This is a genomic window from Terribium retamae (assembly GCF_022347545.1).
Taxonomy (GTDB): domain Bacteria; phylum Pseudomonadota; class Alphaproteobacteria; order Rhizobiales; family Rhizobiaceae; genus Mesorhizobium; species Mesorhizobium retamae.
In genome coordinates this window covers 1-42,051 of sequence record NZ_JAKREW010000037.1, presented here as the reverse complement: position 1 = coordinate 42,051, position 42,051 = coordinate 1, and the positions used below count along the sequence as shown (strand labels likewise).

Genomic DNA, 42,051 nt, shown 5'->3' with positions numbered 1-42,051 from the left:
TGCTTCCGCAGCCGCCAGACCTTGCGACAAAGGTCGGCGAATGGAGCGACGCGCAGCTGTTCCAAATCGTCAAGCATGGCGTGCGCTTCACCGGCATGCCGGCCTGGCCGACACAAGCGCGCGACGACGAGGTCTGGGCCATGGTCGCCTTCCTGCGCGAACTGCCGGGATTCGATCGCGACCGCTACCGCGACCTTGCCTACGGCACGCAGGCTCCACCGATCCGGCCCGCCGATTTCGACGAGGCGCTGGCCGAATGCGTGCGCTGCCATGGCAAGGACGGTGCTGGCCGCAGCGAGGCCACACCGGTCATTGCCGGCCAGAAGCAGGCTTATTCGACCGCGCAGCTCGAAGCCTATGCCGATGGCAAACGGCACAGCGGCATCATGGCGCTGCCGGCGCTGGCGGTGGACGACAGCCAGCTGCAAGCGCTTGCACGCCATTTTGCCGGCTTGCCGTGGCCCGAGACCGCCATGTCGCAGCCCGATGCCGCCCTGGTCGCCGAGGGTGAAGAGATCGCGCGGCGCGGCATTCCCGAGCGGGACGTTCCGGCATGCCTGGCCTGCCATGCGGATGGGCGCAGCGAATCCTATCCCAGGATCGCGGCGCAGAAGCCGGCCTATCTGGAAGCGCAACTGCGCCTGTTCCAGTCCGGCCAACGGGGCGGCAGCGACCGCGCCCATCTGATGACCAAGGCTGCGAAGGGGTTGAACGAGCGGAATATCGAAGCGCTGGCGGCATTCTTCTCGAACCCCGCCACATCAAACGCAACCTCGACGACTGAACGGCGTTGATCCTGAACTGGGAGGTCGACTGTGAAAAAACTCCTCATCGCGCTTGCCATCCTCATTATTGCAGTCGTCGCCGGCGGCTTTGCGCTCGTCTATGCGTCGCGGCACGAGGCCACCGTCCCGATCGAACAGACCTACGGGCCCGACCCCACGCTTGCCGAGCCGCGCCCCGAATGGCTGCCGAACGTCAATGTGGCTGAGGCGATGCCGTGGCCCGAAGGCAGCAAACCCACTGCGGCGCAGGGGCTTACCGTGAACGAGTTCGCCGGCGGCCTCGACCATCCACGCCAGCTCCATGTCCTGCCGAATGGCGACGTGCTGGTGGCGGAAAGCAACAAGCCGCCCAAGCCGGATTCCGGTTTCAGCATACGCGGCTTCTTCACGAGCCTGTTCCAGAGCCGGGCCGGCGCGGAAACCAAAAGTGCCAACCGCATCACTTTGCTGCGCGATGCGGATGGCGACGGCGTCGCCGAGGTGAAGACGCCGTTCCTGGAAGGTCTCTTCTCGCCCTTCGGCATGGCCCTGCTGAACGGCAAGCTCTATGTCGCCAATGCCGATGCGGTGGTCGCCTTCCCCTATCAGGAAGGCGCAACCAGGATCGACGCCAAGGGCGAGAAGATCGTCGACCTGCCGGCAGGCCGAAACCACCACTGGACGAAGGACGTGATCGCAAGCCGGGACGGCACCAAGCTCTATGCCACTGTCGGCTCCAACTCCAATGTCGGTGAGAACGGCATGGAGGAAGAAGAGGGCCGCGCCGCAGTGCATGAGATCGACCTCGCCACCGGCAAGATGCGCCTGTTCGCATCCGGATTGCGCAACCCCAATGGCCTGTCGTGGAACCCCGAGAACGGCGCGCTGTGGGTGGCGGTGAACGAACGCGACGAGATCGGCAGCGATCTGGTGCCGGACTACATGACTTCGGTCCAGGACGGCGCCTTCTACGGCTGGCCCTACAGTTATTACGGCCAGCATGTCGACGACCGCATCCAGCCGCAGAAGCCGGACCTCGTCGCGCGCGCCATCAAGCCGGATTATGCGCTGGGGCCCCATACCGCTTCGCTTGGGCTCACCTTCAATCCAGGCGACCGCTTCGGCGCCGAGATGAAGAACGGTGCTTTTGTCGGACAGCATGGTTCCTGGAACCGCGTGCCGCGCAGCGGCTACAAGGTGATCTTCGTGCCGTTCAAGGACGGCAAGCCTTCCGGCCCGCCCAAGGATATCCTCACCGGGTTCCTCGACGAGAACGACACCGCGCGCGGCCGCCCCGTCGGTGTCGCCATGGACAAAAGCGGCGCGCTGCTTGTCGCAGACGATGTCGGCAACCGCATCTGGCGCGTGGTGCCGTCGGCGCAGTGACGTTGTGTCGGCGGCTTTTCGGCAGGCCGCACGACAAAACAAGCGCAGGTCTTGAATAAACCGCATTGGCCCTCCATCTAAGGGCGGTAAGGCGCGTCCCCGTCAGAGGTTGATGCGCTTTCCCTTCACCTTCGTCCGACCACGGATGTACTGGCGAGGTGATTGTGAAGGGACCTCTCGAAAGAGGCAGCAGAGCCGTTGGGTGATATCCCCAGCGGCTTTTTTGTTCCGAACATCAAAGGGTCAGCACGGCTGGCGCCGGTTTAGAGCATTTTTAGCCAAGTGGAATCACTTAGCGTTACAAAAATGCGACGAAAACAAAAACTTAGAGCGTTTCCGCGTTTCCGTGAAGAACGGAAAACGCTCTAGGACCGGCCAGGACCGATCGCTTGCGCCCGGAAACAAAGGTGCGTCATGGAAAAACAGAAATTCGACCCGCCGGTGACGGTTCGTGCCGATCCGGCGACCGCACAGGAGACGATCGGCGACGCGACCGGCGGCCTGGACTTCCTGATCAAGAGATGGCGCGGCAAGCGTGGTGACAAGCACCGCGCCGCCCTTCAGGCCTGCTCGGATGCCGACAGCGGGCGCCGGCCGGCTTCCCATGCGCGCAAGGCGTTCATCGCTGCGGCGCGAGAGGCCGGTATCCTTGTAACGGCCTGATGCGCGTGGCGATCTTTCAAATACGCTCCTTGCGCATTCGATGATCGCACTGCAGTTCCGGCATTCATCGGCGTGTGTCTGCGCCCCTCGGCCCTGGTTGCGACACCGGGGCCATTGAATATCCCGGTTGGCCTACAGCTCCTGTTTGGAATCCCCGTCGCGCTCCTGCGCATCTTCCTGTTCCGTCTGCGCGTCCTTGCCCTTTGCCGCTTTCGCCGCAAGCTTCGCCTCTTTCTTGGCAGCCTTGGCGCGGTCGCGCTGGTTCCGCTCGAATCGATAATTGGGCTTCATCGCCATTCGAATTTCTCCGTTTGGGTCTTCGCGACGGGCCATCGTACGCTTCATGGAGCGAAATGCCACCATCCCGCCACGGCAGGGAGAGCCTTTGCGGCTTGCGGGGCCACGCCCTCGCGGCGAGCGCATAAGTTCCGGAACAATCGCCCCTCTCAGCAATTAGCCCAATAGGGCGCCGACGCCCGCGGCATTGCGAATGCCGATGACAAGCAACCAAGCGTTTGCCGGTTTCCGGCAGTCACAACCCAAGGAGCCAGCGATGGCACGTGGAGACAAGAAATATTTCGGCAAAGGAACGCATGGAAAAGGATCCGGAGCGGGAGCGATGACCGAGCTCGATCCGGGCACTCTCGGAGACAACCAGGTGCTGTCCAACCGGGACAAGAAGCAGCATTCGAAAGAACGTGGCCAGGACGGCAACGCAATCAAGACCGACCAGCGGCAGGACCACGCTGCAAACCGCCATTCCTAGAATCGGGCTGCCGATCAAGGCTGCTCCCTACCAGCGGAGGCATCGATATGCCCAATACCGCGGACATTCTCGTTGAAACGCTCATCGCCTGGGACGTCGACGTCATTTTCGGCCTACCCGGGGACGGCATCAACGGCATCATGGAGGGCCTGCGGACGCGGCAGGACAAGATCCGTTTCATCCAGGTCCGGCACGAGGAATCCGCCGCTTTCATGGCCTGTGCCTACGCCAAATGGACCGGAAAGCTCGGCGTTTGCCTGGCCACATCGGGTCCGGGCGGCACCCATCTGCTGACCGGACTTTATGATGCGAAGCTCGACCAGGCCCCGGTTCTGGCGATCACCGGCATGCAGTTCCACGATCTCATCGAAACCTTCACCCAGCAGGATGTCGACCTCACACGTGCCTTCAACGATGTCGCCGTCTTCAATGTTCAGGTCAGCGATGCCGCCCATATGGAGAGCGTCGCGGGCCTTGCCTGCCGTTCCGCTCTGGCGGCGCGCGGGGTCGCCCACATTTCCGTTGCGAGCGACGTTCAGGAGATGAGCACGGGGGAAGCGGAGCGCTCGCAGCGCAACCGTCCCGGACACAGTCCCAATCAGTGGTTCGAGGGCAGCAAGCGTCCCGACGAGGCCGAGATCGAAAAAGCGGCGGCGATCCTCAACGACGCATCCAAGGTTGCCATCCTTGCCGGGCGCGGCGCGCTGAAGGCACGCGCGGAACTGGAGATGACGGCCGATCTTCTGGCTGCTCCCATTGCGAAAGCCCTGCTCGGCAAGGCAGTCCTACCGGACGATCACAGCCACGCCACCGGGGGCATAGGCATTCTGGGCACCCTGCCGTCCCAGGAGATCATGGAAGAATGCGACGCGCTGCTCATCATCGGGTCGACGTTCCCCTACATCGAATACTATCCGAAGAAAGGCCAGGCACGCTGCGTGCAGATCGACCATGACGCCCAGAGGATCGGTCTGCGCTGTCCCGTCGAGGCCGGGCTGGTCGGCGATGCCGCCGTCACGCTGCAATTGCTCAACCAGAAGCTCCAACGAAAGCAGGATCGGGATTTCCTGCTGAAAGCCCGCCAGAGCATGGAGCGCTGGCGCATGATGATGGCAGAAGCAGAGGCGCGGGACGACATTCCGCTGAAGCCGCAGCGCATCGTCAAGGCCTTCGGAAACCGCATGCCGCAGGATGCGGTTCTCGTGGCCGATTCCGGACAGAACACGGAGCTTGCAGCCCGGCACATCGACATGAAAGCCGGGCAGGCTTTCGCGGTGTCCGGAACGCTGGCTTCCATGGCCTGCGGGCTTCCCTATGCGATCGCCGCCGGCATCGCCTTTCCGGGCCGTCCGATCTTCGCGGTGGTCGGCGACGGCGGACTGGCCATGCAGCTCGGCGAATTCTCGACCGCCGTTCGCTACAAGATCCCGCTCACGCTTCTGGTGATCAAGAACGGAAGGCTGAACCAGATCGCCTGGGAACAGATGATGTTTCTCGGCAACCCGGAATTCGCCTGCGACCTGCAGCCGATCGATTTCGCCATGGCGGCGGAGGCGATGGGCGGCATCGGCTACAGCGTTTCGCGGCCCGAGGAGATCGAAGGCGTGCTGGATGCCGCCCAGAACGCCGAAGGGCCGGTGATCATCGAGGCCGTCGTCGATGCGTATGAACCGATGATGCCGCCACGCATGCCGGGGCTTTATCGCAAGAACATGCGAAACGCCTTGCCCGAGACGAAAGGCAAGCGGGAGATCGAAGCCAATCTCAGCCAGGAGCCGCTCAAGACGATGATGGGCTGACCGACGCTTCCGAAATCCCGCGCCAGGCTTCCCGGCCCAGGCGGCCGTTCGTTCAGCGCGGAACGAACAGGAGAGGTGACAGGAAAGGAGAATGCCATGAGTGCCACCGGTGTCGACGTCTTCGACAGAACCCTGCAAACCACCCACATATGGCTCAACGAGATCGGCGAGCATCCGTCCCTGGCTCCGGACAAGCAGCTCTCCTGGCATGTGCTCGGTGCGGTGTTGCGCACGATCCGCGACAATGTGCCGGTAGAGCTGGCTGCACATTTCGGGGCAGAGCTGCCCCTGCTTGTCCGCGGCGCCTATTACGATCAGTTCCGTCCGGAAGCGCAGCCCAGGCGACTGCGCTCGCGCGAGGCTTTCCTGAAGGCGATCAGCGACGACCTGGCGACAAGCCGGCCGGTGGACCCCGCCGATGCGGCACAGGCCGTGTTCAAGGTGCTGGCGCATTACCTGAACCCAGACCAGATTAGGAAAATACGCATGGCACTGCCCGAGCCTGCGCGTGCGCTGTGGCCCGATCCTGATGTACCGGTTGCCACCAACGGGTGATGCCCCGGCACATCATCGGGGAAATTCGGGCGCCTTCTTCAGCGGCTGGCGGGCCGGGCCATGGATAACGGAGCCGTCCGCCGCGAAGATCGAGCCGTGACAAGGGCAATCCCAGGTCTGCTCGACATTGTTCCAGCTGACCGTGCAACCCTTGTGCGTGCATTGGGCGGACAGTGCCTGCAAGGTACCGTCCTCTAGGTGCCTGACGGCGAATTTCTCCTTGCCGCGGGTGACAATACCGCCGCCGCCCTTCGGAATATCCGAGACGCCGGAAACAGTGGAAGCGGTGTCGCCATTGCGATGAAAATCGTCCGGCAACGAACGCGAAGGATCATAGAGTTCGCGCCAGGGGTTGACGCGGCCGGCAATGCCGTCGGAGATCAACAGGCCGGCGGCCGTGCCGTTGGTGATGCCCCAGGCATTGAAACCAGTGGCAATGTAGAAGCCCGGAGCCTTGACCGGATCGGGTTCGCCCACCAGCGGGATACAATCGGCCGTGTCGTAGTCTTCGTTGCACCAGTACCAGAGGCTGTCGCCGACCGGAAAGTGAGCACGCACCCAGCGTTCCAGCTCGGCAAAACGCGCGGCCACGTCGTTTTCATGGCCGGTATCAAAGTGAGGCCCAAGGGCAAGCAGCACGGAGCCGGAGCCGTCACGGCCGGTGCGGAAGGAGCGTACGGGATCGTCGGCCGCAATGAACATGCCGTCGACCAGAGAGGGATTGTCGAAGCGGAACGCCATGACTGCGTGGCTTCTCGGCTGCGTGCGGTTTGCCATTCCGACAGGCGATTTGATGGTCATGTTGGTGGCCACCACGACGTTTTCCGCCTCTATCGAACCCGCCGATGTTGCCACGCGCCAGCGGTGGCCATCGTCGACGGAAAGCACCCGGCTCTGCTCGAAGATCTTTCCGCCCAGATCGACGAATGCCCGAGCAAGCCCGTCCAGGTAGTGGACCGGATTGAATTGCGCCTGATCGGGGAAGCGCAGTGCTGCGACAGTGTCGAAGGGAAGCGGCAGTTGCTCGACGATTTCGGCATGCAGGCCCAGGCTGTTGGCCGCGATCATCTCCGCTTCGAGATCGGGAAGCCGCACCCGTTCGCAGGTATAGGTATAAGCCGGCTTCTCCTGCAGATCGCAGGAAATGCCGTGGTTGGCGATCCATCTGCGGATCTGCCCGGCGCCGAGGATATTCGCTTCGGCATAGGCAGCCGCGCCTTCGACTCCGACGGAAGCGAGGAGGTGACGGTAGATGAGCCTGTGCTGCGTGGTGATCTTGGCGGACGAGCGCCCCGACACCTGGCGGCCGACGCGCAGCCCTTCCAGTACAATGACCGGGCGCCCTTGTTCGGCGAGACGCAAGGCCGTGGAAAGGCCGACGATGCCCGCGCCTATAATCACGGTCTCGGTGAGATGCGCGCCTTCAAGCGCGGGATGGGTTGTGGCGGCCATGCTGCAGCCTTCCCAGACACAGCCCAGCTGCCCGTTCGGTCCGGGCATCAGGGACACCTGGACGTGCCGGCGACGGCTCCGTATGCAGAGACAACAAGCTCGGCTACCACTGCTTTTTCTGCTGGGGCAGCGTCGAAACTTTTCGAAGCGAGAGATTCCCTCTCCTGCATCAGCTAATCCTTGTTTCCGTTGCGCGCCCTGGCTTCCGCCTCGTCCTTCATGGCGCCGGCGTGGCGCTCCAATGTTTCGCGATCGTTGCCGTAGCGCTTGATGAGATCGAGCACTTCGTCGGTCGAAAGATTGAACTTGCTGGCGAAGTAACTGACCTCATATTCGTCCTGGGCCGAAACACGGTCGCGGTCCCGAGAGTCCTGTTTCGATTTGTCGTCAGGCATGGCCATCGCTCCGTCGAAAACCAACTTCCATCTCAAACGAACCGGCGCTTGCTGGAAAAGTTCCTGAAAACTGCATTCCACCGTCAGTTCGACTGATGAACGCGGATTGCCGCGACCAAAAAATCGGAACCTTTGCAGCAGCGTTTCCTTGTAACTTGAGTGACAATGACAGAACGAGCGAACGCGTGCCGCAAGCTCCCGACAGACCCTCCCCCCTCGAAACGCTTTCCGAAAAGGCGGCTGCGGAATATCTGCGCCGCTCCAGCCTGACGTTCCTGGAATGCGCCATCAACCTCATGGCCACACATATGAGCCTGGAAGAAGTGGCAGCCATCCTTCGCACGGAAGCCGACCAGCTCGACGAGATGCGTTGAACGCGCCAGCAGCCACTTCGCAGCGGATGACAACGGCATGGACACACAGCGACCCGACCTGCAGTCCCTGTTCTTCCGGCCGAATGCACGCATCAACGGCACGATCGGCGACGACACGCTTGCAGCCTTCCTCGACCAGCGCGCGCGGGTTCTCGAGGAAAATCAGGACCTCGTCCTCGAACTCAGTACGTTTGGCGGCGATGCCGACGTGGCACGCCGCATCGCCCTGGAAGTGCGCGCATTCCAAGAGCATGGCGGGCGCAACGTCTGGTGTGTCGGCAAGACGCTGGTCTACTCTGCCGGGATCACTATCCTGGCTGCGTTTCCAAGACAGGCGCGTTTCCTGACCTCGGACACCGTCCTGCTCATCCACGAGCGGCAGATCCAGCGCGACATCGGCCTCGAGGGACCGGCACGGGCAATGATGCAGATCGTGCGCGAATTGCTTGCCGAACTCGAGACTGCCTGCCGCCTGGAGCGTGAGGGGTTCGAGGAGCTTGCAGCGGGTTCGAAGACCACGGCTGACGCGCTGATGCAGCGTGCGAAAGACGATGGTTATCTCACCGCCGCACAGGCCCTTGAGATGGGCCTGATCGAAAAGGTGCTCTGAGCTTCCAGCGACTACCCCGAACTTCCCGGACGCAGACCGCTTCTGCCGATGGCTCAGATCAGGTGATTTCGGTCCATCGTTTCCTTTGCGCGTCGCGCCGCACCCACGGCATCGTTGTCGCGACGGCGCCGTGCCGCCGGCGGTGGAAGGGCCCCTGGCGATGCGACGATCGATGCATTCCCGGCGCTCGCAGGCTTCTCCCAGGGCAAGGCCCATAGGTCACGGCGAAGCCGGAAGAGGGCATTTCTGCTGGCCACGTAGAACGCATGCATCGCTTGCTCCCGTCTTATCGAGGTGCTCGCCGCCCGCCGGAAACGATGCGCTTCCAGGGCCGCGCTGTCCATGTCTAATTTGAATATTTTTTTGCCAGCCTTGTATTTGCCGTAAATTCGTTCTAAGTATTTCAAATCGATCTTGCCTGTTTAGCTTGTTTTCGCGCTTCGGCGCCTAACCGATCTTCCTCTCAATTTCGAAGACTGCGGCGTTTGGCATGATGTCAGACGGCGATTTTCTATGCAATTGAAAGGAAATTCTAGATGACATCGGGAACAGTAAAGTTCTTCAATTCGACAAAGGGCTTCGGATTTATCGAGCCGGATGACGGTTCAAAGGATGTCTTCGTCCATGTTTCGGCAGTAGAGCGCGCCGGTATGCGCGGTCTTGCCGAAGGGCAGAAGGTGAACTTCGAAGTCGTCGCCGATCGGAAAACCGGCAAGAGCTCTGCTGAAAACCTGCAGGCGATCTAAGACAGGGTCGTTTCTGGCCTTTGACCACGGATGTACTGGCATCGGCCATCGAGATGGCTTTTGGAGAAGGTCGGGCTTGCCCGGCCTTTTTTCCTTTCAAGGGAACTGCTCATGAAAACTGTGCCTGATGGAATTTTCAAACCCAAACCCAATTCGTCGGAACTCAAGAGCGACTTGACCACCAGGGTCGCGCGCCAGATCCTCGACGGCGAGAAGGCCGAACGGGAGGCCAAGACCGAGCGCCTGCGCCAGGCCCGACTTGCCCGGGAGACGGCTGCGGCCGCGGCCACGCCGGCAAAACCGAAGGCGGTCCGGGCAAAGCGTCGCGCGGCAGCCGGCTGACCTTTCCGGAGAAGTCCGCCAGGAGCCTACTTCTCCACGACACAGAATGTGTTGCCATCCGGGTCGGCGAGAACGACATAGTCGGCACCCTCCGGATAACGCCAGTCCACGCGCCGCGCGCCGATCGACAGAAGCCGTTCCACCTCGGCCTCCTGATCGGATGCGTAAAGGTCGAGGTGATGGCGCTGATGCGTTGCGGCGTCGGAGGAGACGACCGTGATGGCCATCTGCTGGCCTTGCCCCTCAGCCGGAACGAGGATCGCCCAGTCGGGCGATGGTTCCCGCAACGGCCTGTAGTTCAAGGCCGCGCACCAGAATTCGATGGCGCGCGGCACATCGTTCACACCCCATACGATTGAACCGATCCTGAGCATGGTTTTCCCTTTGCCGGCTTCACCCAGCATCCAAACCAGCCTCGCCAGTCGGCGTTCCCGAAACTCCTGATGGGTGCCAGACAGGCACGGGCACCAGACAAAAAAGAACCCGCCCCGTTCATCGGAATGCCCTTTGCATTCTCCACCGCAGAATTTTGGAACTCAACGACAACTGCAACATTTGTTGGTCCGAGGCGGAACTTGGGGATTCCAAATCGCCTTGATGTTGGAGCATATCGAGGAGGTAAAGCATGGCCGTTAACCATTCTGCCATTGGCGGCATCGCCTATCCGGGCGACATGGCAGCACTCACGCGTATCTACGACGATTTGTGCAATGAGCGGGGCTTTTTCGAGGGCAGCGCAGCGGCCGAGGATCTGGCCAGGGCAACGATGAGCCTGTTTTCCCAAGGCGTCTTCGATGAGCACGAAATCCGGGAAAGCATCGCACTCTACCTTGGCCGCAAATCGCCGGCTGCGAAGATGCTGCGGGGAAATCACTGATGGCTCCGTTCAAACCAGTGACGTTTTGCACCGCGCGGGGCTACGAATTTCATGTCTCGTGCCTGCATCATGTTGCCAAGGCGCTGGAGATGGCATGGCCCGACAAGACCTGCGCGCTCTACCGCCGCGCGGCCTGCCTGACCGAGCGGGCCCGGCAAGGCTGGTGCACCCCAAGGGTGGCCTATGACGCCTTCCTGGCGGCGGCGCGCGCGCAAGGGCGGATCGTTGAGCCGCGAAAGCTGCACGATCGGGTGGCGCAGGAACTTGCTGCCATAGAGCCGGAGAATTTCATTTTCCACCCCTCGGTCCATCCGGGCAGATTGAGAACCAGGCGCGTGCCCGGATCTGTCGCCGGTACGCTCAGGAGATCGCATATCTAAACGACCGCCCCATTTGGACGGTTGCCGCCCGCTCCGATGACCGGGGCGGGCTTTTGCATTTCAGGCATCGGCGCGTATATTTCCCGGGCTGGGAGAAAAACGCCATGCCCATCCGCAAAAAGCTGGAAGATGCTTCCGTGTTTCGGCCCGCAGAAATCGAACTGCTCAGCAGGATTTTTGCCGAAACTGCCATCGAAGGCGAGTCCGCCGAAGAGCGGGAAAGTCGCGCTTCGAGGATCATCGCCAACTACCAGCTCGGCATCAGGGATGAGAAGGAACTGATCGAGCTCTCACGGCGCCCTCTGGGTCGCTAGAGGGACCGCCACCGACCTGCGCGATGCGGAGGACAGGCCGGCGGTTCCCCGGGCGGGACGTTGGCGCTGGCAAGTCTTATCAGTCGTGACTGCAGAGACGGCGGCATGCGCGGCCGCGCTGCGTGATTTCGGTTTCGCCGAGGCGGACCTTTTGCGTTTGGGGCTTCACTGCTTATATTTCTAGTTAGGGAGTGCTTGCCATGCCCATGCGTCAGAAACTGGAAGAAGCCGGAGTGCTCCAGCCCGAGGAAATTGCGCTGCTCACCAGGGTCTATGAGGCTACCTGTCGCAAATTCGAAAACAACAGCGACCGGGAGCAACGCGCTTCGCGGATCATCGCGAACTACCAGCTCGGCATCAGGGACGAGGATGAACTGATCGAGCTGTCGCGACGTCCGTTGGGCCGATAACGATACCCGCGAACCGACCCGATGCGGAGTGTGGGCCACACCGGGCCGGCCGGGATCGCCAATGGGGAGGGATGTCCATCGGCTCCTTTAAAACCGATGGCGCAGACAGGCGTTCCTAAAATCTATTCGGGTCAGGGTCCGAAGGTGGCGCAGCCAAAAAAGCGCCGCCTCAAGCGGCGGCGCAATCAGGTTTGGGGGAGCCTTCAATGAAGACCTATATCAACGGTTTTCGGCGCCGATGGTTCAAACAAACTGCAGCCATCCTCGCCTGCCCGGTACAGCTCAACCCGGATGCCCGCGAAGGCGCGGATGGCTGTGGCTGCGACCGTCGGAATGCCGCGTCTTGTCGTTCACGTCTTCGCGGTCCTCGACGAGACCGTAGGGCTTTTTCGGCTCGTCGCCGCGGTCGCCGGTGTGGATCGGGTCGGGACGCAACGATTTGCCAGGCTTGGGCACACGTGCGCCGGTTTCAAAGTCGTTTTGGCGGGGCATCGGCTCGCTCCATGGTGTTGGGTGCGGCAGCGTCCTTGATGATCGAAACGGCCTCTTCTTTGGTGAGGCCGAAGCGCCGCGCGAAATAGGACGCCTCGATCGCGGTTTCGATGCGCCGCGCCCGGGAGCGCCACAACGTGCCGCGTTTCTTGAGTTTGGTCATTGAAATTCAACAGGCCCCGTTGCCGGGGCCTGTTCTCCTTGCGGGTCAGGCCGCTTTTTGAAGGGCACGTGGATTGGCGTCGCTTTTGGCAAGCTGTGCAAGAGCGGCGTCGGTTTCGCTTTCCTCGTCCAGCGTCGCCTGCAGCAACTTCACGGCTTCCGGCATTTCAAGCTCTTCGGCCCAGGCGCAGAGCGTGCGGTAGCGCGCGATCTCGTAATGCTCCACGGCCTGCGCCGCCGCTACAAGGCCGGCGTCAATGGCAGGCGTTCCCTTGTACTCCTCCATGATCTCCGAACCTTCCTCGATGATGCCGTCGATGGCGGGGCAGGTCTTGCCGCGCGGCGCCTTGTCCAACATCGAGAACACTTCTTCCAGCCGCTCGACCTGACCCTCGGTCTGTTCGCGGTGCTTTTCGAAGGCTTGCGATATCGCCTTGTCGGAGGCGCTTTTGGCCATTTTCGGCAACGCCTTCAGGATTTTCTTTTCTGCGTAGAGAATGTCTTTCAAGCCGTCGAGGAACAGATCCTGCAGGCCTTGAGTGTCGGCTGAACGAGCCATCGCGATTTTCCTCCAGTTGGGACCGAGGGCTTTTGCACCTCGCTCAACGAACTGCCTGCAAAAGGCTTCGTTCCAAAAAACTGGGCCAAAAAACTGGGCTCATCCGAGAAAGCTGGTCACGGCCATGCCGACGACGGCTGCTGCCATGACGATCGTCGCAAGCCAGCCAAGAATCTTCAGGCCGGCGCCGATGACGAACTCCTTCATGATCTTGGGGTCGCTGGCCAAAAGCATGAGGATTGCCATGACGGGGACCGCCACGACGCCGTTGATGACGGCGCTCCAGACCAGCGCCTTGATCGGCTCGATGGGGGTGAAATTGAGCCCGATACCGATCGCGGTTGCGATGGTGACGGTTGCATAGAAGGCCTTCGCTTCGCGCGGCTTGCGCGAAAGACCAACCGGCCATCTGGCAGCCTCTGCGACAGCATAGGCGGCGGAGCCTGCAAGCACCGGCACGGCCAGGATGCCGGTACCGATGATGCCGACGGCGAAGATCAGCGTGGCGGCCGAACCGGCTACCGGCTCCAGCGCCTTGGCTGCATCCACCGAGCTCTCGATATCGGTCGTGCCGGCGACATGCAGCGTGGCCGCGGTGGTCGTCATGATGGCGAGCGCGATCAGATTCGAGATGGCCATGCCGACCATGGTGTCGAGCGCGATGCGTTCTTCGGCACGGTCGGCCTGGGAAGGGCGTTCGACAAGCGGCTCGCGGCGCGGCTTCTCCTTGAGGTCTTCCGCTTCCTGGGAAGCCTGCCAGAAGAAGAGATAAGGACTGATGGTCGTGCCGAAGATGGCAACGACGATCGACAGGTAGGACGGATCGAGAGACGGGTGCGGAATGACCAGGCCCTTCGCCATCGCCAGCCAATCCACCTTTGCCACGAACAAGGTGGCGACATAGGCAAGCAGCGCCAGCGCCAGCCATTTCAGCACGGCGACGTAGCGTTTGTAGGCAAGCAGCACCTGCATGGCGATGCAGATCAGCCCGAACAGCACGACATAGAGAAGCTGCCAGCCGCCGACCAGAAGCTTCAACGCATCGCCCATGGCGCCAAGGTTGGCGGCGACGTTCACCACGTTGGCAACCAGCAGCGGCACGGTTATGGCGTAGGCTACCCAGCGCGGATAACTTCTGGCGATGTTGCCGGCGATGCCATGGCCGGTGGTGCGCCCGACACGCGCGCTGATCATCTGCACGGCGACCATAAGCGGATAGGTCAGCACCAGCGACCAGCTGACGCCATAACCGAATTGTGCGCCGGCTTGCGAATAGGTGGCGATGCCGCTGGGATCATCGTCGGAAGCGCCGGTGACCAATCCCGGTCCGAGCATTTTCAGCAGGCGCGGTTTGCTGGGCTCGACGACGGGGTCCCGATCTGACAGTGGCCCCGAGGCGGATGTTGAGTCCGAAGCACCCATAAACCGGTTTCCTCCCTTGCATGGCGCCGCCGACTGGCGTGGAAGGAAAATTGCCTCAGCGCCCCGCCGTTCCAAATTTCAGACGGCGGGATCGCTTGAGCCTATTCTGAACGTGCCGGTCAGCGGCATGCCACACCGAAGCCGCGGCTCGAATATCAAGGATGATTAACGGCTCGAACCGTCGCAAGAGCTTTGCACCTGTGGCCGACGCTCCTGTGGCTTCGAGATCAGGGGCCCTGCGGCAGTTCTTTCGGCATTGGCCAGGCTTCAAGCCAGCCTCACGCGTGGTACGACCGCCCGTCGTTACCGGCGCCAGTCCCTGTCGATGATGCCTTCGGCCGCCTTGTGAAAATATTGCGAACACACCAGCCAGCCCTTGAAAGGCCGAAGCAGCAGGGTGCCCGCACCGGCTGTCAGAGGCAGCGTCGTGAAGAGGTGCAGCCAATAGGGCGGATCGTAGGTGAGCTGAAGCCACAACGCGAAAGCCAAAGCGGGGAACGCGACGATCGACATGGAAAAGAAGGCCGGCCCGTCGGCCGGATCGGCAAACGAATAATCCAGGCCGCACACCTCGCATCGCGGCGCAAGTTTCAGGAAGCCCGAAAACAGGTGCCCTGTCTGGCATCGCGGACAGAGGCCCTTGATACCGGTGAGCGCCGGGTTGGTGGTTTCGTTGTAGACCGTCATCTGTCGCTCCAGATCAGAGGACCGGGGTCCGGGTTGGGGTCAGGCCTCGGTGGCGTCGGCGCAGGGATGGGCCTGGGTGGCGGCGGTTCGCCGGGTCTGGGGCTTTGCATCGGCGTCATCCTCCAGGCTTATGTCGGAATGCAGGGACGGGTTTAGCGCGTGCTTCGACGGCCGCGCCCTCGGCAGGCCTACGTTTGAACACGTCGCAGCCATCGGGTCTCCTTTTAATCCGAACCTGCGGCAAGCGAAGTCGTTCCAGTTTTTTGGCCAGTTTTTTGGGCGGCTTTCCGGCCAGCGAGGCTGCGCGCGCCGGCCCATCAAAGCCGGAACTTTGCGTGACCTGGGCGGTTGGTTCTTCAAGAAGGGATCCGATCATGGCCGAGAAACGCACGCCTCAGCAGGTTCACGCCGATATCCAGGCCGGGAAATATCGCGACAAAACGCCGGGCTTCGATCCATCCGCCGCGCCGATGGAAACGGACGCGGAAGCGGGCGGCGCCAGCACGCATCCCGACGATGAGCAGGCTGGGCGTGTCGAACATCCGACCGTGCAGAACCAGGCGAGTACCGGAAGCGCCATGCGGCCGCGCGGGAAACAGAAGCCCCGAAAATGACCTCGTGTGAAACCGGCGCCGCCGGACTTTCCGGGCGCCAGGCGTTCGCGGCGCGGTGCGCTGTTCAGTTCAGATCGCCGTGCCTTCCATCATCCTCCAGACCGAACCTGGAAGTTGGTGAACCTGCCACGCATCCTGAAGCCCGACAGGGTCCTAGACCAGCGCGTTGCCGTCCGCGGCGAACAGATGGATACGGGCGGGATCGATGTAGACCGGAAGACTCGAGCCCACATCGACCTGACGTTGGCCGTTGAGGGCGACCGTCAAAGGCTGGCCATCGGCGGTGGTGGCGTAGACCAGGGTCTGCCCGCCAAGGCTTTCGATCAAATCAACCTTGACCTCGGCCAACCTGATGCCATCCCTGTCGGTGATGCCGATATGTTCGGGCCGCACGCCCAGGGTTGTCGCGCCGGCGGTGGCGCGAGGCAGCGCCAGCGCGTTGCCTGCAACCTGCAGGCCTCCGTCTTTCGCCTCGGTCGTGAGAAGGTTCATTTTCGGCGATCCGATGAAGCCGGCGACGAAAAGGTTGCGCGGGTTGTTGTAGAGCTCGAGCGGCGCACCGACCTGCTCGACGATGCCGCTGCGCAGGACGACGATCTTGTCGGCCATCGTCATGGCCTCGACCTGATCATGCGTGACATAGATCATGGTGTTGCCGAGGTCGTTGTGCAGCTTGGCGATCTCGACACGCATCTGCACGCGCAGTTCTGCATCGAGGTTGGACAGCGGCTCGTCGAACAGGAAGATCTTGGGCTCACGCACGATGGCGCGGCCGATGGCGACACGCTGGCGCTGCCCGCCCGACAGCGCCTTCGGACGCCGGTCGAGAAGCGGGGTGATGCGCAGGATCTCCGCGGCTTTCGCAACGCGGCTCGCGATCTCGGCCTTGGGCGTGCCGATGGTCTCCAGCCCGAAGGACAGGTTCCTGCGGACCGACATGTGCGGATAGAGCGCATAGCTCTGGAACACCATGGCGATGCCGCGCTTCGATGCCGGCACTTCGTTGATGCGGCGGCCATCGATCAGCAGTTCGCCGCCACTGATGCGCTCCAGCCCGGCGATCAAACGCAGCAAGGTGGACTTGCCGCAGCCCGACGGTCCCACGAAAACCGTGAACTCGCCGGGATCGATCGACAGGTCGATGCCGTGGATGACCTTCACGTCGCCATAGGCCTTGGTGATGTTGCGAAGCTCGATGCTGGCGGCCATGGATCCCCCCTTCCTCGTTCGTCACGCGGCGCGGTGCTGCGGCGGCACCCAGCTGTCATAGCGCGGGTGCTGGGTGGAGATGGGCAGTTCCACGTCTTCATGCGTCGAGGAGGAGTGGTAAAAGGCCGTCACGAGTTCCAGCGACCGGCGCGCGTCGGCGCTGGTGACCGGCAGCGGCGCCTTGCCGAGCAGCGTCTGGTAGAAGCGCCCCATCTGCGCCTCGAACCGCGAGGGCAATGGTTTCCAGTCTTTCAGCAAGGCTTCGATCCTGGTTGCAGCCTCGGCATTGCGCGGCTGGATCGTCCAGGGTCTGGCGCCCGGATTGTAAGGTTCGTGGTCACTCTCGAAGGTCACATTCTCGAACATCAGCCGCAACCGGCTGATCTCGTCGCGCGCGCCGAGCGTGGCCGTCAGGCTGCCGAGCGCGCCATTGGCAAGCTCGACGCTGGCGGTCACGCAATCCTCGACCTCGATCGCGTTGACCCGTGTCGCGACCCGGCCGAACAACCTTTTGATGTCACCCATCAGATAGGTGAAGAGGTCATGCTGATGGATGGCATGCGTCATCAAAACGCCGCCGAGCTCGGTCGCCCATTTGCCGCGCCACGGAACGGCATAATAGTCCGCGTCGCGGCGCCACAAGGTCTCGACGGTGCCGATATAAGGCCTGCCCGCAATGCCGGCGTCGATGATGGCCCTGGCCTGCTCGACGCCGTCGCCGAAGCGATACTGCATGACCGGCATCAGCAGCCCCTTCGACACCTTCTCCTCGGCGATCACGCTGTCGATCTGGCTCAGCGAGCCGACCAGCGGCTTTTCGCAGATCACGTGCTTGCCGGCCCTGAGCGCTGCCATGACCTGAGCAAGGTGCGTTCCCGGCGGCGTGCAGATGTCGATGATGTCGATATCGTCCATGGCCAGCAGCACTTCGAAATCGGTGAGACGCCGCTCGACCCCGAACGCGTCGCCGACCTCGTTCAGTCGTGCCGGATCGAGATCGCAGATCGCCTTGACGCGGAACTTGTCGGCATTGGTGACATAGCCCTCGGTGATGTGGCTCCTGCCGATGCCGAGGCCGACGACGGCGACGTTGAAGATGCTGCTCATTGGGCCCACTCCGTGCCACGCTCGGCCAGTTCCTGCGCATCGAGCGCCAGCTCCATGGCCTTGAAACAATGTGCCTGGCTCATCGCCGTTTCGGTTCGGTTGAGGACATCGGCAATCAGCTGCCGGCCATAGGGCAATTCGACGTTCGAACAATCGATCGCCTGTATCCCCCTCCCGTCGACCAGGAACAGATGGTCGGTGCCCGGGCGGCCGCCGATGTCGATGTATTTGCGCAGCTCGATGTAACCTTCGGTTCCGAGAATGGTCAGGCGGCCGTCGCCCCAGGTCGGCAACCCTTTCGGGGTGAACCAGTCGACGCGCACATAGCCGGTCGCTTTCGGCGATCTCAGATGCATGTCGCCGAAATCCTGCAGGCCCGGACGATCCGGATTGCCGCGGTTTGCGACGGTGGCGGAGGCGACTTCCGCATCTAGCGTTCCCGTGAAGAACAGGAACTGCTCGCATTGATGGCTGCCGATATCGCACAGGATGCCGCCGTAGCGCTTGCGATCGAAGAACCAGTCCGGCCGGGCGCCATTGTGGATGGCATGCGGCCCCAGGCCGACGGTATGGATCACCTCGCCGATCGCTCCGGCCTTGACCAGCTCGCCGGCCTTGACGGTGGAGCGCGTCTCGAAATGTTCGGAATAGCAGACCGAATAGATGCGGCCCGTCTCGGCTTGCACGCCGCGGATCGTATCCAGCTGCGCATGGCTGATCATGCCGGGCTTGTCGCTCATCACATCCTTGCCATGGCGCATCGCCTCGATGGCAATGCCGGCGCGCTCGTCCAGGATCGCCGCCGTCACCACGAGATGAATGGAGCGGTCCTCCAGGATGGCGGCTCTGTCTCCGACCCGCTTGGCATCGGGATACGTTTCGGAAAAGATCTTGGCCAGATCGTGTTCCGGGGCATGGAAGGCTACAAGCTCCGCGCCCGCGGCGAGCAGGCAGTTCACCTGTCCATAGATGTGGCCATGATTGAGGCCTATGGCTGCAAATCGAACTCTCATCAGTCTACCGTTCATATGTTGATTGTGGTGTGTGAGGTCGGGCGCCCGCCGTCACCGTTTAATGCCTGTGGTCGCGATGCCCTCGATCAGCAGGCGCTGGAAAACCAGGAACAACAGGAAGATCGGCACGAGGCTCGCCACGCTCATGGCGAAAAGGCCGCCGAAGTCGCTTTCGCCGGTAGAGTCGGTGAAGGTGCGCAGGCCGAGCATGACCGTGTATTGGCGCATGTCGTTCAGGTAGATCAGCGGGCCGAAGAAATCGTCCCAGGTCCAGATGAAGGTGAAGACGGCAGCCGTCGCCAGGACCGGCGTCGACAAAGGCAACATGATCTTCCAGTAGATGCGCCAGGCCGAGCAGCCGTCCATCATCGCCGCCTCGTCCAGTTCGCGCGGGATGCCACGGAAGAACTGCACCATCAGGAAGATAAAGAAGGCGTCGGCGGCGAGGAATTTCGGCACGACCAGAGGCAGGATGGTGTCGACCCAGCCCAGCTTCAGGAACAGCACATATTGCGGGATCAGCGTGACTTGGTAGGGCAGCATCAACGTCACCAGCATGATGGCGAACCAGAACCGCTTGCCGAAGAATTCCAGCCGCGCAAAGGCGAAGGCAGTCAGCGAACAGGCCAGCACATTGCCGATGACGGCCAGTGCCGCGATCACGAAGGAATTCAGGAAGAAGGTTCCGAACGAGACGCGCAGGCCGTTCCAGCCGCGCCAATAGGCGCCCCAGTCGATCGCGGATGGGATGAGGCTGGCCGAACTGAAGATCTCGTCCTGGGGGCGCACCGAGGCGGAGACCATCCAAAGCAGCGGATAGATCATGACGAAACACATCGCGATCAGCGCCGCGTGGATGAGAAGCGACCGCCACAGCGGACGCCGTTCGGCCTGTTCGGCCTCCAGCGAGCCCGGCTTGGGCCGTGCATCAATCGTCATAATGCACCCAGTATCTGGAGGAGAGGAAGGAGATCGCGGTAAAGACCGAAATGATGACCAGCAGGATCCAGGCCAGCGCCGAGGCATAGCCCATGCGGAAGAAGCTGAAGGCCTCCTGATAGAGGTAGAGTGCGTAGAACAGCGTCGAATTGACGGGACCGCCCAGACCGCCCGAGATGATGAAGGCCGGCGTGAAGCTTTTGAAGGCTTCGATCGTCTGGATGATCACGTTGAAGAAGACGATGGGCGTCAGCAGCGGCAGCGTGATCTTCCAGAATTGCCGCCAAGCGCTTGCCCCGTCGAGGCTCGCTGCTTCGTACATGTCCTGCGGGATCTGTCTCAGTCCGGCGAGGAAGATGATCATCGGCGAACCGAACTGCCAGACACCGAGCGCGACGAGGGTCCAGAGCGCATATTTCGGATTGGTGATCCAGCTCGGCCCGTTGATGCCGAACAAGGACCAGAGCAGCTGATTGATAAGCCCGTCGGCGGAGAAGATGGCGCGCCACAGGATAGCGATCGCAACGCTCGCGCCGAGCAGGGACGGCAGGTAGAACAGCGCCCGGTAGAGGGTGAGCCCCTTGATGCCCTTGTTGAGAAGCATGGCCACTGCCAGCGCGAAGGCCAGCTTCAGCGGGACCGAGAACAGCACGTAGAGGAAGGTCACCCGCATCGAGGCGAGGAATTTCGGATCCTCGGTCAGGATGCGCCGGTAATTCTCCAGCCCCACCCAGTCCGGCGCGGTCAAGAGATCGAACCGGGTGAAGCTGAGATAGAAGGAATAGACGATGGGACCGAGCGTGAAGCAGAACAGGCCGATCAGCCAGGGCGTCAGGAACAGATAGCCCGGGCCGGAGCCTTCCGCGAACCGCGACCAGCCGGAAGCTCTGCCGACGCTTTCGCCGCCCGCCGCCAATGTCGGCTGCGCAGCCTCCGTCATGTCTTGCGCTTCAGGATTTCAGCGGCTTCCGTCACGAAGGCCTGGGCGGCATCGGAACTGCTCTGCGACCCGAACGCCACGCCCGATGCCGTGCGCTGGAATGCGATCAGGACCTCGCCTGCTGCCTTGGGCGGAGACGGCGGCAGCTTGGCTGCTAGGTCGCCGAGGCCGGAGACATAAGCAAGCATCGCCTTGCCGGTCTCGTCCAACGTGCCGGACAGGGCGTCGCGCACCTTCGAGGATTCCGGAATGCCGCGCTCGGTGCCGAGCACCTTGGCCGCCTCCAGATCGTTGACGAAATAGGAGATGAATTCCGCGGCGGCCTTCTGGTTCGGCGATTTGGCAAAGACCGAAAACAGCATCGCCGGCTTGCGGTAGTGACCGCCCTTGGACTCGGCAGTGAGCCGCGGGAAATTTGCCAGCACCACCGGATCCTTGTTCAGCTTACGGTAGCCGACGAGCTCATTGGAGTTGGCATAGGCGACGGCCACCTTGTTCTGGGTCAGCAGCGAGGTGTCGATGTTCTGCTGGTCGAGTTCCTGGATATCCCCGGGTGGCACGGCGCCCGCCTCGCGCAGCTTGGCCCACATGTCGAACCACTCGGCGACGTCTGCCGCGTCGAAGGCGATCTGCCCGTCCGCCGTATAAAGCGCCTTGCCGCGCTGCCGCAGGTAATTTTCGAAGATCTGCTCGTTCTTGGAGCCGTCGGCGGCGCCGTAGAAGCCGCGGCGGATGCCGGCATCGGTGATTTCGGCGGCCAGTTTGGAAAAATCTTCCCAGGTGGTTTTGGCGTCCGGCAGCGGCAATTTCAGCTGTTCGAACACGGCCTTATTGACCATCATGGCCACCGAGTTCGCGCCGAGGCTGATGCCGTAGAGCTTGCCGTCGACCTTGCCGCTGTCGACCTGTAGGGGATCGAAATCGGCGACGTTGAGCGTCGATCCGACGAAGTCGTCGAGGGGCGCGATCGCACCACGGCCCGCATATTCGACGATGTAGCGATAATCCATCTGGATGATGTCGGGCGCGTTGCCGCCGGCGGTCTGCGTCGCCAGTTTCGCCCAGTAGTCGTTCCAGCCGAGGAACTCGCCATCGACCCCGGTTCCAGGATGGGCCTTCATATAAAGGTCGGCAGCGGCATAGGTGCGCTCCGCCCGGGTCTGGCTGCCCCAGAAGATCATCCGGAGCCGCTGCTGTTGCGAAAGCGCCGGCCGGGCCAACCCCAGCGCAAGGGTTGCCGAGCAACCTGCCAGGAACTGGCGCCTGTCGATATGACCCGCCACGAAATGGCGTCTCTTCGCATGGAATGACATTCAGCTTCCTCCCGGTTCGCCGGTCGCTCCCCAGGACGCCTGCCGCTTCACCGACCGGTTCCTCCCGCGGTCATGTGAGCACATTGCGTCCCTTGCCGGGGATCTGCTCCAGCAATTTCGTCTAGACGCCGCCAAGGTCGCACAGGCTGGATTGAAAGAAAAATACGAAGTAACGTCTCCGATATAGATAAAATCTATGGCCGGGAGATGGGCCCAGGAGACAGCGATGAACAAGATGCTGCGCCAATTCATGGCGGTCGCGGAGGCCGGAACGATGAGCGGCGGCGCGACGGCCGCGCTGGTCTCGCAGCCTTCGCTGACCGTCAACATGCGCAGGCTCGAAGAGACGATGGGCGTGCCGCTCTTCATCCGCACACCGCGTGGTGTGCGGCTGACGGAGTATGGCGAAACGCTCTATCAGAATGCCAGGCTCATGCAGCGTCTCTACGACAATACGCTCAAGGCCCTCGAACGGCAGCGCCAGCGTACGGAAGAGGGCCTGCGCATCGGATCAGGCTATTCGTGGTGGTCGCTGTTCATCCGCGACATGGTGGTCGAGCATTCCAGACGCCATCCGGGTGCGCGCATCTATGTCAGCCTCGGCAACCAGCTGCGCTGCATGGACCTTTTGCTCGGCGGCGACATCTCCATGTTCGTGTCGCATGAGATCGAAGGGTTGAGCCTCAATACCGGGACCGAGCTGATCCCGCTCATGCAGGTCGGCGCCGGCTATTTCGTGCGCGAGGGCCATCCCCTGCTTGGGCGAACCGTCACCCTGGCTGACATAGACCGATACCCGATGGTCAGCACCGCCGTTCCGGAAGCCCGACACCAGCGTTTCTTCGAGACATGGACTCAAACGCTGGCCGACAGTGCCTTCGACCAGCAGCATTATACGTTTGCTTCCAACTCGCTGGCTGCCTGCCTGGACTATGTCGAACATACCGATGCGGTCATCAACCACACCGACGTGATGGCGAAGGAGTTCCAGCGCCGCGGATTACACCGGCTGTCACTGGCGGATTCCGCGCGCAAAAGAACGGTCGGCATCTATGTGCTCAAGGAGAGGATGAGCGAGCAGAGGACCATGGAGACGATCGCGCTGCTCAAGGAGGCCGCCGGGGCCATGCTGCCCCTCTGAGAGGCCGGCCGGGGCGTCCTCCTAAGTCCTTGCAAATGCGGGAATCGAGCTGTCTTCATAAGTGATCGCCCTCTGTCCACTTGGCGACAGACGGCAGGCCACGAGCAGGCGCAAAATAAGGCATCGGTGACAATTGCCACGGGCGTCACCGGCTGTGAGCGACGATCACGCTTCCGCCCCAATTGAAGGGAGGAAGCCATGTCGGCCCCTCAAGTCTCCAACGGTACAATTGCCTATCCTGACGATCTGAGACGTCTTGAGGAAATCTACGACGACATCTGCCGTCAGCGCGGTTTCCATTGCGGTAGTTTCGCAGCGGAAGACCTCGCCAAGGCAACCATGGATCTGTTCGGACAGGGTGTCATCGACGAAGTCGAAATCCGCGAAAGCCTGGAGCTTTATCTCGGGCGGAAATCGACAGCAGGCGAGCGGAGGTTCGGATAATGAGCCCGTTCCAGACCGTGACGTTCCGCACCGCGCGCGGCTATAAATTCCATGTGACGTGCCTGTACGACATCACCCGAGCGCTGGCCATGGCATGGCCGGACAAGGAGCGCGAGAGTTACCGCGAAGCAGCGCGGCTGGCAGGTGAGGCCGCGGAAGGCTGGTGCACGCACCGGGCAGCCTATGACGCCTTCGTTACTGCGGCGAGCGAGCAGGGCCGGATCGTCAGGCCGCGCAAGCTGTGCGACCGGGTGGCCCAGGAGCTGGCAGCGATCGAGCCGGAAAATTTCAACCCGAAGCCGGCACCGTATCTGGCCAGGATGCGCGCGCGTTCGGCCCGCCAAAACCTGATGCGACCTCACAAACCGCACATTTAGATGCCATCTTCGCGTTGACCCCATGGCCGCTCCGTCTCGCCGGAGCAGCCTTTCATCCATCCGTTCCATGAAAGGAGAGGCTCTTGCCTATCCGACAGAAGCTGGAAGATGTCGCGATACTGCAGCCCGACGAGATCGACCTTTTGACCAAGGTTTTCGCGGCAACTTGCATCGAAAACGAGACGGCCCAGGACAGGGAAGAACGCGCGTCGCGGATCATCGCCAATTACCAGCTCGGCATCCGCAACGAGGCCGAATTGATCGCACTCTCGCGGCTGCGGCTGGCCAGCTAGCGATTTCATCACCGCCGAACCGCCCGGCCGAACCGGGCGGGTCGCTTCTACTCCTGGCCTCCGGTGCGACGGGCTTCTCCGGCCAGGTTGCGGTCTTGCGAAAAGCCCTGCTCGCGGTCGGCGGTGTTCTCACCGCTTTCCCTGTCAGTCTCACCTGCGAGACCGGGATCTTGCGAAAAGCCCTGGTCCAGCGTGTTCCCACCCGCCTCCCTGTCGGCTTCACCGGCGAGGCCGGGATCTTGCGAAAAGCCTTGCCCCCGGTCGGTCGTGTTCTCACCGGCCTCCCTGTCGGCCTCACCGGCGAGGCCGGGGTCTTGCGAGAAGCTACGCTCCTCGTCGAGCGCATTTTCGCCACCCGCCCCGCCAGCTTCAGCCGCCGCTTCCTCGTCCTGGGAGAAGCTGCGCTCCTCGTCCGGAACGTTTTCGCCGCCTTTCCGGCCTGCCTCGGACGCCAGTTCGGGATCCGTGGAGAAGCTTCGTTTTTCGTCGGGCACACTTTTGCCGCCCTGGCTGGCGATGTCGCGTTGTCTGTCCTGGTCCATGGACGCGAAGCCGCGTCCCGAGTTGTCACTCTCAGGCATTTCACTCTCCCTGGGGTCCGAAGTGATGAGGTTCGATCGACCTCACCGAAACAACCTCATCGAAGAGCCGCCGTTCCGAAAAAGCGATGTTACAAACTTCACGTTTGAAGATCTGGCGAACAAAGCGGAAATCGAACCGGCTACCGCCTCTGCCCGAACGCGATGAAGCGACGATCCTGGTAGTCGGCCAGATAACCGGAATGCACGGGTTGGCCGAGCCACCTGGATTTCATGTAGGCAAAGGCTGAAACGGGCGGACCGCCATCGACGGGCGAGACCTGGAGCGGCAGGCGCCAATTGCCTGGCTTGCCGAGCGATTCCATCCTATCGAGCTCCGCCAGCGTGCCGGCTCCCACTTCATACGATTCTCCCCGCACGCGAAGCCCCACGCCCGGCTCGTTGAACATCATCGGTGCGAAGTAGGGACCGGCAACCAGCATCGGATATGGCGCCACCGTGCTGCAGGACCTGAGAAAGCGGGCTCCCGCCAGACCGGCCTCATGGAGCGGAAAGCCCTTCTTGAGCGTGCCGAAGACAAAGACGATATGCGTCATCGAGAATGGTCGTTCGTCAGGGATGTCAAACCGGCCCGGTACACTATGGGCCATACCGAGCCGGGCTGGCATACGGTTGGAAGGGAAGCCACCCGCATCGAGGAAAACACGCCGCTTCGGGGGCTGTTCCCAAAACCTGCCTACGTTGCCCGAATGTACCGGGCGAAATTCGGCAATTCCAGGAACATCACCGGCGGATCACGCGTTGGGCAAGCGGTGGGCGGCGTCCGGGAGAACCGTCCGATGCCTTACACACCTGTATTCCACCGACGCCTGGATCTCGACGGTGTCGACATCTTCTATCGCGAGGCCGGGTCCGAAAATGCGCCCGCCATTCTGTTGCCGCACGGCTATCCCTGTTCCTCCTATGAGTTCAGGAATTACATGGCGGCACTCGGCGATCGCTGGCGGCTGCTGGCGCCCGACTTTCCCGGTTGCGGCTATAGCGCCACGCCCGACGATTTCGACTATAGCTTCAACGGCTATGCCGCCTTCCTGGCGCGGTTTGCCGATCGGCTCGGCCTGAAGCGCTTCGTGATCTACCTGCATGATTTCGGCTCGCAGATCGGTCTGAGGCTGGCCATCGCCAGGCCCGGCATGATCGCCGGCTGCATCATCCAGAACGGCGACATCTATGAAGACGTGCTCGGCCCGAAATACGCGGCCCTCAAGGCCTATTGGGACGATCCGTCCAACGCACGCTATCAGAAGATCCGCGCCGCCATCACATTCGAGGAATTTCGCGAGGAGTTCCTCAACGACGTCTCGGGTAAAGGCATCGCCTCGCTGATTCCGCCCGACCTCTGGGAACTGCACTGGGCGCAGGCCACGCCAAAGCGCCGCGAAATCTACGCGTCGATCATCGCCGGCCTGAGAGAGAATGTCGCGTGGTTCCCACGCTATCAGGCGTGGCTGCGAGAGCATCGCCCGCCGACGCTGATCGCCTGGGGGCCGCATGATGGATATATGCCCGCCGAGTCAGCGCGGGCCTATCTGCGCGACCTGCCCGACGCCGAGCTTCATCTGTTGGAAGGCGGGCATTGGCTGCTCGAAACGCATCTCAACGAAGTCGTCAGCCTGACTCGCGATTTCCTCGGCCGCGTCCATCGCCAAGCCAAGGTTCCATGACGAACGGTTTCAGGCTCGACCGCCCTTCGGGAACAATATCTTCAACTGGCCTTCTGCCTCGTTCCATCGGCTTGTCTGATAGCGCCAGTGCCCCCGCGCGCTCACGGCAAGAAACAGGACCCCAACCGCAACGGCCGCGACCGCGGTGGCGGGAATGCCGAAAGCAACAACCACGCCGGCAAAAACCCCGGCAATGGCGCTGTTGAGGGTGCCCACGATGAAGGCTGTGCTGGTGAAACACGGCCATGGCACCGAACCCGTCCCGGTTTCGGTGGAAAGCGCGAACCGATCGTCGTGGGTCGAATGGACCAGATATCGTGCGATCATCGGTTCCCGTTCTATGTAAAAGTGGCGGATCCTGGCCATGCCGCGTGCGAGGATCATGTCTTCGATCGCCACCTCCGCCGTCCTGGCAAAGGTGATCGCCCCGACAAAGAACAGGCAAGGCAGCAGGATAAGGCTGAAAAGCACGAAGGGCCGGCCCATCTGGGTGACCTGCGCGACAAAAGCCAGCGCGATCGTCGCGCTCGAAACCGCTGCCAGAAAGAGACTCGCCCGTTGACTGGCCTCCTGGATCGTACCGGTGCGTGCCGTCTGCAGGACGAAATATTCCGTCGTCATGATCGGGACGAGACTGGTCTGCTGTTCATCCCTGTGAATCATCGCAACATCTCCCTCGTGGAAAGGCTGCGCCTCTGGACGATTCCGTGACGTCGAAACCTCAACCTGTCAGCGGTAAAGCTTCCTGGTAGCCGCATCTTGCTTGTGTTGTTCCGCCGGGCTTTTCCTGCGCCGGGTGAGCAGAGCGAATGCGAGAAAGCCAGCCAGAACAATGGGGCCGACAGTGAGCAGAAGCAACCACATCTCGTTCGCGAACATCTGAACCTCCTATTGCGGCGGGTTCGCCGGTTGGGATGGCTGCGTTCCCTGCTGCTCGCCGCCGGTACCTGTTTGAGGCGTCGGGTTCTTGTCGGTTTCGGTGCTTGGCGTTGCGGGCTGATTGCCCTTCTGGCTGTCGCTGCCGCCATTGTTGCAAGCCGCAAGCGCAACGGCAGCCAGCACTGCGATCGGCATCAGGATTTTCATCGAACCATCCTCCTCGGAGCCAACGGCTCCTGGATGCAGAGGTTCCATCTTTGTGCTCCGGAGAGCCCGGTCGCACCGACTCTCAGCCCCGTTCCGCCTCGAGTGTCGCCAGCAGCGTCGGCACGGTCGCGCCGGTCAAATCCTTGGCGATTTCCGCCTGGATCGCCGGCAGCATCTGGCTGTGGTAGCGTTTCCTGAGTTCGCCCAGCGTGCGCGGCGCGGCAATCACCACCAGACGCTCGAATTCATTGGCAAGGAACATGTCCGACAGAATGCCGGCAACGCCGGCGGCAAAGCTGTCTTCTTCAAGCTGCCGTGCATCGGGGTTGGCGGCCGTGCTGCGGTGGCGCATTCCGCTCGATTTGTTCTGCGTTTCAACCGCCTCCACGGCAAGCGGCACGAGCTCCGGTGCACTTTCGTCGCCCTGGTTGCGATAGAGGCTGAGTTTTTCGCCGTCGCACACGGCAATGACGGTTCCGTTGGCAATCAACATTTCCTGCTCCCTGTTTCTCCAGCACCCGAAAACGATCTTCGGAAAAAGCACGATCAACGCGCAGCGCTTCAACGGGGAACGCCTTCGCAAGCGAATGGATGCCTCAATCTCCGGTGCGGCGGAAATCGCGACGCGCCCGCTTTTCAGGAACCATCGGGATAAACACCGGTTCACCCAGTGAACGTCGTCATCGACAACGTGAAGACCAATCGGATTTCGCCGGAAGGAAAAGCGCCATGAGGACGCCCTATCTCAACCTGTCGATCAACCTGATCTTCAGCGCTCTCGTGATGTATCTGGTGATGTTTTCCATGATCGACGCTTGGGCGGATTTCTACAACAATCTGAACATGCTCTACATGACGCTGATGATGCTGGCGCCGATGGCGATCCTGATGATCGTCACAATGCCGGGCATGTATCCCAGCAAGCGGGCCAATGTCGTCATCTGCCTCGCGGCGATCGTGGTTTTCGTTGCGGCCTTCGGCCTGACGCGCAAACAGGGCCTTGTCGATGACAGCCAGTTCCTGCGTTCGATGATTCCGCATCATTCCGGCGCGATCCTGATGTGCCGGGAGGCACAATTGGAAAAGCCGGGCATCAAGGAACTGTGCGACGGCATCATCAGGTCGCAACAAGACGAGATCCGACAGATGGAAGCGCTGTTGGCGGGGTCGAGCTGATGCTGCGTCGTGGAGGCTGTCTTTGCGGCACTGTCCGCTACAGCGTGCGCCAGGAACCGCGCGTGCATTACTGCCATTGCGAGATGTGCCGGCGCGCTACCGGCAGCGCTTTTGCCGTGCTGTGCTGGGTTGAGCGCCAAACCGTCAGTTGGGAAGCCGAGGCTCCAGCCCTTCGCCGCTCCTCGCCGCTGGCCAGCCGCGGTTTCTGCCCGCAATGCGGAACCCCGCTTACCCTGGACTATGACGGCTCAAGCGAAATCGCGCTGCATGGCGGCACGTTCGACGAGCCGAACTCACTTCGCCCCGGCTACAACTATGGTGCCGAGCGACGCCTCGACTGGGTGTGCGCCGGAACGGATCTTCCGAACCATGTTATCACGGAGCGATGGTGAGCGAGCGCGCCGGATCGGATCGAACACCTGGAGGCTGAGCGCCGGCTCTTCCTCATTGTCGCGCACCGCCGTCACGCTCTCAAGGGGGGCCGTGAGCTGCCAGCGTACATGGCCGGTGCCGCGATCGATCTCCGCGCTGCCGTCCAATGCCTGTGGCGTGGCGCGCAGCAGCACGATGCTGCCGAAGCCGCGCGAGTTCGCCTCCTGTTGGAGGATAGGCCCGCCGTCGAAATTCTCCTCCCAGCAGAGCTGCAGCACCGGGGTGCCCGAAGTGTCCGGCGCGATCTGCCACGTCACCGCTATCGACCCACTGGGGCCGGCCAAGGCGCCGTATTTGGCCGAATTGGTGCCCAGTTCGTGCAGCGCCATGCCGAGATATTGCACGGCGCGCGCATTCAACGTCAGCAGCGACCCCGAGACCTTGATCCGCTCCTCATGCCCGAAGGGCTTGAGATGCTCCTGCACCAGTTCGGCGACATTGGCGCCCGACCAATCCGACAGCACGAGAAGATCGTGGGAGCGCGAGAGCGCGCAGATTCGATCCCGGATATGGCGCTCGAATTCCTGCGGGGACGTGGCGCGCCGGCTGGTTTCCTTCACCATCGCCAGGATGACGGCATACTGGTTCTTCACCCGATGGTTGACCTCGCGCAGCAGCAGCCGGATGCGACGCTCGTTTTCCCGCGTCGCGGTGATGTCGCGGGCAATCTGGGAGGCGCCGATGATGCGGCCGTCGGCGGTGCGGATCGGCGAAATCGTCAACGACACATGGATCTGCGTACCGTCATTGCGCACGCGCACGGTTTCGTAGCTTGCAATGCGTTCGCCGCGGCGGATTCGCTCGATGATCTCGTGTTCTTCGCTGCGCAGATGCTCAGGGATCAGCATCAGGATGGATTGGCCCATCGCCTCGTCCGCTGTGTAGCCGAACATACGTTCGGCGGCAGCATTCCAAGTGGTGATGATGCTGTTGAGATCCTTGCTGATTATGGCGTCGTAGGAGGAATCGACGATGGCCGCAAGGCGGGCCTGTGCCTCCGTATCGGACTGAAGTTCGACACGGCCGGTCGTGGTGGACTGCATGATTCCCTCCGGTCAAACGCACAACGCATCGGTAATAAAATTCCCGGCTTGCAAGGTGGTTCCAAAAATCTGCATCGGTTGGGCCGGGCTTCGTAAGACATTGTCGGAACCATCGCCGTCATCACCGGTTGCGAGTTCAAAGAGCGCCGCATGGCGAGAGCTCGAGGTTTTTGCGCGACGCTCCGCAGCAAGGTGAGGATCATGAACGATTTCAGCAATTTCATGCGCGAACGCGATCGGGCGGCGTCAGCCTATTGCCAGGGCGATGCGGCGCCGGTGAACGCCCTCACGACGAAGCAAGACCCGGTCTCGTTCTTCGGACCGGACGGTCACTCCGTGCAGGGCGCAGACGACATCAAGGCGGCGTTCTCCAAGGGAGCCGCCGCCTTCGGTGTCAACGGCAAGAGCCATCTGGAAATCGTCCAGTCCGGATCCGGCGACGACATCGCCTATTGGTGCGGTTTCCAATATGCCGAGGTGGATATGGACGGCAAAATGGTTCCAATGTCGCTCAGGATCACCGAGCTCTTCCGCCGCGAAGAAGGCGCGTGGAAGCTGGTTCATCGCCACGCCGACATGGCGAAGGCCTCGTGACCGGATCCGGCGATGTTCAAGTCTGAGCGCGAAACCACGAGGCTGGAACTGACCCACCGGAACGGCGCCCTCGTCGTCAACTTCGATGTTCTTTGAAAATTTTGACCTGCGCCATGTGGAAACAGGAGCCGGGACGATCCGGCTGAGGATCGGCGGCAGCGGCCCTCCGCTCCTGTTGCTGCACGGACATCCCCGCACGCATACGACATGGTGGCGCGTCGCTCCGCTGCTTGCCGACGACTTCACCGTCGTCTGCCCGGATATGCCGGGCTTTGGCGCAAGCTACCAGCCGGTGACGCTGGAGCAATCCTGCGGCCGCGCCAAAGCAGTTGCATTGGAAGAGTGCATGCGGGCGCTCGGCTTCGCCGCCTTTGCGGTGGCCGGCCACGATCGCGGCTCTTATCGCGCGTTCCGCCTGGCCATGGATTTTCCCGAGCAAGTCACGAAACTCGCGGTTCTCGACGGCGTGCCGATCTACGAAGCGCTGGAACGGGCGGACTGGCGCTTCGCGAGAAGCTGGTGGCACTGGTTCTTTTTCGCCCAGAGCGAGAAAGCCGAGGCCGCGATCAAGGCAGATCCCGATCTCTGGTATCCTTGCGATCGGGAAAAAATGGGCCCCGAGAACGCAGACGATTATCTCGGGGCGACCAGGAACCCGCTCGTCGTTCGAGGCATGCTCGCCGACTACAAAGCCGGTCTGGAATTCGACTATGACCACGACCGGGCCGATTTCGAGGCCGGACGAAAACTCGCCTGTCCGCTGGCGGTGTTCTGGTCGGCTCTCGACGACATGGAAGCTCTCTACGGGGACCCGAAGCTGCCGTGGCAGGCCTGGACCACCCTGGACATCGTCGGCTCTGCGATCGACAGCGGACATCATATGGCGGAAGAGGCGCCCTCCGAGCTGGCGGGAAAGCTGCGCCGGTTCCTGCTTTGAGGCGAGGAGCCAAGCCGGCATCTCGACAAACAATTACGCCGGCAAAACACGCCGGTGCGGCAGCTGGGTTCAGGGCCTTGCCATCGTCAGTTTTTCGGAACGAACATGCTCACGCGCCGTTGGCTTTTGTGTACCCTGCAGAAGAGGAAACAACGATGTTGAGAACCACGTTTCTGACCGCCACCTGTGCACTGCTGCTGGCAGGCCCAGCCCTTGCGCAGACCGCCACGCCCAGCGCTCCTGCCGAAACCGAGATGTCGGTTACGACCAAGGAGGTGTTCACGGCACCGGCAGGCACCGACGCTACGACCGTCGGCTCGATCCAGCCGAAGGACGGCCAGATCCTGGCCACGTCCTTCATCGGCGAGAGCGTCTATGAAAGCGAGAAGGCCGATGCCGCCACCGTGGGCAAGGTCAACGACCTTATCTTCACGCCCGACGGCAAGATCGAAGCCGCGGTCGTCGGCGTCGGCGGCTTCCTCGGCGTCGGCGAAAAGGATGTCGCCGTCAGCCCCAGCAAGCTGAAGATGGCTACGCGCAGCGACGGTAAGACCTGGCTGGTGACGACGGCCACGAAGGACGAGCTCAACGCGGCACCGGCCTTCGATCGCAGCAAGCTGGCTGACGCGGCATCCGGAACGACTGGTGCCGGCAGCGGCGCCCCGGCAGCACCCGCTCCTGCGCCAGCGCAGTAATAAAGGTTTGCCCCGGCTCCAGAAAGCCGGGGCATCCCCACCAAGTCGAATTCAACCACAATTGGCCCCCGGCGGCCTGATGCGCGTTATTGCGCGACCCCGTCATACCGATCCTGCTTCAGCAAACCGGCGAGATGGACAGCGTTCGACGCTGCCATGGCAAGCGCAGACTGCACCGCGTCCGGCATGGCCGGCAGGTCGACATAATTGACCTTCTGCATGGCCTCCCCCACCCAATAGACGCCTGAATTGGCAGGAATGGTGAAGCCGACATCGTTCAGCGCCTGAAAGCACTCGGCATGACAATGATGAGCGCCATCCTCATTGCCGACAACCGCCACCAGCGCCACCTTGCCGGCAGCCGGCATCCGGCCCCTGTCGTCGGTTTCAGACAGGAACGCATCCATGCGCTCCAGCACGCGCTTGGCGATGCTCGAAGGCTGGCCGAGCCAGATCGGCAAACCAAGGATGAAGATGTCCGCCGCCAGGATCTTGCTTCGCAGCTCCGGCCATTCATCGCCCTCGCCCTGATCCGACAGCACACCCGGCTTGATGTTGCGATCCGCGGCGCGAACCACCGGCGCGGTGATGGCGCCGTGGCGCGCCAAAGCCTCGATCAAGTCGTTCAGCAACTTGTCGGTCGAGGATTTTTCCTGGCTCGTGGACGGTTTCAGGGAACAATTGAGGGCAAAGCATTTCAACTCGGGCATCACGGTCTCCTTTCGAAACGAACCGCTGGCGGTGCCGGTCGTTCCGATGAACTTGGGCGTCCGAGGCGCGCACTGGGGAGGCCGTCCCCGAAGGCCGCTTCAGTCCTTTTTGTCGACCTTGATCATGATCGTCTGCAGGAGCGCCAGGACGATGACGGCGAGCACCGTGGCCAGCAAGGCGATCTGCCAGAACCCCAGCCCCACCGCCAAGCCGATGGCACCTGCCAGCCACATGCCGGCGCCGGTCGTCAACCCCTGCACCTCTCCCTTTGCGAAGAAGATCAGGCCAGCGGCCAGGAATGCTACGCCGGCGGTCGTGGCTTCGACGAGGCGGATCGGGTCGATCCGGATCTCCTGACCGGCAAAGGCGTCGACATGGGTGATTTCGATGGTCAGTATGGCGATCGCGGCGGTCGCCAGGCAAACGAGGATATGTGTCCTCAGGCCTGCCGGCCGGTCGCGCCATTCCCGCTCCATGCCGACGATGGACCCGAGAACGGCTGCCAGCAAAAGCCTGCCTGATATGACGGAGAAGGGCAGCCATGTCGGCTGACCGAAGCGCTCAAGGAATTCTTCCATGAGGGCGAAAACGTGCCGCTGACTGCTCGGTTCCCACTAAATGCATGCGCATGAAAGGAAACCGCCGCCATTCTGCAGAATGGCGGCGGCATGGCGTCAATCGTAGACCTTGACGATCTTGCGGGTGCCGGGATCGACCAGGACGGTCCTGTTATCGATCACGACGTAACGATATTTCACGTCGGGAACGTCCTCAAAACTGTGCAATTCCACAGTCTCGGGCACGCTGGAGCCGATGTTCAATTCGACGCCGGGAACCGAAACCGAGGCAAGAGGTTTCTTCTTCACATATTCATGGATCACGGTGTCCTGTTCGGGAGTGATGATCACGTCCTGAGCACTCACCACCGCTGTGCCGGCAGCAAACAGCAACGCTGCCGCCGCGGGAATAATCGTAGTTCGCGGATTGAAAATCCTCATCGGAATCCTCCGATCGAAAAGTCCCTTCTCAGCGATAATCCGGAGCCACGAAGGTGGTTCCTAGTTTTTGGGGTCGCCCAGGATTCAGGAACGAGATCGGGGCTCGGTCATTATGCGATTGTATCCCGGCGAGGTGCTTCGAATGCCGACAGCCGCCAAAATCGCGTTGATCGTCGCTGCGCTGCTGGCGATGTTCGCCCTCGGCTTCCTGTATTCCACCGGCGGGCCCGGCGCTCTCATCATTCCCGGCAACACGCCGCAATAGCCGGCAGCTCACCGGACCTTAACGATCCTCCGCCTTGCGCCGGCGCTCGATTTCCTCCGGCTCCTTCTCGTCGATCGTGGTGAGCTCGTTCTTTGCGCTGGCAGTTGCGCGCAGCAGTTCATCCAGCTTGGCCTGCAGCGCCTGGGTATCGCGGTGCTCGGCGCGCTGGATGAACAGCGTCATGGCCCAGGTCGCCAGCGTGGCGAAACCGTGCCAGTCGAAGGTTTCCGGTTGAAAGACGAGCCACAGGATGGCGTAGCCGATCAGGATCAGGAACGCCCATGGCCGTGCGGTGGCGGTGCCGAGATGGGTCAGGACGCTGGCTGTCCTCATGCTCGCTTCTCCCACGCGCTGCCGGATTGGCAAAAGATGCCGGCCTTTCGCCGGTCGCCTACATCTGATCGTTGTAGGGTTGTTTCTTCTGGCCGACCGATTTGGCGAGATCCGAAAATGGCGGGATGTCTGCCTCTCCCTGGGCGGCATTCGCCGCCATGAGGAGCCGGATCGGGAAACAGACGGCATCCCTGTTGGACGGCGACATGTCTTCGTAGAGACGTTCGTCACCAGTCAGCGACGCTTCGACCTTTCGCAAAGCGAGATCGACATCGTCGACGGAAACAAGGCCTTTGCGGACAAGTGTGTTGTTGATGGCCGCAACGGCCATCAACAACCCCTCGATCTGCAGATTGGCGACGTTCATCGCGCATCACTCCTTGACATAGGCACCCGGCTGCCGCCCTGCCCTTGGCGCTTTCGCGTCCTTGGAGCGCTCCGCAATGGCGGGACCTGCGCCCGAGGTCTTTTCCGTGGCCGGACTGGGGGTCGCGCGATGACCGGACTTCCGGGACGATGCGGGAGCATCTTTTTCGGAAGGGGCGCTGTCCTTCAACTGTTCGTCCACGACACTGCGCGCCCCCTCCGCGGGGTCTCGTTCGAAACGTTTGCTGTCGGGCATGGCTACCTCCTCTTCGATAGCGAGATTTGCGGGGCCGGCACCTTGGCAGGACCAAGGCACCGGGCCGGCAGGACCCATCAATGACGGCGAGCGTAGGCTTCGTTGTTGCGACCGCGGGCCGGAGCCGGAACGGGGGGCCCGACAATGTCGAAATCGTCCGGCACGCTGTCGACAAGCTCACGGCCCACGCGATAGGCGCAGTAGCCGAAGATCAGGATCGTCAAAAGCCGCAGCATGGCAACCTCCTGGTTTGGAACGGGACGGTCATGCCGGCGGCCAGGGGAGATCGCCCCTCGCATCGGCTTCCGGTTCCTGATGTTCGGGCATTTCCTTGAGCTGGTCCTCGGTGAAGGTGGTGACGGCGTGAACCTCACCGTCTTCGTCCCGCATGAAATCGAGCTGGCTCGCCCGCAGGGCTACCGGCTTCGTTCCGATGCCGAGAAAACCACCGACATCGATGATGATCTCGCTGGCAGAACCGGTGCCATGGACATGCGAGACGGAGCCCAGATTGTCGTCGTCGGGGCCGTAGACCGTCGCCCCTTCGATGATGTCGGGGATCAATTCGGCTTCGGTGAGGCGTACGTGGTTGGTGTGGTCCATGATCGTCTCCTCTTCAGGTTCCTAGACAACCTCAACCGCTTCGCGGATCGCCCGTTCCGAAAATGTACTGCTTCGCCCGCCGATAAACCGGGCGATCAGGAATGCCGGCCGATGGCCGATCCGGGCAGGGAGGAGACGATGGCACTTCCCGCCAAAGCGTGACGTCAGCAAAGGGTAGCGCCGCCGGTCGGGAGGCATGAGGCGCGTCGGCATGATGATACGGAAACCGCCCGTCCGGAGCCCGAGCTGTTGCCACTCGACAAGCACAAAGGTATTATCGGCGATACAAGTACTTTAGTACATTGGTTTACTGCCATCTTCCCGTGCGAAACTACTGTCCCGATTCAGAAAAGGGAGCAGATGTGGCGAGATCAACCTGGGAATGTTCAGGCTGTGGCGAAGTGTTCGCGCCGAAAAAGAACGACAAATGGCGGACGGTTCGCATAGAGATAACATCGATCGACGGTGCGGCACAGCTCAACGAGAGCTTCGAACTCTGCCCCGATTGCCAATCCCGGCTGATGAAACTGGCCAACCCGACGAAATGGCCCAAAGCGCAAACGCGGTCGGACGTCTGGCGTGCTTCAAGGAAAAGCGCGTAGCGGGTTTCCGTCCGGAATTGCATAAGCAAGAGCTGAAGCGTTTCGCGTTCCGGAAAGAGTAACACCCCCCCGGGTGACATGCTGCCGCTTGCCACCGCGCAATCCGCACACAGAGCTGTATGCAACTTTGCCATAACTCCGGGCAGCTCGTTGCCGCTGCTTCCTACCGAAATGAGGGAATACCGGCCCAGCCTGCTTTTTCGATAAGAGTTCCGTGGTTTCCTGAAATACCTGTTTCATGATGAGATGCTAACGGAGCCCGCATGCTGTGGAACAGCCGCGCCGGCTATTTGTTTGCATCAGAGGTCGACCGAATTAGCGGAGCAGCAGCGGTGCTGAATCAGTCTGCCAGCATCCTCGATAGTCAGCGCGCGGCGAATCTCGAAGCATTGCAGCCGTTCGAAGTCGTCGGCGCGCGCCGGTTGAGCGGTTGGCGGGGCACGATCCTTCACGTCGTCCTGCCGCCAGGCCAACGAACCGTCCGCGCGTCCAGCCATCTTGCGATGATCCTGATGCGGCCCAATCGCGAGATCGAGGTGAGCACTTCCGGCGAGACGGCGAGACGCTTCGATGCCGCGACAGGCACCTTGGAAATCGTGCCCGAAGGATGGGAGCGGGCATACAGCTGGCCGTCCATCCAGGAGGCGGTCGTGGTGGCGATCGGAAACCAGACACTCGAAAGCATGGCAAAGGTAGCCGGCTCGCCGCCGATCGAACTGCGCCCGCCGCGTTCCGGTACGGTCGACCTGACGGCGCTGCGGCTCGGACGATTGATGCGCCAGGAGCTTGCCCGGGAACAGCCGTCGCAAATCGCGGCGGACTCGCTGATCACCCTCATGGGGATGCACCTTGTCCGCAACTACAACGCCACCATCGACTGGTCAGCCCGTGCGAGAGGGGGGCTTTCGGAGACAAACGCAAGGAAACTCAAGACCTATATCAACGAGAATTTCAGGCGGAAGATCACGATCAGCCAGTTGGCGGCACTCAGCAACCTGTCCGAAAGCCATTTCCAGCAGGCCTTTGCGAGAACCTTCGGTGAATCGCCGCATCGGACCATCGTCAAGATGCGCCTGGATTTCGCAGTCAGCCTGATGCGCGATACCGATCGTTCGCTCGCGGAGATTGCGTTTCTGAGCGGATTTGCAAGTCAAAGTCACATGACTTCGACAATGAAGAAATTCATGAATGTCACGCCAAACATGATAAGAACAATACGAAATTAGAATAAATTTTTCACTGATGATTATTTCTACATCTTGCCATAAAAATAGTCAAAAGCCTCTTTCATTATTCGAAATTCTGTTCAGATAAAACTTTTCTGCAACGACGACCGCATTTTCCTGAAATACTTTCCACCCAGCCACTGTTAGTGCTTTGCCGCCTCTTGGACGGGGGGTCAACGGGCTCGACATGTGTTTTGGGCAAACACAGCAAGGTCGATCCGGCCGGAATGGTCTGACTGGAGATGCAGAAGAAGAAAAACGTGCCCACGGGGACCGGCGGTTCCGCGATATCTCCTGTTGACGAGACGTCAAGCATAGCAGACCGCTTCGCGCAGCAACCGCTTGCCCGGAGGTCGGCAAGCCTGCCGCCTTTCACCAGCGAGCAGACGCACGGCTTCGTGCAGTCCCATCACACCAGCGTCGCGGTCAACAGCGACAGCCTTGGCTGGCGGAGCCTGTTCGTCTCCCGCCAGAAGGAGCAGCCGTTCCAGACAAGCTTTGGACAGCGCCCGGATCCGCTGATCGCACTCGCCCTCAACGGCCCGGCGCGGGTGTGGCTGGCCTTTCATGGTATCGGCATGGAAAAGCAGGTGCTTCCCGGCAGCTTCGGGATCGTGCCGTCGGGTCTGAATTTCGAGGCGAAGCTCGATCATCCGCTGGAGACGATCCATGTCTATGTTCGCCGCGAACTGATCGGAGAGATGGCGGAATCCCTTTACGGCGATCCGTCCCGCGCGGAACTGGTGCCGCGCTTCGGAGAGTTCGATGCCCTGGTGGAACATCTCGTGCGCGAGATCTGCGCACAGGCGCAAGCGCCGACGGCTGCATCGGCGCTCTATGTCGAATATCTGACGATGGCACTGGCGGCTCGCCTTGTGCAGGATCATTCGACTGCCGCGACGCACGCGAAGGTCCCGCAGTCGCCGCAAAGACTCACGTCCCGCCAGATACAATCGGCGAGAGATTATATCGAGACGAACCTCGCTGGTGTGCTGTCGCTGGAGGAACTGGCGAGAAGTCTCAATATGAGCCCGGCGCATTTCGCACGGCTGTTCAAGCAATCCACCGGCCTTGCGCCCTATCAATATGTCATCCGCAGCCGCATCGAACGCGTGCAGCGCCTGCTTGCACAGACCAACGAGCCGATTTCGCGCATCGCCATCGCCTGCGGTTTCGCCGATCAGGTGCATCTGACTCAGACGTTCCGGCGCATGACCGGGTCGACGCCGGCGGCGTTCCGCAAGCAGCATTACCGGTGAGCTGTACCAGGATCGCTGGAAAACTGGTCCAGATAAAATCAGACAAATATTAGCGGGAACGCATAAAGACGGCGGCCGAAAAATATGGCCTCTTCCAGCTCGATGATGGCGGCGGGGGAATGGTCGAATGCAGCATTCGGCCCATGGCGATGGTGCGACTGAAATCCAGTTTCCGCTGGCGGGCCTTCCGGCTGCCAGGCCAGGCGGGCAGCCTATGCCCCAAGGCACCGACGCCTACACATCCAAGACCAAAGCGGCCTGGACCATCCTTTCGGATCGTTATGCGGGCCGCCTGACGAGTGCCGAACTCGACCATCTTTTCGCCTGCTTTGTACTCGGGCTGACCACACCAGCCTTTGGCGAGGCTGAGCCGGCGCGGCACTTTGAGGTCGTGCGCAAACTCGTCGCCTTGCAGGTGCCGCCTGAGCGGACTCAGGCGGCCCTGCATGAAATTCCCGAATCCTCGGCCCCCTGGGTCGAAGGCGCCTACGCCTCGGTTGAACGCCAGGGCGTGAACATCGGATTGGCTTTGGCAGCGGGTGGTGAAGCGGACGCCACCGGCGAACACAGATAACTAGAGGGGTTTGCTGTGACGACATCGACTGAAAGATTTGCGCGGCGTTATTCCGGCTTTGTCGGCAACTGGATATCCGGTGCATCCGACAGCCGGTCGCTCCGGCGCAGGCTTATGGCTGCCTTGCGGATGGCGCATCGCACACTCGGCCTGAAGCGCAACCGGATGGGACTGGGGTTGCTGGGAACCGGCGGTACCGCCGCAGCGATCGCGATCTCCTTCCTTAGCCTGATGGCCGCACCTGCAGGTGCAAATACGACAATAGGGGGCGGCACAGTTGCGGCCCCGACCATCGGCGCAATCGCGATCGGCACCGGCGACCCGGGATGCAACCCCGCCATCGGAGGCAACTCATATGCCTCGATCGTGATGGGATGCGGTTCTTCGGCAAACATCACCGATCCGACCAACTACCAACCCGGAGTGGGGCTCAATGGACCGATCGTCATCGGTGTCGGCTCCAATTCAACGGGCGCCAATGCGATCACTTTCGGCAACGCCAGCACGAGCCATGGCGATAATGGTATCTCCATCGGCACGGGAGCCGTGAGCGGAATTGCAGGCACCAATACGGATAACGCCATTGCTATCGGCCGCGTCGCAACCGCAACCGGGCCTGGCTCCATGGCGATCGGCTTCAACCCCAATGCGACCGGCGTGCGATCGCTGGCCCTGGGCTTCCAGTCGGTTTCGAACAGCATCGATTCCGTCGCACAGGGTACCAGCGCCAGCGCAACGGGGCAGAATGCCATAGCGCTTGGCTTCCAAGCGACTGCGACCACGATCAACTCTGTCTATCTCGGTTCGCGCACCGCCGCCGGGACGGGAGCCTTGGCCGAAGGCACCATCGCCATCGGCACCGACGTGACCGCATCGAATTCGCGCGCCATCGCGCTGGGCCATCAGAGCAGGTCGACCGGTGTCGTCGCTACCGCGCTTGGCGCAGAGGCGGTCGCGAGCGGCAATAACGCCATCGCAATGGGCTACCAAGCCACGGCGAGTGGGCTGGAAGGCGTGGCGATCGGCAACATGACCCAGGCGACCGCCACCAATTCAACGGCGCTCGGCAACCAGATCATCGCAGCGGGCGAAGGCAGCGTCGCGATCGGCTCCAACACCGGGCTCGCCGTCGATGCCGCCTCGACCAACGGCGTGGCCATCGGCTGGGGGGCAAAAGTTGCCAACGCGCCTTCGGGTATCGCCATGGGCAATGGCGCGACCGCGAGCGCGGCCAACGCCACCGCAATCGGAAACACCGCCACCGCCAGCGGTCAAAACGGGCTTGCGCTCGGCGAAGCCACCACTGCGAGCGGCGACCATTCGTCGGCGCTGGGGCGCAACGCCCAGGCCACCGGCCTCGCTTCGAGCGCCGTCGGCAATCTGGCCAGGGCACAGGCCGATTATGCGGTCGCGTTCGGATCGGGCGCTGTCGGCGCCGGCCAGGCATCGGTAGCCGTCGGCCAGGGCGCCGGTTCCGGTTCAACCAGCGCCAACGCCAATTCCGTTGCCATGGGCACTGCGGCAGGCGGCTTCGTGACCGGCGCCCAGAACACGGCCATCGGCTCGGGCGCTGCCGGTGTAATGCGCGGCGCCGGCTCGGGTGTCACGGGAACACGCAACATTGCGCTCGGCAGCGGCGACGGTACCGTCGACTATGACGCCACCGGCAAGGCTTCCGCCGGCAGCCTGGTGACCGGCAACGACAACGTCGCCATCGGCACCAATGCAGGCATCGGCGTGGGCGCCAACAACACCACGTCGATCGGCTTCAACGCCAAGGCCAGTGCACAGAGCGCGATCGCCATGGGCAACACGGCGATCGCCGACGCGGCCGACGCCGTGTCCATCGGTACGAATTCGACAGCCACCGGCGGCAAAGCTGTCTCCATCGGCGCCGGCAACACCGCCTATGGCGACGGCGCGGTCTCGATCGGCGACCCAAGCTACGCCAGCGGCACCGGCGCTTTCACCGGCGGCGCCAACAACATCGCCAACAGCGATGGAACCGCCACGGCCACGGCCGCGAACCAGGCCGCAGGCGCGGTGGCGATCGGCAACAACAACAAGGCGATCGGCCAGGGCAGCGT

At 62.0% G+C, this 42,051-nt stretch carries 60 protein-coding genes and 1 pseudogene; 30 read left to right on the top strand and 31 right to left on the bottom strand.

The genetic code is table 11. The features are described 5' to 3' along the window. The 3 genes from L4923_RS24875 to L4923_RS24865 form a co-directional block, all read left to right on the top strand. A partial coding sequence (locus tag L4923_RS24875; RefSeq protein ID WP_239369794.1) for a c-type cytochrome occupies window positions 1–794 on the top strand: 794 nt, incomplete at its 5' end. A gap of 21 nt (window positions 795–815) precedes the next feature. Next, a complete protein-coding gene (locus L4923_RS24870) occupies window positions 816–2,150 on the top strand; it encodes a PQQ-dependent sugar dehydrogenase (protein ID WP_239369793.1) in 1,335 nt (444 codons plus the stop codon). A 414-nt stretch (window positions 2,151–2,564) separates the two neighbouring features. Continuing rightward, the gene (locus tag L4923_RS24865) at window positions 2,565–2,813 is read left to right on the top strand and encodes a DUF982 domain-containing protein (RefSeq protein ID WP_239369792.1); all 249 of its coding nucleotides are present in this window, start codon (window positions 2,565–2,567) and stop codon (window positions 2,811–2,813) included. 132 nt (window positions 2,814–2,945) lie between these two features. Here L4923_RS24865 and L4923_RS24860 read toward each other — a convergent pair whose 3' ends face one another. Further along, window positions 2,946–3,110, bottom strand: coding sequence for a hypothetical protein (locus L4923_RS24860; RefSeq protein ID WP_239369791.1), 165 nt, complete (start codon window positions 3,108–3,110; stop codon window positions 2,946–2,948). A 256-nt stretch (window positions 3,111–3,366) separates the two neighbouring features. Here L4923_RS24860 and L4923_RS24855 point away from each other — a divergent pair, with 256 nt between their 5' ends. The 3 genes from L4923_RS24855 (at window position 3,367) to L4923_RS24845 (ending at window position 5,933) form a co-directional block, all read left to right on the top strand. Then, a complete protein-coding gene (locus tag L4923_RS24855; RefSeq protein ID WP_239369790.1) occupies window positions 3,367–3,579 on the top strand; it encodes a hypothetical protein in 213 nt (70 codons plus the stop codon). 47 nt (window positions 3,580–3,626) lie between these two features. Next, window positions 3,627–5,378 (top strand): thiamine pyrophosphate-dependent enzyme, encoded by a 1,752-nt coding sequence (locus L4923_RS24850; protein ID WP_239369789.1) that lies wholly within the window; start codon window positions 3,627–3,629, stop codon window positions 5,376–5,378. A 96-nt stretch (window positions 5,379–5,474) separates the two neighbouring features. After that, window positions 5,475–5,933 (top strand): DUF2267 domain-containing protein, encoded by a 459-nt coding sequence (locus tag L4923_RS24845; protein WP_239369788.1) that lies wholly within the window; start codon window positions 5,475–5,477, stop codon window positions 5,931–5,933. Window positions 5,934–5,945: 12 nt separating this feature from the next. Here L4923_RS24845 and L4923_RS24840 read toward each other — a convergent pair whose 3' ends face one another. Then, a complete protein-coding gene (locus tag L4923_RS24840; RefSeq protein ID WP_239369787.1) occupies window positions 5,946–7,385 on the bottom strand; it encodes an FAD-dependent oxidoreductase in 1,440 nt (479 codons plus the stop codon). Window positions 7,386–7,558: 173 nt separating this feature from the next. After that, the gene (locus L4923_RS24835) at window positions 7,559–7,780 is read right to left on the bottom strand and encodes a DUF3606 domain-containing protein (protein WP_239369786.1); all 222 of its coding nucleotides are present in this window, start codon (window positions 7,778–7,780) and stop codon (window positions 7,559–7,561) included. Window positions 7,781–7,965: 185 nt separating this feature from the next. Between L4923_RS24835 and L4923_RS24830 the strand changes: the two genes are divergently transcribed. Together L4923_RS24830 and L4923_RS24825 are read left to right on the top strand one after the other, a co-directional pair. After that, on the top strand, window positions 7,966–8,154 hold the full coding sequence (locus L4923_RS24830) for a hypothetical protein (protein ID WP_239369785.1): 189 nt from the start codon (window positions 7,966–7,968) through the stop codon (window positions 8,152–8,154). A gap of 37 nt (window positions 8,155–8,191) precedes the next feature. Further along, window positions 8,192–8,764, top strand: a complete 573-nt coding sequence (locus L4923_RS24825) for an ATP-dependent Clp protease proteolytic subunit (RefSeq protein ID WP_239369784.1) — start codon at window positions 8,192–8,194, stop codon at window positions 8,762–8,764. 53 nt (window positions 8,765–8,817) lie between these two features. Here the strand turns inward: L4923_RS24825 and L4923_RS24820 are convergent, their stop codons facing one another. Next, window positions 8,818–9,171 (bottom strand): hypothetical protein, encoded by a 354-nt coding sequence (locus L4923_RS24820; RefSeq protein WP_239369783.1) that lies wholly within the window; start codon window positions 9,169–9,171, stop codon window positions 8,818–8,820. A gap of 129 nt (window positions 9,172–9,300) precedes the next feature. Between L4923_RS24820 and L4923_RS24815 the strand changes: the two genes are divergently transcribed. Both L4923_RS24815 and L4923_RS24810 read left to right on the top strand, forming a co-directional pair. Beyond that, on the top strand, window positions 9,301–9,510 hold the full coding sequence (locus tag L4923_RS24815; protein ID WP_239369782.1) for a cold-shock protein: 210 nt from the start codon (window positions 9,301–9,303) through the stop codon (window positions 9,508–9,510). A 111-nt stretch (window positions 9,511–9,621) separates the two neighbouring features. Beyond that, window positions 9,622–9,852 carry a hypothetical protein gene (locus L4923_RS24810; RefSeq protein ID WP_239369781.1) on the top strand — a complete coding sequence of 77 codons (231 nt, stop codon included), beginning with the start codon at window positions 9,622–9,624 and terminating at the stop codon, window positions 9,850–9,852. A 26-nt stretch (window positions 9,853–9,878) separates the two neighbouring features. On the opposite strand, the gene L4923_RS24805 is transcribed toward L4923_RS24810, so the two are convergent. Further along, entirely contained in the window at window positions 9,879–10,256 is a 378-nt protein-coding gene (locus L4923_RS24805) for a VOC family protein (protein WP_239369780.1), read from the bottom strand. 221 nt (window positions 10,257–10,477) lie between these two features. On the opposite strand from L4923_RS24805, the gene L4923_RS24800 reads away from it, so the two are divergent. The 4 genes from L4923_RS24800 (at window position 10,478) to L4923_RS24785 (ending at window position 11,833) form a co-directional block, all read left to right on the top strand. Further along, on the top strand, window positions 10,478–10,729 hold the full coding sequence (locus L4923_RS24800; protein WP_239369779.1) for a hypothetical protein: 252 nt from the start codon (window positions 10,478–10,480) through the stop codon (window positions 10,727–10,729). Continuing rightward, window positions 10,729–11,109 carry a DUF982 domain-containing protein gene (locus L4923_RS24795; protein WP_239369778.1) on the top strand — a complete coding sequence of 127 codons (381 nt, stop codon included), beginning with the start codon at window positions 10,729–10,731 and terminating at the stop codon, window positions 11,107–11,109. The genes L4923_RS24800 and L4923_RS24795 overlap by 1 nt, the downstream gene beginning before the upstream one ends. 104 nt (window positions 11,110–11,213) lie before the next feature. Further along, complete coding sequence (locus tag L4923_RS24790) at window positions 11,214–11,423, top strand: hypothetical protein (RefSeq protein WP_239369777.1); 210 nt, start codon at window positions 11,214–11,216, stop codon at window positions 11,421–11,423. 200 nt (window positions 11,424–11,623) lie between these two features. After that, window positions 11,624–11,833: a hypothetical protein gene (locus tag L4923_RS24785; protein WP_239369776.1), complete on the top strand. Its 210-nt coding sequence runs from the start codon at window positions 11,624–11,626 to the stop codon at window positions 11,831–11,833. Window positions 11,834–12,115: 282 nt separating this feature from the next. Here L4923_RS24785 and L4923_RS24780 read toward each other — a convergent pair whose 3' ends face one another. The 5 genes from L4923_RS24780 to L4923_RS24760 all read right to left on the bottom strand — a co-directional run bounded on the left by L4923_RS24780 (window position 12,116) and on the right by L4923_RS24760 (window position 15,155). After that, entirely contained in the window at window positions 12,116–12,325 is a 210-nt protein-coding gene (locus tag L4923_RS24780; RefSeq protein WP_239369775.1) for a hypothetical protein, read from the bottom strand. Beyond that, window positions 12,303–12,488, bottom strand: coding sequence for a hypothetical protein (locus L4923_RS24775; protein ID WP_239369774.1), 186 nt, complete (start codon window positions 12,486–12,488; stop codon window positions 12,303–12,305). The genes L4923_RS24780 and L4923_RS24775 overlap by 23 nt, the downstream gene beginning before the upstream one ends. Before the next feature lie 45 nt (window positions 12,489–12,533). Then, entirely contained in the window at window positions 12,534–13,046 is a 513-nt protein-coding gene (locus L4923_RS24770) for a YciE/YciF ferroxidase family protein (protein ID WP_239369773.1), read from the bottom strand. Window positions 13,047–13,145: 99 nt separating this feature from the next. Next, the gene (locus L4923_RS24765) at window positions 13,146–14,468 is read right to left on the bottom strand and encodes an NRAMP family divalent metal transporter (protein ID WP_239369772.1); all 1,323 of its coding nucleotides are present in this window, start codon (window positions 14,466–14,468) and stop codon (window positions 13,146–13,148) included. Between the two features lie 303 nt (window positions 14,469–14,771). Continuing rightward, window positions 14,772–15,155 carry a DUF983 domain-containing protein gene (locus tag L4923_RS24760; RefSeq protein ID WP_239369771.1) on the bottom strand — a complete coding sequence of 128 codons (384 nt, stop codon included), beginning with the start codon at window positions 15,153–15,155 and terminating at the stop codon, window positions 14,772–14,774. Window positions 15,156–15,529: 374 nt separating this feature from the next. Here L4923_RS24760 and L4923_RS24755 point away from each other — a divergent pair, with 374 nt between their 5' ends. Then, complete coding sequence (locus tag L4923_RS24755; protein WP_239369797.1) at window positions 15,530–15,769, top strand: hypothetical protein; 240 nt, start codon at window positions 15,530–15,532, stop codon at window positions 15,767–15,769. A 153-nt stretch (window positions 15,770–15,922) separates the two neighbouring features. Here L4923_RS24755 and L4923_RS24750 read toward each other — a convergent pair whose 3' ends face one another. The 6 genes from L4923_RS24750 to L4923_RS24725 are packed head-to-tail and all read right to left on the bottom strand — an operon-like array spanning window position 15,923 to window position 22,290. Next, the gene (locus L4923_RS24750) at window positions 15,923–16,978 is read right to left on the bottom strand and encodes an ABC transporter ATP-binding protein (protein ID WP_239369770.1); all 1,056 of its coding nucleotides are present in this window, start codon (window positions 16,976–16,978) and stop codon (window positions 15,923–15,925) included. Between the two features lie 21 nt (window positions 16,979–16,999). Then, window positions 17,000–18,085 carry a Gfo/Idh/MocA family protein gene (locus L4923_RS24745; protein ID WP_239369769.1) on the bottom strand — a complete coding sequence of 362 codons (1,086 nt, stop codon included), beginning with the start codon at window positions 18,083–18,085 and terminating at the stop codon, window positions 17,000–17,002. Further along, the gene (locus tag L4923_RS24740; protein WP_239369796.1) at window positions 18,082–19,101 is read right to left on the bottom strand and encodes a Gfo/Idh/MocA family protein; all 1,020 of its coding nucleotides are present in this window, start codon (window positions 19,099–19,101) and stop codon (window positions 18,082–18,084) included. Before L4923_RS24740 ends, L4923_RS24745 begins: the two co-directional genes overlap by 4 nt. 48 nt (window positions 19,102–19,149) lie before the next feature. Then, window positions 19,150–20,037 carry a carbohydrate ABC transporter permease gene (locus tag L4923_RS24735; RefSeq protein ID WP_239369768.1) on the bottom strand — a complete coding sequence of 296 codons (888 nt, stop codon included), beginning with the start codon at window positions 20,035–20,037 and terminating at the stop codon, window positions 19,150–19,152. Then, window positions 20,027–20,977, bottom strand: coding sequence for a carbohydrate ABC transporter permease (locus tag L4923_RS24730; RefSeq protein ID WP_239369767.1), 951 nt, complete (start codon window positions 20,975–20,977; stop codon window positions 20,027–20,029). Before L4923_RS24730 ends, L4923_RS24735 begins: the two co-directional genes overlap by 11 nt. Further along, entirely contained in the window at window positions 20,974–22,290 is a 1,317-nt protein-coding gene (locus L4923_RS24725; RefSeq protein ID WP_239369766.1) for an ABC transporter substrate-binding protein, read from the bottom strand. Before L4923_RS24725 ends, L4923_RS24730 begins: the two co-directional genes overlap by 4 nt. A 226-nt stretch (window positions 22,291–22,516) precedes the next feature. Between L4923_RS24725 and L4923_RS24720 the strand changes: the two genes are divergently transcribed. From L4923_RS24720 to L4923_RS24705, 4 genes are all read left to right on the top strand, one after another. Next, window positions 22,517–23,431 (top strand): LysR family transcriptional regulator, encoded by a 915-nt coding sequence (locus tag L4923_RS24720; RefSeq protein ID WP_239369765.1) that lies wholly within the window; start codon window positions 22,517–22,519, stop codon window positions 23,429–23,431. Window positions 23,432–23,629: 198 nt separating this feature from the next. Continuing rightward, a complete protein-coding gene (locus tag L4923_RS24715) occupies window positions 23,630–23,875 on the top strand; it encodes a hypothetical protein (RefSeq protein WP_239369764.1) in 246 nt (81 codons plus the stop codon). Continuing rightward, window positions 23,875–24,252 carry a DUF982 domain-containing protein gene (locus L4923_RS24710; RefSeq protein ID WP_239369763.1) on the top strand — a complete coding sequence of 126 codons (378 nt, stop codon included), beginning with the start codon at window positions 23,875–23,877 and terminating at the stop codon, window positions 24,250–24,252. Before L4923_RS24715 ends, L4923_RS24710 begins: the two co-directional genes overlap by 1 nt. A gap of 83 nt (window positions 24,253–24,335) precedes the next feature. After that, window positions 24,336–24,545, top strand: coding sequence for a hypothetical protein (locus L4923_RS24705; RefSeq protein ID WP_239369762.1), 210 nt, complete (start codon window positions 24,336–24,338; stop codon window positions 24,543–24,545). A gap of 47 nt (window positions 24,546–24,592) precedes the next feature. Here the strand turns inward: L4923_RS24705 and L4923_RS31140 are convergent, their stop codons facing one another. Both L4923_RS31140 and L4923_RS24695 read right to left on the bottom strand, forming a co-directional pair. After that, on the bottom strand, window positions 24,593–25,126 hold the full coding sequence (locus L4923_RS31140; RefSeq protein WP_343304070.1) for a con-10 family general stress protein: 534 nt from the start codon (window positions 25,124–25,126) through the stop codon (window positions 24,593–24,595). 140 nt (window positions 25,127–25,266) lie between these two features. After that, on the bottom strand, window positions 25,267–25,680 hold the full coding sequence (locus L4923_RS24695) for a gamma-glutamylcyclotransferase family protein (protein ID WP_239369761.1): 414 nt from the start codon (window positions 25,678–25,680) through the stop codon (window positions 25,267–25,269). A gap of 243 nt (window positions 25,681–25,923) precedes the next feature. Between L4923_RS24695 and L4923_RS24690 the strand changes: the two genes are divergently transcribed. Then, window positions 25,924–26,808: an alpha/beta fold hydrolase gene (locus tag L4923_RS24690; protein ID WP_239369760.1), complete on the top strand. Its 885-nt coding sequence runs from the start codon at window positions 25,924–25,926 to the stop codon at window positions 26,806–26,808. A gap of 9 nt (window positions 26,809–26,817) precedes the next feature. Here the strand turns inward: L4923_RS24690 and L4923_RS24685 are convergent, their stop codons facing one another. The 4 genes from L4923_RS24685 to L4923_RS24670 form a co-directional block, all read right to left on the bottom strand. Then, window positions 26,818–27,471, bottom strand: a complete 654-nt coding sequence (locus tag L4923_RS24685; RefSeq protein ID WP_239369759.1) for a hypothetical protein — start codon at window positions 27,469–27,471, stop codon at window positions 26,818–26,820. Between the two features lie 66 nt (window positions 27,472–27,537). Then, complete coding sequence (locus L4923_RS24680) at window positions 27,538–27,687, bottom strand: hypothetical protein (protein WP_239369758.1); 150 nt, start codon at window positions 27,685–27,687, stop codon at window positions 27,538–27,540. Window positions 27,688–27,696: 9 nt separating this feature from the next. Then, entirely contained in the window at window positions 27,697–27,894 is a 198-nt protein-coding gene (locus L4923_RS24675) for a hypothetical protein (RefSeq protein ID WP_239369757.1), read from the bottom strand. A gap of 82 nt (window positions 27,895–27,976) precedes the next feature. Beyond that, window positions 27,977–28,387 (bottom strand): host attachment family protein, encoded by a 411-nt coding sequence (locus L4923_RS24670; RefSeq protein WP_239369756.1) that lies wholly within the window; start codon window positions 28,385–28,387, stop codon window positions 27,977–27,979. A gap of 236 nt (window positions 28,388–28,623) precedes the next feature. Between L4923_RS24670 and L4923_RS24665 the strand changes: the two genes are divergently transcribed. Together L4923_RS24665 and L4923_RS24660 are read left to right on the top strand one after the other, a co-directional pair. After that, entirely contained in the window at window positions 28,624–29,070 is a 447-nt protein-coding gene (locus L4923_RS24665) for a DUF305 domain-containing protein (protein WP_239369755.1), read from the top strand. Then, complete coding sequence (locus L4923_RS24660) at window positions 29,070–29,462, top strand: GFA family protein (RefSeq protein ID WP_343304066.1); 393 nt, start codon at window positions 29,070–29,072, stop codon at window positions 29,460–29,462. The genes L4923_RS24665 and L4923_RS24660 overlap by 1 nt, the downstream gene beginning before the upstream one ends. On the opposite strand, the gene L4923_RS24655 is transcribed toward L4923_RS24660, so the two are convergent. Beyond that, a complete protein-coding gene (locus L4923_RS24655) occupies window positions 29,364–30,545 on the bottom strand; it encodes a sensor histidine kinase (protein ID WP_239369754.1) in 1,182 nt (393 codons plus the stop codon). The genes L4923_RS24660 and L4923_RS24655 overlap by 99 nt on opposite strands. Window positions 30,546–30,746: 201 nt before the next feature. Here L4923_RS24655 and L4923_RS24650 point away from each other — a divergent pair, with 201 nt between their 5' ends. The 3 genes from L4923_RS24650 (at window position 30,747) to L4923_RS24640 (ending at window position 32,771) form a co-directional block, all read left to right on the top strand. Further along, window positions 30,747–31,139, top strand: a complete 393-nt coding sequence (locus tag L4923_RS24650) for a YybH family protein (RefSeq protein WP_239369753.1) — start codon at window positions 30,747–30,749, stop codon at window positions 31,137–31,139. A gap of 85 nt (window positions 31,140–31,224) precedes the next feature. After that, a complete protein-coding gene (locus tag L4923_RS24645; protein WP_239369752.1) occupies window positions 31,225–32,076 on the top strand; it encodes an alpha/beta fold hydrolase in 852 nt (283 codons plus the stop codon). Between the two features lie 155 nt (window positions 32,077–32,231). After that, window positions 32,232–32,771 carry a PRC-barrel domain-containing protein gene (locus L4923_RS24640; protein WP_239369751.1) on the top strand — a complete coding sequence of 180 codons (540 nt, stop codon included), beginning with the start codon at window positions 32,232–32,234 and terminating at the stop codon, window positions 32,769–32,771. An 86-nt stretch (window positions 32,772–32,857) separates the two neighbouring features. Here L4923_RS24640 and L4923_RS24635 read toward each other — a convergent pair whose 3' ends face one another. The 3 genes from L4923_RS24635 to L4923_RS24625 all read right to left on the bottom strand — a co-directional run bounded on the left by L4923_RS24635 (window position 32,858) and on the right by L4923_RS24625 (window position 34,480). Further along, the gene (locus tag L4923_RS24635) at window positions 32,858–33,481 is read right to left on the bottom strand and encodes a flavodoxin family protein (RefSeq protein ID WP_239369750.1); all 624 of its coding nucleotides are present in this window, start codon (window positions 33,479–33,481) and stop codon (window positions 32,858–32,860) included. Window positions 33,482–33,580: 99 nt separating this feature from the next. Beyond that, the gene (locus L4923_RS24630; protein WP_239369749.1) at window positions 33,581–34,060 is read right to left on the bottom strand and encodes an MgtC/SapB family protein; all 480 of its coding nucleotides are present in this window, start codon (window positions 34,058–34,060) and stop codon (window positions 33,581–33,583) included. Between the two features lie 96 nt (window positions 34,061–34,156). Next, entirely contained in the window at window positions 34,157–34,480 is a 324-nt protein-coding gene (locus L4923_RS24625) for a DUF1236 domain-containing protein (protein ID WP_239369748.1), read from the bottom strand. 142 nt (window positions 34,481–34,622) lie between these two features. Between L4923_RS24625 and L4923_RS31005 the strand changes: the two genes are divergently transcribed. Then, the gene (locus L4923_RS31005) at window positions 34,623–34,745 is read left to right on the top strand and encodes a hypothetical protein (RefSeq protein ID WP_275448559.1); all 123 of its coding nucleotides are present in this window, start codon (window positions 34,623–34,625) and stop codon (window positions 34,743–34,745) included. 18 nt (window positions 34,746–34,763) lie between these two features. Here the strand turns inward: L4923_RS31005 and L4923_RS24620 are convergent, their stop codons facing one another. From L4923_RS24620 to L4923_RS24600, 5 genes are all read right to left on the bottom strand, one after another. Beyond that, window positions 34,764–35,078 (bottom strand): low affinity iron permease family protein, encoded by a 315-nt coding sequence (locus L4923_RS24620; RefSeq protein ID WP_239369747.1) that lies wholly within the window; start codon window positions 35,076–35,078, stop codon window positions 34,764–34,766. 58 nt (window positions 35,079–35,136) lie between these two features. After that, a complete protein-coding gene (locus L4923_RS24615; protein WP_239369746.1) occupies window positions 35,137–35,445 on the bottom strand; it encodes a BAR domain-containing protein in 309 nt (102 codons plus the stop codon). 6 nt (window positions 35,446–35,451) lie between these two features. After that, window positions 35,452–35,700 carry a hypothetical protein gene (locus L4923_RS24610; protein WP_239369745.1) on the bottom strand — a complete coding sequence of 83 codons (249 nt, stop codon included), beginning with the start codon at window positions 35,698–35,700 and terminating at the stop codon, window positions 35,452–35,454. 77 nt (window positions 35,701–35,777) lie between these two features. Further along, complete coding sequence (locus L4923_RS24605) at window positions 35,778–35,936, bottom strand: hypothetical protein (protein ID WP_239369744.1); 159 nt, start codon at window positions 35,934–35,936, stop codon at window positions 35,778–35,780. A gap of 28 nt (window positions 35,937–35,964) precedes the next feature. After that, on the bottom strand, window positions 35,965–36,303 hold the full coding sequence (locus L4923_RS24600; protein WP_239369743.1) for a PRC-barrel domain-containing protein: 339 nt from the start codon (window positions 36,301–36,303) through the stop codon (window positions 35,965–35,967). A gap of 934 nt (window positions 36,304–37,237) precedes the next feature. Here L4923_RS24600 and L4923_RS24595 point away from each other — a divergent pair. The 4 genes and pseudogenes from L4923_RS24595 to L4923_RS24580 all read left to right on the top strand — a co-directional run. Beyond that, window positions 37,238–38,131, top strand: coding sequence for a helix-turn-helix transcriptional regulator (locus L4923_RS24595; RefSeq protein WP_239369742.1), 894 nt, complete (start codon window positions 37,238–37,240; stop codon window positions 38,129–38,131). A 260-nt stretch (window positions 38,132–38,391) separates the two neighbouring features. Beyond that, entirely contained in the window at window positions 38,392–39,390 is a 999-nt protein-coding gene (locus L4923_RS31135; protein ID WP_239369741.1) for a helix-turn-helix domain-containing protein, read from the top strand. A gap of 127 nt (window positions 39,391–39,517) precedes the next feature. Continuing rightward, a complete protein-coding gene (locus L4923_RS24585; RefSeq protein ID WP_239369740.1) occupies window positions 39,518–39,964 on the top strand; it encodes a hypothetical protein in 447 nt (148 codons plus the stop codon). 15 nt (window positions 39,965–39,979) lie between these two features. Continuing rightward, window positions 39,980–42,051 (top strand): annotated as a pseudogene (locus tag L4923_RS24580) (calcium-binding protein); the annotation flags it as partial.

What these genes read in the sequence shown, in the direction of transcription:
- L4923_RS24865 (WP_239369792.1), top strand. Translation starts at nt 2,565, where the DNA reads ATGGAAAAACAGAAATTCGACCCGCCGGTGACGGTTCGTGCCGATCCG.
- L4923_RS24860 (WP_239369791.1), bottom strand. Translation starts at nt 3,110, where the DNA reads ATGGCGATGAAGCCCAATTATCGATTCGAGCGGAACCAGCGCGACCGC.
- L4923_RS24855 (WP_239369790.1), top strand. Translation starts at nt 3,367, where the DNA reads ATGGCACGTGGAGACAAGAAATATTTCGGCAAAGGAACGCATGGAAAA.
- L4923_RS24850 (WP_239369789.1), top strand. Translation starts at nt 3,627, where the DNA reads ATGCCCAATACCGCGGACATTCTCGTTGAAACGCTCATCGCCTGGGAC.
- L4923_RS24845 (WP_239369788.1), top strand. Translation starts at nt 5,475, where the DNA reads ATGAGTGCCACCGGTGTCGACGTCTTCGACAGAACCCTGCAAACCACC.
- L4923_RS24840 (WP_239369787.1), bottom strand. Translation starts at nt 7,385, where the DNA reads ATGGCCGCCACAACCCATCCCGCGCTTGAAGGCGCGCATCTCACCGAG.
- L4923_RS24835 (WP_239369786.1), bottom strand. Translation starts at nt 7,780, where the DNA reads ATGCCTGACGACAAATCGAAACAGGACTCTCGGGACCGCGACCGTGTT.
- L4923_RS24825 (WP_239369784.1), top strand. Translation starts at nt 8,192, where the DNA reads ATGGACACACAGCGACCCGACCTGCAGTCCCTGTTCTTCCGGCCGAAT.
- L4923_RS24815 (WP_239369782.1), top strand. Translation starts at nt 9,301, where the DNA reads ATGACATCGGGAACAGTAAAGTTCTTCAATTCGACAAAGGGCTTCGGA.
- L4923_RS24810 (WP_239369781.1), top strand. Translation starts at nt 9,622, where the DNA reads ATGAAAACTGTGCCTGATGGAATTTTCAAACCCAAACCCAATTCGTCG.
- L4923_RS24805 (WP_239369780.1), bottom strand. Translation starts at nt 10,256, where the DNA reads ATGCTGGGTGAAGCCGGCAAAGGGAAAACCATGCTCAGGATCGGTTCA.
- L4923_RS24800 (WP_239369779.1), top strand. Translation starts at nt 10,478, where the DNA reads ATGGCCGTTAACCATTCTGCCATTGGCGGCATCGCCTATCCGGGCGAC.
- L4923_RS24795 (WP_239369778.1), top strand. Translation starts at nt 10,729, where the DNA reads ATGGCTCCGTTCAAACCAGTGACGTTTTGCACCGCGCGGGGCTACGAA.
- L4923_RS24790 (WP_239369777.1), top strand. Translation starts at nt 11,214, where the DNA reads ATGCCCATCCGCAAAAAGCTGGAAGATGCTTCCGTGTTTCGGCCCGCA.
- L4923_RS24785 (WP_239369776.1), top strand. Translation starts at nt 11,624, where the DNA reads ATGCCCATGCGTCAGAAACTGGAAGAAGCCGGAGTGCTCCAGCCCGAG.
- L4923_RS24780 (WP_239369775.1), bottom strand. Translation starts at nt 12,325, where the DNA reads ATGCCCCGCCAAAACGACTTTGAAACCGGCGCACGTGTGCCCAAGCCT.
- L4923_RS24775 (WP_239369774.1), bottom strand. Translation starts at nt 12,488, where the DNA reads ATGACCAAACTCAAGAAACGCGGCACGTTGTGGCGCTCCCGGGCGCGG.
- L4923_RS24770 (WP_239369773.1), bottom strand. Translation starts at nt 13,046, where the DNA reads ATGGCTCGTTCAGCCGACACTCAAGGCCTGCAGGATCTGTTCCTCGAC.
- L4923_RS24765 (WP_239369772.1), bottom strand. Translation starts at nt 14,468, where the DNA reads ATGGGTGCTTCGGACTCAACATCCGCCTCGGGGCCACTGTCAGATCGG.
- L4923_RS24760 (WP_239369771.1), bottom strand. Translation starts at nt 15,155, where the DNA reads ATGACGGTCTACAACGAAACCACCAACCCGGCGCTCACCGGTATCAAG.
- L4923_RS24755 (WP_239369797.1), top strand. Translation starts at nt 15,530, where the DNA reads ATGGCCGAGAAACGCACGCCTCAGCAGGTTCACGCCGATATCCAGGCC.
- L4923_RS24750 (WP_239369770.1), bottom strand. Translation starts at nt 16,978, where the DNA reads ATGGCCGCCAGCATCGAGCTTCGCAACATCACCAAGGCCTATGGCGAC.
- L4923_RS24745 (WP_239369769.1), bottom strand. Translation starts at nt 18,085, where the DNA reads ATGAGCAGCATCTTCAACGTCGCCGTCGTCGGCCTCGGCATCGGCAGG.
- L4923_RS24735 (WP_239369768.1), bottom strand. Translation starts at nt 20,037, where the DNA reads ATGACGATTGATGCACGGCCCAAGCCGGGCTCGCTGGAGGCCGAACAG.
- L4923_RS24730 (WP_239369767.1), bottom strand. Translation starts at nt 20,977, where the DNA reads ATGACGGAGGCTGCGCAGCCGACATTGGCGGCGGGCGGCGAAAGCGTC.
- L4923_RS24725 (WP_239369766.1), bottom strand. Translation starts at nt 22,290, where the DNA reads ATGTCATTCCATGCGAAGAGACGCCATTTCGTGGCGGGTCATATCGAC.
- L4923_RS24720 (WP_239369765.1), top strand. Translation starts at nt 22,517, where the DNA reads ATGAACAAGATGCTGCGCCAATTCATGGCGGTCGCGGAGGCCGGAACG.
- L4923_RS24715 (WP_239369764.1), top strand. Translation starts at nt 23,630, where the DNA reads ATGTCGGCCCCTCAAGTCTCCAACGGTACAATTGCCTATCCTGACGAT.
- L4923_RS24710 (WP_239369763.1), top strand. Translation starts at nt 23,875, where the DNA reads ATGAGCCCGTTCCAGACCGTGACGTTCCGCACCGCGCGCGGCTATAAA.
- L4923_RS31140 (WP_343304070.1), bottom strand. Translation starts at nt 25,126, where the DNA reads ATGCCTGAGAGTGACAACTCGGGACGCGGCTTCGCGTCCATGGACCAG.
- L4923_RS24695 (WP_239369761.1), bottom strand. Translation starts at nt 25,680, where the DNA reads ATGACGCATATCGTCTTTGTCTTCGGCACGCTCAAGAAGGGCTTTCCG.
- L4923_RS24690 (WP_239369760.1), top strand. Translation starts at nt 25,924, where the DNA reads ATGCCTTACACACCTGTATTCCACCGACGCCTGGATCTCGACGGTGTC.
- L4923_RS24685 (WP_239369759.1), bottom strand. Translation starts at nt 27,471, where the DNA reads ATGATTCACAGGGATGAACAGCAGACCAGTCTCGTCCCGATCATGACG.
- L4923_RS24680 (WP_239369758.1), bottom strand. Translation starts at nt 27,687, where the DNA reads ATGTTCGCGAACGAGATGTGGTTGCTTCTGCTCACTGTCGGCCCCATT.
- L4923_RS24675 (WP_239369757.1), bottom strand. Translation starts at nt 27,894, where the DNA reads ATGAAAATCCTGATGCCGATCGCAGTGCTGGCTGCCGTTGCGCTTGCG.
- L4923_RS24670 (WP_239369756.1), bottom strand. Translation starts at nt 28,387, where the DNA reads ATGTTGATTGCCAACGGAACCGTCATTGCCGTGTGCGACGGCGAAAAA.
- L4923_RS24665 (WP_239369755.1), top strand. Translation starts at nt 28,624, where the DNA reads ATGAGGACGCCCTATCTCAACCTGTCGATCAACCTGATCTTCAGCGCT.
- L4923_RS24660 (WP_343304066.1), top strand. Translation starts at nt 29,070, where the DNA reads ATGCTGCGTCGTGGAGGCTGTCTTTGCGGCACTGTCCGCTACAGCGTG.
- L4923_RS24655 (WP_239369754.1), bottom strand. Translation starts at nt 30,545, where the DNA reads ATGCAGTCCACCACGACCGGCCGTGTCGAACTTCAGTCCGATACGGAG.
- L4923_RS24650 (WP_239369753.1), top strand. Translation starts at nt 30,747, where the DNA reads ATGAACGATTTCAGCAATTTCATGCGCGAACGCGATCGGGCGGCGTCA.
- L4923_RS24645 (WP_239369752.1), top strand. Translation starts at nt 31,225, where the DNA reads ATGTTCTTTGAAAATTTTGACCTGCGCCATGTGGAAACAGGAGCCGGG.
- L4923_RS24640 (WP_239369751.1), top strand. Translation starts at nt 32,232, where the DNA reads ATGTTGAGAACCACGTTTCTGACCGCCACCTGTGCACTGCTGCTGGCA.
- L4923_RS24635 (WP_239369750.1), bottom strand. Translation starts at nt 33,481, where the DNA reads ATGCCCGAGTTGAAATGCTTTGCCCTCAATTGTTCCCTGAAACCGTCC.
- L4923_RS24630 (WP_239369749.1), bottom strand. Translation starts at nt 34,060, where the DNA reads ATGGAAGAATTCCTTGAGCGCTTCGGTCAGCCGACATGGCTGCCCTTC.
- L4923_RS24625 (WP_239369748.1), bottom strand. Translation starts at nt 34,480, where the DNA reads ATGAGGATTTTCAATCCGCGAACTACGATTATTCCCGCGGCGGCAGCG.
- L4923_RS31005 (WP_275448559.1), top strand. Translation starts at nt 34,623, where the DNA reads ATGCCGACAGCCGCCAAAATCGCGTTGATCGTCGCTGCGCTGCTGGCG.
- L4923_RS24620 (WP_239369747.1), bottom strand. Translation starts at nt 35,078, where the DNA reads ATGAGGACAGCCAGCGTCCTGACCCATCTCGGCACCGCCACCGCACGG.
- L4923_RS24615 (WP_239369746.1), bottom strand. Translation starts at nt 35,445, where the DNA reads ATGAACGTCGCCAATCTGCAGATCGAGGGGTTGTTGATGGCCGTTGCG.
- L4923_RS24610 (WP_239369745.1), bottom strand. Translation starts at nt 35,700, where the DNA reads ATGCCCGACAGCAAACGTTTCGAACGAGACCCCGCGGAGGGGGCGCGC.
- L4923_RS24605 (WP_239369744.1), bottom strand. Translation starts at nt 35,936, where the DNA reads ATGCTGCGGCTTTTGACGATCCTGATCTTCGGCTACTGCGCCTATCGC.
- L4923_RS24600 (WP_239369743.1), bottom strand. Translation starts at nt 36,303, where the DNA reads ATGGACCACACCAACCACGTACGCCTCACCGAAGCCGAATTGATCCCC.
- L4923_RS24585 (WP_239369740.1), top strand. Translation starts at nt 39,518, where the DNA reads ATGCAGCATTCGGCCCATGGCGATGGTGCGACTGAAATCCAGTTTCCG.